Source organism: Citrobacter sp. Ce129, from assembly GCF_030334545.1.
Classification (GTDB): Bacteria; Pseudomonadota; Gammaproteobacteria; order Enterobacterales; family Enterobacteriaceae; genus Citrobacter; species Citrobacter europaeus.
In genome coordinates this window covers 631261-687838 of sequence record NZ_JAOWDS010000073.1, presented here as the reverse complement: position 1 = coordinate 687838, position 56578 = coordinate 631261, and the positions used below count along the sequence as shown (strand labels likewise).

Genomic DNA, 56578 nt, shown 5'->3' with positions numbered 1-56578 from the left:
GCATCAAACAAGTGAAGAAGCCCATCCTGACGGATGGGCTTTTTTGCGTCTGTACGGAGTGAAAACCGCCGGATGCGGCGTCCCGCCTTATCCGTCCTACAAAACTCACACTATTTCTGGCTGATAACTCGGCTCTCTCCCTCGAACATATCTGAATCATTTTCCTGCTAATTAAAACCGTGATCTTTCTCGCACAATGAATTATAACAATTATATAACATTTAGTTCACCAAAATAGACACAACCTTCATTGATAAATTAACGCGATCGTTGGCAGGGGTACAATTCTAATGGCTGATAGCAGTGTAACTGAGAACGGGATGCTGGCAGACGGCGATACCCGTCGTCGTATATGGGCGATTGTCGGAGCATCATCAGGGAATCTGGTCGAATGGTTTGATTTCTATATCTACTCTTTCTGCTCCCTCTATTTCGCTCACATCTTTTTTCCCTCCGGAAACACCACCACACAACTCTTACAAACTGCAGGCGTTTTTGCTGCAGGCTTTCTGATGCGACCGATTGGCGGCTGGTTGTTTGGTCGCATCGCAGATAAGCATGGGCGTAAAAAGTCTATGCTGCTGTCAGTTTGTATGATGTGTATGGGATCGTTGGTGATCGCTTGTCTACCGGGGTATGAGACCATCGGTACCTGGGCTCCTGCGCTATTGCTGCTGGCCAGACTATTTCAGGGGCTGTCTGTTGGTGGCGAATATGGAACCAGCGCTACCTATATGAGTGAAGTAGCCGTTGAAGGTAAGAAAGGTTTTTATGCTTCATTCCAGTATGTGACGTTAATTGGTGGGCAGTTACTGGCATTGCTGGTTGTGGTCATATTACAGCAAACGTTAGAAGACTCAGCGCTAAGATCGTGGGGGTGGCGTATTCCATTTGCGTTGGGTGCCGTACTGGCTATTGTTGCGCTATGGCTACGTCGCCAGTTAGATGAAACCTCGAAACAGGACGTTCGCGCGCTGAAAGAAGCAGGTTCTCTGAAAGGGCTGTGGCGTAATCGTAAAGCCTTTATCATGGTGCTTGGCTTTACCGCTGCAGGCTCGCTGTGTTTTTATACCTTCACAACCTATATGCAGAAGTATCTGGTTAACACCGCCGGTATGCATGCCAACGTAGCCAGCGGGATTATGACAGCGGCACTGTGTGTGTTCATGCTGGTACAGCCGCTGTTTGGTGCCTTGTCAGATAAAATTGGCCGACGTACTTCAATGTTGTGTTTTGGCGCGTTGGCCGCGATTTTCACCGTTCCCATTCTGACAGCATTGCAAAGCGTAACGTCCCCGTATATGGCGTTTGCTCTGGTGATGTGCGCTTTGTTGATCGTGAGTTTCTATACGTCAATCAGCGGTATTCTGAAGGCTGAAATGTTCCCGGCGCAGGTGCGCGCTTTGGGAGTTGGCTTATCTTATGCGGTAGCTAATGCCCTGTTTGGTGGCTCAGCCGAATATGTGGCGTTATCCCTGAAGTCTGTCGGTATGGAAACGACATTCTTCTGGTACGTTACAGCGCTGGCAGTCGTCGCGTTTTTAGTATCGCTGATGCTGCATGGGAAGGGGAAAGGTCTGCGCCTCTAGTAATGTGCCAGTTGCCAGACCGCATAGCCGGTAGACGCGCCTGCAACATCCCAGGCGAAGTCCTTCCAGCTCCAGCCGCTCCCTGCGGGGCGGCTGTCCCACAACTCTTTTGACGCGCCCAGGCTGACTGAGAACATCAGGCCGATAGCCGCACTGCGATCGCGGCTGTTACCCTGATGTTGGGCATATTCATTTCCGGCTGCGGCAAGCATGGCGGAGGCGATGAAGTGTTGAGCTTTGTCTTGTCCGCTCCAGCGGTCATTTGCCATGTGGCTGCAGCCAGAAATGGCCAGGATACTGGTAAGAATAAACAGGCGCACCGTTACCTCCATATGAAAAACCCCGTCACTGGACGGGGTCTTGGTTACAGAATACGGCTAATTAATCTGTCGATACGAATACGGCGTAGTCGACGGATGAGCTTACGCACTTTGACTGGATAGTCAGCAATGCTTTGCAGGTCGCGATAGTGCTTAACCACTGTGGTATGCGTGCGGATAAGCTCCAGCTCTTTATCGCGCTGGGGAGTCAGCTCTTGCTTAGGATCGTGGATAAGGATGGCGTTTTCCAGATCCAGACGCCAGGCGCGAGGGTTAAGGTTGTTGCCGGTGAGCAGCATCCATTTATCATCAACCCACATACCTTTCAGATGATAGGTATTGTCATCATCTTTCCATAAGCGCACGACCAGCTGGTCGGTATTCACGTAATACTGCAATCTGCTCAGGAAACGGCGCAGATTGATTTCATACAGATATGGCAGCGCACCGATGATCTTGAATGGCTCATCTTCCGGAATGAAAAAGTCGTTGGCGGTTTTATCACCGACAATGATTTCGACCTTTTTCCCTTCACGCAGCAGCTGAATGATATTGCGCACCAGTATGGCAGGCAGGTTGAAATAAGGGGTACAGATTGTGAGCTTGTGCTCCGCGCAGGGCATGAGGTGAAAAATGGTCTTATTTAACAGACTGGATTTACCAAGTCCCACCAGAGGCGTAACCGAAAGCTGTTCATTATCCGCATCACCCTGAAAATGGAATGACGCATCGCGCAGTTCCTGACGGTACAGGCGGATGTCATTTTTAATTTCCGGGCTTTTAGGGCGATTGATATCATCAAGGCGATTAACGCCGCGACCGTTCATCAGGTTCTGTGTAACCCAATCGAACATGATATCGGCCATTTGCGCGTTGCGAATCAACTGATAGCGGTCATAGCGATATTTATCATGCTGATGCAGATAAACATCGTTCAGACTGGCCCCGCTGTACAGGACGCTGTCATCGATGATAAAGCCTTTAAAATGCAGGACGCCAAGTGCTTCTCGGGTGTTAATCGGAACGCCGTAGACAGGAATATCGATACCAGGGTTTTCTTGCGCCATTCGGCAATACCAGTCAGCGTTGGTATTCGAAGCCGCAGCACCAATACGTCCGCGCTGGGCTCGGTGCCAGTCCACAAGCACCCGGACATCCAGCTCAGGACGCTGCCGTTTTGCCGCATAGAGCGCGTCGAGTATGCCTTTGCCACCGTCATCCTGTTCCAGGTACAGCGCAATAATGCAGATCCGTCGCGTCGCGCTGGCTATTTTTTCCAGCAGAGTCTCCCTGAAATTAGCGGGAGCATAAAAGAAATCTACATCATCAACTGACTGAGAAATCTTGGGTAGTTGGGCAAGGTGTTGTTGATGTTTATTACGCTTAAATTTTGACAACATCACAGTGCATTTCTTCTCTGTTCATTGAAGGGTCCTCTGTGCTATGCAGACGACATAAGCGGGCAATGATACCACCAGTACCCATTAATGTGGTCAACATTTCCAGTACCTTACTCACGATTCCTCAAATTGGGCCAGATTAAGCGTTAGCCCAACAATTCCCTCTTCGAGCTGGACGTCAACAGCAAACCCGAGTTTTCGGGCCAGGGCGACCATCCCACGATTGTTTGGCATCGTAATACCATTCAAACGCATAAGTCCGTGATCTCGGGTATATGCAATTAACTTTTCCATCAACCGACGGCCCAGTCCGAGCCCTTTCAGATCTGAACGTACCAGCACGGCAAACTCGGCGTCAATGTTATCAGGATCCGAGATTGCCCTCGTTACGCCGAGGATCTCTTGCTGATTATCTTTACACCGTACCGCAACAAAGGCCATTTCCCGATCGTAGTCGATCTGCGTCATATTGGCTAAATCTTCGTGGGTAAATTCGTTGATCTCACTGAAATAGCGATAATAAAGATCTTCTTTGGTTACCTGAGAAATGAACTGCTGCAGATGAGGCTCATCCTCTGGCAAAATGGGGCGGAACAGGCAGCGCTCGCCGTTTTTCAACTCTACCCATTCTTCTAGCTGATGGGGGTAGGGACGTACCGCCAGTCTGCTTTCGTTATCGCCCGTGAATGGGGCAATGTCCAGCGTGACATCCAGTGCGGTAAATTCACCGGCGGAGGCCAGCAGCGGATGAATATCCAGACGCTGAATTTCCGGACAATCGACGATTAGGTTGGAGACCTGCACCAGAAGCTGGCTTAACCCGGCGATATCCAGTGGGCGTAATGCGCTACGAGCGCGGATCTTCTTATTTTTGATCCCCTGGATCACCAGATAACGCGCCAGATTCATATTCAATGGCGGCAATGCCACTACGGCTTGCTCTTCCGGTCGCCACTCAACCCCACCTTCACCCAGCATAATCAATGGGCCAAATACCGGGTCGTGTTCAACAACGACGCGAAGCTCCTGAGCGCCAGCGCGATTCGCCATACTTTGTACTAATAAACCGTGAATGCGTGCCTGCGGCCAGGCCATTTTTACCCGATCAAAAATCGCATTGGCGGCCTGCTGCACTTCTGTTGCCGTACGCAGGTAGAGCATTACCCCCTGAACTTCTGATTTATGCGGGATATCAGGAGAACGCAGCTTTAGCGCCACCGGGTAGCCGATTTGCTCCGCGATGTGTACGGCTTCTGCGCTGTCGCTGGCGATCCACGTTGGCAGAGTGTGTAAGCCATAGGCCTGTAAAATCGGCTGCACTTCATGGGTATCCAGCGACGTTGCTCCTTCAGCAATCGCCTGCTGTAACAGATTATGCGCTTCGGCGGTGTTGGTGGTCAGGTAGTCCGGCAGCGCAGGCGTTTCCCGCAACTGCTTCTGGTTACGCCGATACTCCACCATATGCATAAACGCAGTGATGGTGCCTTCCGGCGTACGGTAGGTAGGTAATCCGGCTTCGCTAAACAGTCTGCGGGCCTCCTGAGAGGAAAACTCTCCGCACCAGTTGGTCAGCAACGAGACGAACTTACCGCGTGGATGTCGCTTTGCCGCTTCGATTAATGCTTGCGCGCTTTCGGTGCCGGGAGCGGCCGCGCTGGGGGAGTGAATTACCATCAGCGCGTCGAAATCCTGGCTGGTGAGCAAAATATCCAGCGTCTTAACGTAGTGTTCGCTGCTGGCATCATCACGCAGATCCAGCGGGTTGGCGATATCAACATGTTCAGGTAAGGCATCGCGTAATTTCTGGCTGGTATCTTCACTCAGCGTCGCCAGCTTGCCATTTTTTGACCACAGTTCATCTAATGCCAGTGCGGCTGGCGCGGCCCCATTGCTGATGATCATCAGCCTGTCGCCACGCAGCGGACGCATGTGGCTCAGGGTTTCGACCGCCGAGAACAGTTCGTGAGTATCTTGCACACGTAATAAACCGGCGCGCTGGATAGCCGCGTCCCAGGCTGGGTCCATCCCTGCGCTGGTATGCAGTAAACGCTGCGCCGCTGGACTGCGACCGCTCTTAATCACCAGAATGGGTTTATTGCGCGAGGCGCTACGGGCGGCGGAAACAAAGCGCCGGGCATCGCTTAAATGTTCGAGATACAGCAATATTGCGCTGGTTTTGCTGTCGCGCGCCAGGTAATCCAGCAGTTCATCAACGTCGATATCCAGGCTGTCACCCAGCGCGATAAAGTAAGAAAAGCCCATTTCTCTCTGCTGTGCCCAGTCGAGTATGGTATTGGATACGGCAGCGGATTGAGAGATAAAAGCCAGCTTGCCGCGCTTAATCGGGACAGGGGAAAAGCTGGCGTTAAGTCCCTGCCAGGGGGCGAGAAGTCCCAGGCTGTTGGGGCCCAGCAAACGTATGTTGTAGCGTGATGCGCAGGCCAGCAGTTCTGCGTGCTGTGCCGCGGGAGCCGAGAGAATAATGCAGGTTTTACAGCCTTTCTCGCCAAGCGCTTCGAGTAACGCCAGGTTACGGCTGGCATTGGTGCACAATACGGCGAGGTCCGGGCTAAAAGGCAGGCTATTGATATTGGGCCAGGCCAGTACGCCCAACACCGCTTTCCATGCGGGCGTCACCGGTAAAACAGGTCCATTGAATCCCCCGGCAAGCAGGTTACGCATCATCAGGTAACCCGCGCGATTAGGTTTCATTGACGCCCCAATCACTGCAATGGATTTCGGTCGCAGTAGTGCTTCCAGACCACGCTGACTCATATCGGCTTCCTTAATGACACCAGTGACCGAATGATTTTAAACGCTTTCTGGCGAGTCTGCTGTGACGCTTCCCTGATGTTGGGTTTTTCCTGCCAGGTAGCGGGTTTTAAAGCGAGTGAAATGATCGCTTAACCCTTCCGCGGCTTGCGTATCACCCGCCAGATCCAATAAGGCGATGGCCACTTCGGCGGTACAGTATTGCCCTTCGGCGTGAACGCCGCGCAGGTGGTAAGCAGAAAGACGCGATAAATCAACGGAGATTACCGGCAGGTTATCAAGGTACGGGCTTTTGCGGAACATTTTACGCGCCTCAGGCCAGGTACCATCAAGCATAATAAACAACGGTGGTTTACCGGCTGGTGGCGTGAAAATCACTTCACGCTCTTCGCCTGCATAAGAGGCCGGGAATACAACCATCGGCTGGTAATCCGGATTTTTCACCAGTTCGAGCAGCGCCTGAGGCGGTTCGGTGCGTGACCACTGAAAAGCCGTGGTATCGGGCAGAATATCGGCAATCAAACGTCCCGTGTTACTGGGCTTCATCGGCTCGGTGTCAAACATAACCAGACAAAAGCGACTTTTTGCCTCAGAGGGCATTAGCGTTGCGCACAAGCAGAGCTTCAGCGGCAGCAGGCAGCGCTGACAGCGGCGAATGCGATTACCTCGGGCAAGGAAAGGGCGCGTGGCGCGCGCAAGGCGCTCAGCGCGTAACAGAAGAACAGCGTTATCGGTCATGGGGAAACACGTTGAAAAACGCTATTGTCGCAGAGGTGAAAACGGGGCACAAGATGCGCCCCGTAGAGATTATAATGATTCGTTAAGCCAGCTATCAAACGGGGCTTTTGGTACAGCGCCGTTAAGCATGTCGACGATTTCACCTTTTCTGAAGATCATGATGGTCGGAATGCTGCGGATACCGAAACGGGCGCTGAGTTCACGCTCGGCTTCCGTATTCACTTTAACAAAACGCACTTTACCGCTACGCTCTTCCGCGACATCTTCAAAAATCGGGGCGAAGTTACGACATGGACCACACCAGGGGGCCCAAAAATCAACCACCACCGGGAGATCGTCTTTTAACAGTTTATCCAGTGTTTCACCGGTCGCATTGATCACCTCCCCATCAAACAGGTCGTGACCACAGCGTCCGCATTTAGCCGCTTCCTGGACACGATCGTCGGGGATACGGTTGATAGCCTGGCAGCTGGTACAAACGGTATTCATAACTAACCTCTGGATGAGTGGAGTGGACTTCACGGCAGTAACGCCAGTATGTTTCTATTATGTTACATATTATCGGGGAGTCTGTTCTAAACAACAATGCGTTTTATTCAATGAGTACAATAGTCCTTAGCTTTTAAATGAAATAATGGCTAACGACGTGCACATCGGGTAATCTGCGCGCTTCGCGCAGAGCAGGTGGAGAAAAACATGAGCGACGAACTGAAGAATAAAAACGGCAAGGTCAAAGTGATGTACGTCCGCAGTGACGATGACTCGGACAAACGCACCCAAAATCCACGTACTGGTAAAGGCGGCGGTCGCCCCGGTACCTCCCGAGCCGAAGGCGGTCGTCGCCCTGCCCGTGATGACAGAAAGGGTCCGAACAGCGAACGTGGCCGTGAACGTGGTCGTGACCGCGATGTAGAACGCGACCGCAGACGTGAAGATTCACCATGGCGTACCGTGTCCCGCGCACCGAGTGATGACGCAGCGGACAAAGCCGATCACGGCGGTATTAGCGGCAAAAGCTTTATCGATCCTGAAGTATTACGCCGTCAGCGCGCGGAAGAAACTCGCGTTTACGGTGAGAATGCCTGTCAGGCTCTGTTCCAGAGTCGTCCGGACGCCATCGTCCGCGCCTGGTTTGTTCAGAGCGTAACCCCGCGCTTTAAAGAAGCATTGCGTTGGATGGCGGCAAACCGTAAAGCCTACCACGTGGTTGACGAAGCCGAGCTGGCGAAAGCCTCCGGTACTGAACACCATGGCGGCGTTTGCTTCCTGATCAAAAAGCGTAACGGCACCACCGTTAAGCAGTGGGTTGGTCAGGCAGGGGCGCAGGATTGCGTGCTGGCCCTGGAAGATATTGCTAACCCGCATAACCTGGGCGGCATGATGCGTAGCTGCGCCCACTTTGGTGTGAAAGGCGTGGTAGTTCAGGATGCGGCGCTGCTGGAATCGGGTGCGGCTATCCGTACAGCTGAAGGCGGAGCTGAGCACGTTCAGCCGATCACCGGTGACAGCATTGTCGATGTGCTGGACGACTTCCGTAATGCGGGTTACACGGTAGTGATGACCTCAAGCGTGAAAGGTAAACCGTTGTTTACTACCACGTTGCCGGAAAAAATGGTGCTGGTATTAGGGCGTGAGCGTGAAGCTCTGCCAGAAGCAGCATGCTCAGCCGACGATCTGTGCGTAGCGATTGACGGTACGGGCAAGGTAGAAACGCTCAACGTTTCTGTCGCGACCGGCGTGCTGCTCGCGGAGTGGTGGCGTCAGAACAAAGCCTGATCATAAAAATGCCAGCGAATCGCTGGCATTTTTTTTACTCGCTTTCCGCAGGTAATACCGGCGTCCAGTCAATTGGCTTTTCACCTCGTTGTTCCAGCCACTCATTCGCCAGTACAAAGTGATTGCAGCCAAAGAAACCGCGATGCGCAGAGAGCGGTGATGGGTGGGGCGCTTTCAACACATGGTGACGCTGCGTATCAATAATCGCGCCTTTCTTCTGTGCGTGAGAACCCCAGAGCAGGAAAACCACGCCTTCCCGATGTTGGTTAATCAGGCTGATAACTTTATCAGTAAATGTTTCCCACCCCAGGCTGGCGTGCGAATGTGCCTGACCGGCGCGGACGGTGAGTACGGTGTTGAGTAACAGCACGCCCTGGCGTGCCCAACTTTCCAGATACCCGTGGGTTGGGCGCGTGAAGCCTGGAATCGTCGCTTCCAGCTCTTTGTACATGTTCAGCAACGAAGGCGGAGTGGCAATGCCGGGGCGGACAGAGAACGCGAGACCGTGTGCCTGGCCTGGACCGTGGTAAGGGTCCTGACCCAGGATGACGACTTTCACGTCGCCAAGCTCGGTAAAGCGAAAAGCATTGAATACATCTTTTTGCGGCGGGTAAATTGTCATACCCGACTGACGCTCGCCCGCCACAGTATGCAGCGTGTTAACAAAATAAGGCTGCTGTTTCTCTTCTGCCAGCACATCGTGCCAGGTTAATTCGGTAGCCATTTCGCTCTCCTGCGAATTTTCAATCCCCCTAGCTTAACTGCTTCTTTCGGCGTCGCAAAATTCTGTACGTTTCTCAAGGGACTACCCCTTAAAGATAGTTGAAAATTTATGTAAAAAGTTTAGCTGCATGTATGGCGTAAGTTGATGTAAAACAATAAAATCCACCTATCACCACTTTTCATGTATGGTTTTTATTGATTTAAATCAAAGATTCAAGGGTGTGTGAGGGGTATATATACACTCAAGCAACAATGGTTTTACCAATTGGCCGGATGACGGCCAACCGAGATCAAATAATTTTGCCGGGGAGGCATCAAATGATTACAGGTATCCAGATTACTAAAGCTGCAAACGACGACCTGCTGAACTCTTTCTGGCTGCTGGACAGCGAAAAAGGCGAAGCACGCTGCATCGTTGCGAAAGCAGGTTTCAATGCTGATGAAGTCGTTGCCGTCAGCAAACTGGGTGAAATCGAATACCGTGAAGTGCCGGTAGACGTACAGCCGGAAGTCCGCGTGGAAGGTGGTCAACACCTGAACGTAAACGTTCTGCGTCGCGAAACGCTGGAAGATGCGGTTAAGCATCCGGAGAAATATCCGCAGCTGACCATCCGTGTTTCTGGTTATGCCGTGCGTTTCAACTCTCTGACCCCAGAACAGCAGCGCGACGTTATTGCTCGTACCTTTACTGAGAGCCTGTAAGGCTACCGGGGAATAACCCCCGTTCAGCAGAGAATCTGAAAGCGGAAGATGCCAGTGCGTCTTCCGCTTTTCTGTGCACAAAAAATGCCGGGCTAGACGGCCCGGCATTCGGTTTACTCTTTGTCGGACTGCTGAGTCGCAGCTCCGCTCGGCTTACGACGTTTGCCGATATTTTTGGCGTCGCGGTGACGTTTTTTCACCCGCGGCTTCTCTTTCTCTTTGGCTTTTTTCTCGGCGCGCTTTGCCAGCACTTTCTTGGATGGCTTACCGTTAGATTTCTCACTTGGCGCGCGCGTGGTTGGACGCAGTTCGTCGATGACGCGTGCTTTCAGTGGCTCGTCAATATAGCGGCTCGCTTTGCCGAGCAGCAGATGGTCGTGCGCTTCAACCAAAGAGATCGCTGTACCTTTACGGCCTGCGCGACCGGTGCGACCAATGCGGTGCAGATAGGCATCGCCACTGCGTGGCATGTCGAAGTTAAACACGTGGCTAACGTCAGGAATATCGATCCCGCGTGCGGCAACGTCGGTTGCTACCAGTACGTTCACGCGACCATCGGTCAGACGTTTGATCGCTTCGTTACGTTTGTTCTGCACCATCTCGCCTTCGAGATAGCAGTTATTAATGCCTGCCTGGCGCAGCCAGCCTGCCAGCTCGTGTACACGCTCGCGTTTGCGTACAAAGACAATTGAGCGGGTCGCTTCCGGCTGTTTTAACAGATGGATCAGCATGGCAGTTTTGTGCTCGATATCATCGGCACGGTAGTAAAATTGATGGATCTTCTTGCGTTCACGGGTGGACGGATCCGCTGAGACTTCGACCGGATCTTCCAGCAGACGCTCGGCAAAATCTTTAATCGCATCGCCTTCCAGCGTGGCGGAGAACAGCATGGTTTGCTTACGCCACCGGGTTTCACCGGCGATATGCTCGATGTCCTGGGCAAAGCCCATGTCCAGCATGCGGTCTGCTTCATCGAGGATCAACGTCTCAACTGCATGACAGTCGAAGTTCTCTTCTTTAATATACTGCAGCAGACGACCGGTAGTGGCGACCACGATGTCCTGGTTTTCGCTAAAGACTTCCATGTGGTTCATGTAAGCCACGCCGCCGGTAATCGTTGCGATATCCAGATGCGTATTCTTCGCCAGCTCACGGGCGTGTTCGGCAACCTGCATCGCCAGTTCGCGCGTCGGTGTCAAAATTAAAATGCGCGGCGGACCAGATTTCTTGCGCGGGAAGTCGAGCAGGTGCTGCAACGCTGGCAGCAAATATGCCGCCGTTTTACCGGTGCCTGTCGGCGCAGAACCGAGTACATCACGGCCATCGAGCGCAGGCGGAATGGCGGCAGCCTGAATGGCGGTCGGGCGAGTGAAACCTTTTTCCTGGAGGGCATCCAGAAGGCTTTCATCGAGTTCAAGTTCGGAAAAAGTCGTTACAGTCATGTTCTACCTCTGAGTGGGGCGCTGATTATAGACGTTACGGCTGCAATCTTCATCTGTTTGTATGGATATACCTTCTCAGGTATTGTTTTTATCCTATGTTATCGTTTTTTTTCCAGGAAGGTTGTTCTTCATGCCCCAGTCTACATCCGTACTTAGACGTAATGGATTTACTTTTAAGCAGTTTTTTGTGGCACACGATCGTTGTGCAATGAAAGTCGGAACAGACGGCATTTTATTGGGGGCCTGGGCCCCTGTTGCGGGCGTAAAACGGATCCTGGATATTGGTACCGGAAGCGGCCTGTTGGCGCTGATGCTGGCCCAACGCACTGATGAAAACGTCATCATTGACGCCGTGGAGCTTGATGTTGACGCCGCGCAGCAGGCGCAGGAGAACATCGAGCAATCTCCGTGGATGCATCGCGTGAGCGTCCATACGGAAGATGCGCAGCAGTGGGTACCGCGCCAGACCGTGCGTTTTGATTTGATTATCAGCAACCCTCCCTATTATGAACAAGGGGTGGAATGCGCCACGCCGCAGCGCGAGCAGGCACGCTACACCACTACGCTCGATCATCAGGCATTACTTACGCTGGCAGCGGACAGCATAACGGAAGAAGGTTTTTTCTGTGTGGTGCTGCCGGAACAGATCGGCAATGCATTTACCCAGCAGGCACTCAGTATGGGCTGGCATCTGCGATTGCGCACGGATGTTGCAGAAACGGAAGCCCGACTACCTCATCGGGTATTGCTGGCATTCTCCCCGCAGGCCGGGGAGTGCTTTAGCGACAGGCTGGTGATCCGTGGGCCAGACCAACGTTACTCTGAAGGTTACACGGCGCTGACCCAGGCGTTTTATCTGTTTATGTGATGACTTAGCGGCGAGAGAATGGATGGGCCCGCCTCTGGAAGCTGTTCCGGGTAATCCAGCGTGTAGTGCAGGCCCCGACTCTCTTTGCGCATCATTGCGCAGCGGACAATCAGTTCAGCAACCTGCACCAGATTGCGCAGTTCCAGTAGGTTGTTCGAAACACGGAAATGGGCGTAATACTCGTTGATTTCCTGTTGTAGCATGGTGATACGGCGCAGGGCGCGCTCCAGACGCTTGGTTGTGCGCACAATGCCGACGTAATCCCACATAAACAGCCGCAGCTCATGCCAGTTATGCTGAATGACAACCAGTTCATCCGGGTTTTCTACCCGGCTTTCATCCCAGTCCGGGAGCGTGTTAACGCCGCGAGCATAAGGCATGCGCCTGTCGATATCTTCAGCCGCGGACCAGCCGTAAACCAGGCATTCCAGCAATGAGTTCGATGCCATCCGGTTGGCGCCATGCAGGCCGGTGTAACTCACTTCGCCGATCGCATACAGCCCGTCGACATCGGTGCGGCCAAAGTCATCAACCATCACGCCGCCACAGGTATAGTGTGCGGCAGGAACGATAGGAACCGGCTCTTTAGTCAGATCGATGCCCAGTCCCAGTAATTTTTCATAAATCATCGGAAAATGCTGACGAACAAATTCTTCTGGTTTATGGCTGATGTCGAGGAACATGCAGTCAGCGCCCAGGCGTTTCATCTCGTGGTCAATGGCGCGGGCGACAATATCGCGGGGAGCCAGTTCGCCACGCTCGTCAAAATCAGGCATAAAGCGCGAGCCGTCCGGGCGCTTCAGGTGCGCGCCTTCGCCACGCAGCGCCTCGGTCAGCAGAAAATTGCGCGCCTGAGGGTGATACAGCGCCGTCGGGTGAAACTGGTTAAACTCCAGGTTGGCGACGCGGCATCCCGCGCGCCAGGCCATCGCAATCCCGTCGCCCGAGGAAATATCCGGATTAGTGGTGTATTGATAGACCTTTGATGCGCCGCCGGTGGCCAACACGACTGATTTCGCATGGCAGGTTTCGACGGCTTCTTTATTACGATTCCAGATCCACGCACCAACAACTCGACGCGTTCCCGGCAGACCGATTTTGTCAGAGACAATCAGATCGACGGCATTACTCCGCTCGAGAACCCGGATGTTGGGGTGATTTTGCGCCTGGCTGACGAGGGTGGTTTCGACTTCTTTGCCGGTAGCATCCGCAGCGTGCAGGATACGTCGATGGCTATGACCGCCTTCACGGGTCAGGTGATAGCTTTCTTCACCGTTGGGCTGAACCTGCGTATCAAACAAGACGCCCTGATCGATTAGCCACTGAACGCAGGTGCGGGCATTGCTGGCGACAAACTCAACCGCATGGCGATCGCACAAACCGGCCCCGGCAATCAGGGTATCTTCAACGTGGGAGTCGATACTGTCGGTTTCATCAAATACCGCAGCAATACCGCCCTGGGCATAAAATGTCGAGCCTTCGCTGACCGGGCCTTTGCTCAGGACAATAACCTGATGTTTTTCAGCCAGGCGCAGCGCCAGTGAAAGTCCGGCAGCCCCGCTGCCAATGATCAGCACGTCACAGGATAATTCAGGAGTCGTATTCATGATTTTTGTTTAATTTACTAAACAGTGTTTGGTCACCATAGCACCACATTGCGCGATACTGCACGTTTTATTTTTAAATGTGTTGCAATGACTAAACAAGAAAGAAAAGCATAACGAGAGTGAAAAGAGCAAAAATATTTTGTGAAGCAGACCGTTAGCATCAGATTATGTGGTGAAATAAAGTAGCCGTTGGGTTACTCTGCAAGCGGTGAAATGGGCATTTCTAAACAGATAGTGCGTTGATCGGGTTATGTAGACTTATAATGAGAGATAAGACCTGTCTACAACATGACAAACAAAAAACAATGCGTAACGGAACTTTACGAAACTTGAGCACTCTAAGCATTTGCTTGCTCATAGTGAAGCTGATGGAGTGGCGTTTCGAAGGCGCGTGGAAATTTGGTTTGGGGAGACTTTACCTCGGATGAGCGAGCAGTTAACGGACCAGGTCCTGGTAGAACGGGTCCAGAAGGGAGATCAGAAAGCCTTTAACCTACTGGTAGTGCGCTATCAGCATAAGGTGGCGAGTCTGGTTTCTCGCTATGTACCGTCGGGCGATGTACCCGATGTAGTACAAGAAGCATTTATCAAGGCCTATCGTGCGCTGGACTCGTTCCGGGGAGATAGTGCTTTTTATACCTGGCTGTATCGTATTGCAGTCAATACAGCGAAGAATTACCTGGTCGCTCAGGGGCGTCGTCCACCTTCCAGTGATATTGATGCGATTGAAGCAGAAAATTACGAAAGTGGCGGTGCGCTGAAAGAAATTTCGAACCCTGAGAACTTAATGTTGTCAGAAGAACTGAGACAGATAGTTTTCCGAACTATTGAGTCCCTCCCGGAAGATTTACGCATGGCAATAACCTTGCGGGAGCTGGATGGCCTGAGCTATGAAGAGATAGCCGCTATCATGGATTGTCCGGTAGGTACGGTGCGTTCACGTATCTTCCGAGCGAGGGAAGCTATTGATAATAAAGTTCAACCGCTTATCAGGCGTTGACGATAGCGGGATACTGGAAAAGGTATTAGGCATGCAGAAAGAAAAACTTTCCGCTTTAATGGATGGCGAAACGCTGGATACTGAGTTACTCAAAGAGCTGGCTCACGACCCGGAAATGCAAAAAACCTGGGAGAGTTATCACCTGATTCGCGATTCCATGCGAGGTGATACCGCCGACGTTCTCCATTTCGATATTTCCGCCCGCGTAATGGCTGCCATCCAGGATGAGCCAGTACGTCAGACGGCGCCATTGATTCCTGAGGCCCAGCCAGCACCGCACCAGTGGCAGAAAATGCCATTCTGGAAGAAAATGCGTCCGTGGGCCGCGCAGCTTACCCAAATGGGTGTCGCCGCGTGTGTATCACTTGCAGTTATTGTTGGCGTCCAGCACTATAATGGGCAATCTGAAACGTCCCAGCAGCCCGAAACGCCGGTATTTAATACATTACCGATGATGGGTAAAGCCAGTCCGGTTAGCCTGGGTGTACCTTCTGACGCGACGGCCAGCGGTGGTCAGCAACAGCAGGTACAGGAGCAGCGTCGTCGTATTAATGCCATGTTGCAGGACTATGAACTGCAACGTCGACTGCACTCTGAACAGCTTCAGTTTGAGCAGGCCCAAACACAGCAAGCCGCTGTGCAGGTGCCAGGAATTCAAACTTTAGGAACGCAATCGCAGTAATGAAGCAACTTTGGTTTGCCATGTCACTTGTGGCTGGTAGCCTGTTCTTCTCTGTAAACGCCTCGGCCAATCCTGCGTCCGGGGCGTTGTTGCAGCAGATGAATCTGGCCAGCCAGTCGCTAACCTATGAGCTGTCATTTGTCAGCATCAATAAGCAGGGTGTTGAATCCCTACGTTATCGCCATGCCCGCCAGGATAACCGTCCGCTAGCGCAACTGTTGCAAATGGATGGACCGCGCCGGGAAGTGGTGCAACGTGGCAACGAAATCAGCTATTTTGAGCCTGGTCTCGAACCGTTCACGCTAAACGGCGACTATATCGTTGACTCTCTGCCATCTCTGATTTATACCGACTTTAAACGCCTTGCTCCCTACTATGATTTTATCTCAGTAGGTCGCACCCGCATTGCCGATCGGCTCTGTGAAGTGATCCGCGTTGTCGCCCGTGACGGGACGCGTTACAGCTATATCGTCTGGATGGACACGGAGACCAAGCTGCCGATGCGTGTCGATCTTCTCGACCGTGATGGCGAAACGCTGGAACAGTTCCGCGTCATCGCCTTTACCGTAAACAACGGCGTCAGCGACAGTATGCAGGCGCTGGCGAAAGCCAATCTGCCGCCGCTGCTGTCGGTTCCTGCAGGTGAGAAAACCAACTTTAACTGGAGTCCGTCGTGGTTGCCGCAAGGCTTCAGCGAAGTCTCCAGCAGTCGACGTCCGCTGCCGACAATGGATAACATGCCGATCGAATCGCGCCTTTATTCTGATGGCCTGTTTAGTTTCTCCGTGAACGTAAACCGTGCGATGCAAAACAGCGCCGATCAACTGTTACGAACCGGGCGTAGAACGGTCAGCACCAGCGTACGTGATAACGCGGAAATTACGATAGTGGGCGAACTCCCACCGCAAACGGCGAAGCGTATCGCGGATAATATTAAGTTCAGGGCTGCGCAATGATTAAAGAGTGGGCGACGGTCGTCTCCTGGCAAAATGGTCTGGCGACGGTCAGCTGCGATGTTAAAGCATCATGTAGCAGCTGTGCTTCCAGGGCCGGATGCGGGAGTCGCGTGCTGAACAAACTTGGGCCGCAGACCACGCACACCATCGTGGTACCCTGCGACGAACCCTTAGCGCCTGGTCAAAAAGTTGAACTGGGCATTGCCGAGGGTAGCCTGTTGGGTTCGGCGATGCTGGTCTATATGTCTCCGTTGGCGGGACTGTTTCTTTTCGCGGCGCTTTTCCAGGTGCTGTTTGGTTCCGATCTTGCGGCATTAAGCGGCGCCGTGCTGGGGGGCGTGGGCGGATTCCTGATTGCTCGTGGATTCTCTCGTAAGCTTGCTGAGCGTGAGGCCTGGCAGCCGGTCATTCTGAACGTTGCTCTCCCACCCGATCTTATTCGCGTCGAAACCCAGCAGTGATATCTTTGCCTGATGGCGCTGCGCTTATCAGGCCTACGGCGTCATCAGATGCAGGCGTAGGCCGGATAAGGCGTTTATGCCGTCACCCTGCAAAAGTTTCACCGGCTTTGCATGGTCGTTTCCAGTTCCCGCTATCCTTGCTCTATGAACATTTCCTCGCCTCAGCGTTGTAGTGTAGAATGCGGCGTTTCACTTAAACAGACGTTAAGCTCAGATCAGCGACTTCTCAGAGCCTGCTCCGGCGGGCGTAAGGCACAATAATTACACTATATGAAGAACATACGTAACTTTTCAATCATAGCTCACATCGACCACGGTAAATCGACGCTGTCTGACCGTATTATCCAGATCTGCGGTGGCCTGTCTGACCGTGAAATGGAAGCGCAGGTTCTCGACTCGATGGATCTGGAGCGTGAGCGCGGTATTACTATCAAAGCGCAGAGCGTGACGCTCGATTTCAAAGCATCTGATGGTGAAACCTATCAGCTTAACTTTATCGACACCCCGGGTCACGTTGACTTCTCGTATGAAGTTTCCCGCTCGCTTGCTGCCTGTGAAGGCGCATTGCTGGTGGTTGATGCCGGACAGGGCGTAGAAGCGCAGACCCTGGCTAACTGCTATACCGCCATGGAAATGGATCTGGAAGTGGTGCCGGTACTGAACAAAATTGACCTGCCAGCCGCCGATCCTGAGCGCGTAGCGGAAGAGATCGAAGATATCGTCGGTATTGATGCAACTGATGCTGTTCGCTGTTCGGCGAAAACCGGTGTTGGCGTCACTGATGTACTTGAACGTCTGGTGCGCGATATCCCGGCGCCGGAAGGCGACCCGGAAGGTCCATTGCAGGCGCTGATCATCGACTCCTGGTTCGATAACTACCTGGGCGTGGTGTCACTGGTGCGTATTAAAAATGGCACCATGCGTAAAGGCGACAAAATTAAAGTGATGAGCACCGGTCAGGTCTATAACGCCGACCGTCTGGGCATCTTCACGCCAAAACAGGTTGACCGTACCGAGCTGAAATGCGGCGAGGTAGGTTGGTTGGTTTGCGCGATTAAAGACATTCTCGGCGCACCGGTTGGCGATACCCTGACGCAGGCGCGTAACCCGGCGGACAAACCGCTGCCAGGCTTTAAAAAAGTGAAGCCGCAGGTTTACGCCGGTCTGTTCCCGGTGAGCTCTGACGACTACGAAAACTTCCGTGACGCGCTTGGTAAGTTGAGCCTCAACGACGCCTCCCTGTTCTACGAGCCGGAAAGCTCAACCGCGCTTGGCTTTGGCTTCCGCTGCGGCTTCCTCGGCCTGCTGCACATGGAGATCATTCAGGAACGTCTGGAACGTGAATACGATCTGGATCTGATCACTACCGCGCCGACCGTAGTCTACGAAGTAGAAACCACGGCGAAGGAGACTATTTACGTCGATAGCCCGTCCAAGCTGCCGCCGTTGAATAACATCTACGAACTGCGTGAGCCGATCGCTGAGTGTCACATGCTGCTGCCGCAGGCTTACCTTGGTAACGTCATCACCCTGTGTATCGAGAAGCGTGGCGTCCAGACCAACATGGTTTACCACGGTAACCAGGTGGCGCTGACCTATGAAATTCCGATGGCGGAAGTGGTACTCGACTTCTTCGACCGTCTGAAGTCAACCTCTCGCGGCTATGCGTCGCTGGACTATAACTTCAAACGCTTCCAGGCGTCTGACATGGTACGCGTTGATGTCCTCATCAACAACGAACGTGTCGATGCGCTGGCGCTGATCACTCACCGCGACAACTCCCAGAGCCGTGGCCGTGAGCTGGTCGAGAAGATGAAAGATCTGATCCCTCGTCAGCAGTTTGATATCGCGATTCAGGCGGCCATCGGCACGCACATCATCGCGCGTTCAACGGTTAAGCAGCTGCGTAAAAACGTTCTGGCGAAATGCTACGGTGGCGATATCAGCCGTAAGAAAAAGCTGCTGCAAAAACAGAAAGAGGGTAAAAAGCGCATGAAGCAGATCGGTAACGTCGAACTGCCGCAGGAAGCGTTCCTCGCCATTCTGCATGTCGGTAAAGACAGCAAATAATCTTAAGGAGTTGGCATGGCGAACATGTTTGCCCTGATTCTGGTGATTGCCACACTGGTGACGGGCATTTTATGGTGCGTAGATAAATTCATCTTCGCACCAAAACGCCGGGAGCGTCAGGCAGCAGCGCAAGCTGCTGCAGGTGATTCACTGGATAAAGCAACGCTGAAAAAAGTGGCCCCTAAGCCGGGTTGGCTGGAAACTGGGGCATCCGTTTTCCCGGTTTTAGCTATTGTACTGGTGGTGCGTTCATTTATTTATGAGCCGTTCCAGATCCCGTCTGGTTCGATGATGCCGACGCTGCTTATCGGTGACTTTATCCTGGTGGAGAAATTCGCCTACGGGATTAAAGATCCGATTTACCAGAAAACGTTGATCGAAACTGGCCATCCGAAACGTGGAGATATCGTGGTGTTTAAATACCCGGAAGATCCCCGTCTGGACTACATCAAACGTGCTGTCGGTTTACCGGGAGACAAAGTGACGTACGATCCGGTGGCGAAAGAGGTCACTATTCAGCCAGGATGCAGTTCAGGTCAGGCGTGTGAAAACGCGCTGCCGGTAACGTACTCTGATGTTCAGCCAAGTGATTTTGTACAGACCTTTGCTCGTCGTAACGGCGGTGAAGCGACCAGCGGCTTCTTTGAAGTTCCGCTGAACGAAACGAAAGAGAACGGTATTCGCCTCTCCGAGCGTAAAGAAACGCTGGGTGAGGTAACGCACCGCATTCTGACTGTGCCAATCGCTCAGGATCAGGTGGGGATGTATTACCGCCAGCCAGGTCAGCAACTGGCAACCTGGATCGTCCCACCGGGACACTACTTCATGATGGGTGATAACCGTGACAATAGCGCGGACAGCCGTTACTGGGGATTTGTGCCGGAAGCGAATCTGGTTGGTAAAGCGACGGCTATCTGGATGAGTTTCGACAAGCAAGAAGGCGAATGGCCGACCGGTGTGCGTTTAAGCCGTATTGGTGGCATTCACTAATTGCCGATAATCGTTCACGCTGTCGTCATTATGGCGACAGCGTGAATTATTTCTCGGATAAATTCCCGCAGACTAACGACATCCCTTGTCGTTGTGTATAGAATATTCCCCCGAAGTTTTAGGTTGGCACCGACAGGTTGCCACGGCACACGAAACAGCGTTGGTTTGTATACAAATGCATTCAAGTGAAGCCAGACGGCTAAGCGAAGTGCGTATATCAGGTCTGTTTCGTGTGCTGAATTGTTGACGCATTCATTTATTGGTATCGCATGAACCCCATCGTAATTAATCGGCTTCAACGGAAGCTGGGCTACACTTTTAATCATCAGGAGCTGTTGCAGCAGGCATTAACTCACCGGAGTGCCAGCAGCAAACATAACGAGCGTTTAGAATTTTTAGGCGACTCTATTTTGAGCTTTGTTATCGCTAATGCGCTGTATCACCGTTTCCCGCGTGTGGATGAAGGTGATATGAGCCGCATGCGCGCAACGCTGGTTCGCGGCAATACGCTGGCTGAATTAGCCCGTGAGTTTGACCTCGGTGAATGTTTACGTTTGGGGCCCGGCGAGCTGAAAAGCGGCGGCTTCCGTCGTGAATCGATCCTGGCGGATACCGTTGAAGCTTTAATTGGCGGCGTCTTCCTCGACAGCGATATTCAAACCGTTGAGCAATTGATCCTGAACTGGTATCAAACTCGTCTGGATGAAATTAGCCCAGGCGACAAACAAAAAGATCCGAAAACGCGCCTGCAGGAATATTTGCAGGGTCGCCACCTGCCTCTACCGTCTTATTTGGTGGTGCAGGTGCGTGGTGAAGCACACGATCAAGAATTTACTATCCACTGCCAGGTCAGCGGCCTGAGTGAACCGGTGGTTGGCACAGGTTCGAGCCGTCGTAAGGCTGAGCAGGCTGCCGCCGAACAGGCGTTGAAAAAACTGGAGCTGGAATGAGTATCGATAAAACTTACTGTGGATTTATTGCCATCGTCGGCCGCCCGAACGTCGGCAAATCCACTCTGTTGAATAATCTGCTTGGGCAGAAGATTTCCATTACCTCACGTAAGGCTCAGACAACACGTCACCGTATTGTTGGCATCCATACCGAAGGCGCGTATCAGGCGATTTATGTTGATACTCCGGGTCTGCATATGGAAGAAAAACGTGCGATCAACCGTCTGATGAACAAAGCGGCGAGCAGCTCTATCGGTGATGTTGAACTGGTTATTTTCGTTGTCGAAGGCACCCGCTGGACGCCGGACGACGAAATGGTGCTCAACAAGCTGCGTGATGGTAAAGCCCCGGTTATTCTGGCTGTGAACAAAGTAGACAACGTTCAGGAAAAAGCCGATCTGCTGCCGCACCTGCAGTTCCTGGCAAGCCAGATGAACTTCCTTGATATCGTACCGATTTCTGCCGAAACCGGCTTGAATGTCGATACCGTTGCGGGCATCGTGCGTAAGCATTTGCCGGAAGCTATTCATCACTTCCCGGAAGATTACATCACCGACCGTTCTCAGCGCTTTATGGCCTCTGAAATCATCCGTGAAAAGCTGATGCGTTTTCTGGGGGCTGAGCTGCCGTACTCCGTTACCGTGGAGATTGAGCGTTTTATCTCCAACGAGCGCGGTGGCTACGACATTAACGGTCTGATCCTCGTTGAACGTGAAGGGCAGAAGAAGATGGTTATTGGCAACAAAGGGGCCAAGATTAAAACCATCGGTATTGAAGCGCGTAAAGACATGCAGGAAATGTTCGAAGCGCCCGTTCACCTCGAACTGTGGGTGAAAGTGAAATCCGGCTGGGCCGATGACGAACGCGCGCTGCGCAGCCTCGGTTACGGCGACGATCTCTGAGAATAACCCCGATGGAGGGCTGGCAACGCGCTTTTGTCCTGCACAGCCGCCCGTGGAGCGAAACCAGTCTCGTGCTGGACGTCTTCACGGAAGAGTCGGGCCGCGTGCGCCTTGTGGCTAAAGGTGCACGTTCCAAACGTTCTAATCTCAAAGGCGCACTCCAGCCTTTTACTCCCTTATTGCTTCGCTTTGGTGGACGTGGTGAGGTCAAAACTTTGCGCAGCGCCGAAGCCGTTTCTCTGGCACTCCCTCTTAGCGGTATCACGCTGTACAGCGGCTTGTATATCAACGAGCTTATTTCTCGCGTTCTTGAGTACGAGACCCGCTTTTCTGAACTCTTTTTCGATTACCTGAACTGTATTCAGGCGCTGGCTGGCGCGACCGGTTCGCCAGAACCTGCGTTACGTCGCTTTGAGCTGGCCTTGCTTGGGCATCTGGGCTACGGCGTTGATTTTACCCACTGTGCGGGTAGCGGCGAGCCGGTAGACGACACCATGACCTATCGCTACCGGGAAGAAAAAGGGTTTATTGCAAGCGTCGTAATTGATAACTCCACCTTTACCGGACGCCATCTGAAAGCACTTGAATCGCGAGAATTTCCGGATGCTGATACGTTGCGCGCCGCGAAACGCTTTACCCGTATGGCGTTAAAGCCGTATCTTGGTGGTAAGCCCCTAAAGAGCCGTGAATTATTCCGGCAGTTTATGCCGAAGCGAAAATAAAATACGAGGATTGTCATGTCCGAATTACTGTTAGGCGTCAACATTGACCACATTGCCACTTTACGTAATGCACGCGGTACCGCATACCCGGATCCGGTTCAGGCAGCGTTTATCGTTGAACAGGCGGGCGCAGACGGTATTACCGTACATCTGCGTGAAGACCGTCGCCATATCACCGACCGTGACGTGCGTATTCTGCGCCAGACGCTGGATACGCGCATGAATCTGGAAATGGCGGTCACCGAAGAGATGCTGGCGATTGCCGTTGAGACTAAGCCGCATTTTTGCTGCCTGGTGCCGGAAAAGCGTCAGGAAGTTACCACTGAAGGTGGTCTGGACGTCGCCGGTCAGCGCGACAAGATGCGCGATGCCTGCCAACGCCTGGCGGACGCAGGTATTCTGGTTTCGCTGTTTATCGACGCCGATGAAGAGCAGATTAAGGCCGCTGCGGAAGTGGGCGCGCCATTTATTGAAATTCACACTGGCTGTTACGCCGATGCGAAAACCGATGCGGAACAGGCCAGTGAACTGGCGCGTATCGCCAAAGCGGCGACTTTTGCGGCCAGCCTTGGCCTGAAGGTGAATGCGGGTCATGGCCTGACGTATCACAACGTTAAAGCCATCGCCCGGATCCCGGAAATGCACGAGCTGAACATTGGCCATGCCATTATCGGGCGCGCAGTGATGAGCGGCCTGAAAGATGCCGTAGTAGAAATGAAACGCCTGATGCTGGAAGCGCGTGGTTAATGGCGATTCTGGGATTAGGTACGGATATCGTGGAGATTGCCCGCATTGAAGCGGTGATCTCCCGTTCCGGCGACCGTCTGGCAAGACGCGTGCTCAGCGACAACGAATGGGCAATCTGGGAGACGCATCAGCAGCCGGTGCGTTTTCTGGCGAAGCGTTTTGCGGTCAAAGAGGCGGCAGCAAAAGCCTTCGGGACGGGTATTCGCAACGGTCTGGCGTTTAATCAGTTTGAGGTCTTTAACGACGAACTCGGTAAGCCGCGTCTGCGGTTATGGGGGGAGGCGTTAAAACTGGCGGAAAAACTCGGCGTCGCACATATGCATGTGACGCTGGCCGATGAGCGTCACTACGCCTGCGCCACGGTGATTATCGAAAGTTAGATACAGGACATTGCCGGATGGCGACGCGGTTATAGTTTATCGGCGTGGTGCATCAGCACAAACTTATCCCACAACTGCTCTTCTGTTTCGACGTGTGCCGGATCTTTCAAAATAGTATTGGGGATCGGGCACACCTTCTGGCAGGTTGGCGTGTCGTAATGGCCTACGCATTCCGTACACTTGTCGCTGTTAATCTCGTAAATGCTGTCACCCATCGAAATCGCCTCATTCGGGCATTCGGGCTCGCACATATCGCAATTGATGCATTTTTTAGTGATTAACAGGGCCATCAGGAAACTCTCAAAACATCACAAATCGGGCGGGCATTATACGCGCATTCTTTGCTCAGACCAGTTTTTTTACCAGTGCTTCGCTGTGGCGAATACGTTCCGGGGCATGTTCCAGATCCTGCTGCACCAGCGCCATAAACAGTAAATCAGTGAGCATCATTTGCGCGTGGGTGGAGGAAATCGCTGCGCTGCGTGTGGCCTGCTCCTCAGCAATCGTATACAGACAATGACTTGCCCGTTGCTGCAGGGCGTTTGGTGTAAATCCGGTGATGGCGAGAATTTTGGCTCCGGTGCGCAATGTTTCGTCCGCAGCCAGGTTGAGCTCGCGCCGCTCTCCGGTATACGAAATGGCCAGCAGTAGATCATTGGGCGAAAGCGCCTGCACCGCTGCCAGCAGGGCGTGCATATCGCGTTCTACCACCGCGTTAAAACCAATCTTCAGCAGCTTCCAGGCAAAATTCTGCGCAACCAGACCCGATGCGCCAATCCCGGTTACGATAATGCGTCGGGCTGAGCGCAGCATCGTGACGCTCTCCATCAGTTTCTCTTCGCTGTTGACGTCCAGCGTCGCATGCATCGCCGCCACATTCTCTTTAATCAGCTTCTCGCCCACCATCCGCATGGGGTCGTCACCGCGAATCTGATTATGCACCGGAATGGAATGGGGATTGGGGTTGCTGGCCAACGCTTCGCTGATCGCCAGTTTCAATGCCGGAAACCCTTTAAAACCCATCTTTTGTGCGAACTTCACCACGCTGGACTGGCTGACGCCCGCTTCAAAAGCCAACTGCTGTGAGCTGAGATGACGCGCAGTATCCGGCTGAGCAAGAAGATAATCCGCAAGTTTTTTATCGCTTTGCGCGAGGTCCGGGTAACGCTGACGAATGCGAATTAAACAGTTCATGCTGTCTCCTGGCGAAAACGTGATGGCGATTACAAAACAAAATTTCACTCGCCTGGATGAATATAATATTCCATTATGACAGATTATTATGAATTAAAAATTCCTAAGGACCAAAAATGAATCTCGGTGCATTAGTTTCAGAAACCCGCAATCCACAGACCATGGATCTGGATGCGCTCTCCACGCTGGAGTTGGTTCATCGTTTTAATCAACAGGATACGCTGGTAGCACAAGCAGTAAAAGCAACTCTGCCTCAAGTTGCGCGCGCGGTCGACGCGGCAGCTGACGCGCTCAAAGCCGGAGGACGCATTATTTACATGGGCGCAGGTACCAGCGGGCGTCTTGGGGTGCTGGACGCGTCTGAATGCCCGCCGACCTTTGGCGTCCCGCATGGTCTGGTGGTCGGGCTGATTGCTGGCGGACCGGGCGCGCTGCTGAAGGCGGTAGAAGGCGCAGAAGATAACCCGCAGTTAGGTGAAGACGATCTGCGTGCGCTCAATCTTACCGCACAGGATCTGGTGGTGGGGCTGGCAGCTTCTGGTCGCACACCGTATGTGATTGGCGGGCTGAAATATGCGCGTTCGGTGGGTTGTACGACGGCGGCGATTTCCTGCAATCCAGATTCCCCTATCGCGCATGAAGCGGATATTGCCATTTCTCCGGTAGTGGGGCCTGAGGCGTTGACTGGATCAACGCGACTGAAATCTGGTACCGCGCAAAAGCTGGTGCTCAATATGATCTCCACCGGTGCGATGGTGAAATTTGGCAAGGTATACCAGAACCTGATGGTGGATATGCAGGCTACCAACGTCAAGCTGGTCGATCGGGCATGTCGCATGGTGGTTGAAGCCACCGGCATCGCGCGTGAACAGGCGCAGGCGCTGCTAAAGCAGACCGATTTTGATGTTAAGCCGGCTATTTTAATGGCGCTCACCGGCCTTGATGCCGCCGCCGCCCGCGAAAAACTTGCCGCTCACCAGGGTTTTTTACGCGCGGCGTTAGAACACTAAGAGGTGTATATGGATAAGACGGCGGTGCTGGCCAGCGACATTCTGCTGGGCGTTGGCGGAGAAAAGAATATTCTGCGCCTGGAAAACTGTATGACCCGCGTCAGAGTGGAAGTTCAGGATGACGGACAGATTGATATCTCTCGCCTCAGGCAACTGCCCGGTGTTAGCGGTTACGTGAAGCAGGGCGCACAGCACCAGATTATCGTCGGTCCCGGTAAAGCCGCCAAAGTGGTGGATGCTATGCGTTCCCTGATTGCCGATGGCGGCGAGCGAGCAGACGCCAATGATATCGAGCGCACGAAGTCAGAGGCCAAAGCGAAGTACAAAGCACCCATGAGCGATGCGCTGCGCAAGCTGGCGAACGTCTTTATCCCTCTTATTCCGGCGTTTATCGCCTCCGGTTTGATTACCGGCATTATTAACATCCTTAAGCGACCGGACATCGTCGGGGATTTTGCTACCCACTATCCGAATATGCTGGGTCTGATGGGCATATTCGGCAGCGCCGTGTTTGCCATCATGAATATTCTGGTTGGGGTGAATACCGCCAAAGTCTTCGGCGGCTCTCTGGCGATGGGGGGGGTGATGGCGGGGATCCTCTCCAGTCCGCAGCTGGCGCAAATTACCCTGTTTGGCGAAGCGCTGCAGCCGGGGCGCGGCGGAGTGATCGCGGTACTACTGGTGGTGGCGCTGATGTGCTGGATCGAACGCAAATTCCGCGTGCTGTTGCCGGAATCGCTGGAGCTGATCCTTAACCCGCTGCTGACTACTATCATTACCGGAATCATCGCGATTGTAGCGCTGCAACCGCTTGGCGGCTGGATTTCTGAATCTATCGCTCACGGTGCATCCTGGGCTATCGATCGCGGCGGCTTCCTGGTCGGTGCCGTGCTGGCGGGAACCTTTCTGCCGTTGGTGCTTACCGGGCTTCATCAGGGGTTGGTACCTATTCACGTTGAGCTGGTTCAGGCGCACGGTTATAACGCGCTCTTTCCTATCCTGGCGATGGCGGGGGTAGGGCAAATAGGTGCTGCGATTGCGGTTTTGATGAAAACCCGCAATGCGCGGCTAAAGAAAGTGATCAAAGGGGCGCTGCCGGTCGGACTGCTGGGGATTGGCGAGCCGCTGATTTTTGGTGTCACGCTGCCGTTGGGTAAGCCGTTTATCGGCGCTTGCCTTGGCGGAGCGGTAGGCGGGGCGCTGATTAGCTACTGGAAGGTAGCGACGGTCATCACCTTTGGCATCTCCGGATTACCGCTGGCACTGACGATTGTTGCCGGAAAAGTGATGTTCTATCTGTTAGGCTATCTGGTAGCAGTTATCGCCGGGTTCCTGTTTACCTGGCTATTGGGGTTCAACGATCCAGAGGAATAAGGTTTGACCAATCACCAGCGCCGCGTTGTCTTTTTTGATTTAGATGGCACGTTACACCAGCAGGATATGTTCGGTAGTTTCATTCGTTATCTGCTGCGACGCCAGCCGCTGAATGCGCTGCTTGTGCTGCCTTTGTTACCGGTGATTGCGCTGGCGTTGTTGATAAAAGGACGCGCCGCGCGCTGGCCAATGAGCCTGCTGCTGTGGGGATGCACATTTGGTCGTAGCGAGGCGCGTCTGAAAGCGCATCAGGCCGAATTTGTGCGCTGGTTTCGTGGTAACGTGACGGCGTTTCCGCTCGTGCAACAGCGGCTGACAACTTACCTGTTAAGCTCTGACGCTGATATCTGGCTTATCACCGGCTCCCCGCAGTCACTGGTCGAGCAGGTTTACTTCGACACGCCGTGGTTACCCCGTGTCAATCTGATCGCCAGCAAAATGGCGCGGGGATACGGCGGATGGGTGTTGCCTCTGCGCTGCCTGGGCCATGAGAAAGTGACGCAGCTTGAACGCCACATTGGCGCGCCGTTACAGCTATACAGTGGCTACAGCGACAGTAATCAGGACAATCCGCTGCTCTCTTTTTGCCAGCACCGCTGGCGCGTCACGCCGCGCGGAGAACTGCAACAACTCGAATGAAGCCAACGCACATGCAATTTAAAGCATGACGGGTATAATGCGTCCGCTTTTATTAGTGGAGTAACCTCTTTGTCTGAAGTTGAATTTAGTCACGAATACTGGATGCGTCATGCTTTAACGCTGGCTAAGCGCGCCTGGGATGAGCGTGAAGTCCCGGTGGGCGCGGTATTGGTACATAACAACCGTGTGATTGGCGAAGGCTGGAACCGTCCGATTGGTCACCATGATCCGACTGCCCACGCTGAAATTATGGCGCTGCGTCAGGGTGGCCTGGTGCTGCAAAATTACCGACTGTTGGAAGCCACGCTGTACGTCACTCTGGAACCGTGCGTGATGTGTGCAGGTGCGATGGTGCACAGTCGTATTGGTCGGGTCGTTTTTGGCGCGCGCGATGCGAAAACCGGAGCTGCCGGGTCATTAATGGATGTGCTGCATCACCCTGGAATGAATCATCGGGTTGAAGTGACAGAGGGGGTACTGCGGGATGAATGCGCCACGCTGCTCAGCGATTTCTTCCGCATGCGTCGTCAGGAAATTAAAGCCCTGAAAAAATCCGCCAGTTTGTAAATGTCGCTCTGATTGCCTGATGACGCTGCGCTTATCAGCGCCACCAGGACTACTTATCCTCTTTTTTCTGCGGTGAAAACAGCAGGGAAGGCGAGTGCGACAGGTAGTTTGACGACGTCTGAGACAGAAACGCCGAAAGCGGGAATTCATCTTTACCTAATAGCTCTGCTGGTGTTACAGCCGGGTAATCTTGCGCCAGTTGCTGCGTTTCCAGCGCCTGTTTCTCCTTCTCCTGCAGATACCCCACCAGGCTAATCTGGTATTTACGGATGTTTTCTACATAGGCGTAGGCTTCGTGGCCGCGCGCATAACCATAGGTCAGCTTGTTGTAATACGGCTTTTGGCTGAGCAGCGGCAGTCGTTGTTTTACGTCGGACCAGCTATTCGGATTGCCTTTGGTTTTCACCGTCAGCGCCCGTGCATCCAGCATGTGCGCATAACCCATGTTATAGGCTGCGAGCGCAAACCAGATGCGTTCCCCTTCGGGGACGGTATCCGGCACTTTACTCATCATGTCCTGCAAATATCGCGCGCCGCCGCTAATGCTTTGTTCAGCATCTGTACGGTCGGTCAGCCCGAGACTTTGAGCAGTATTTTTGGTCAGCATCATCAGTCCGCGTACGCCGGTTGGGGATGTGGCCTGCGCGTCCCAGTGTGATTCCTGATACGAGATAGCGGCGAGCAGTCGCCAGTCTATCTCTTGCGCATATTTCTCAAACAGCGGCTTAAGGTCTGGCAACACGCTGTCTACGGCGCGCAAAAAGGTGCGGGTATCAACATAGTCAAAATCATCGCCATGCCCGAGATATTTCTCTTCCAGCCGTGCCAGAGAACCGTCTTCATTCATGGTGTTGAAGAAATCCAGCAGGGCGGCAGAAAGCGTATTGTCATCGTCCAGACGACTAAACCAGGTCACCGGCTGTTCGTCAGAGACGTCCAACGCCACGGCCAGCTCAGGGTGTACGCGTTGGTATAAGCTGATGGCGACGGAATCGGCAATGGTGTAATCCAGCTTTCCGGCGATAACATCATCAAGCAGTTCAGTCGTGCCCTTTTTGTCGTCAACCTTCCAGCTCAGCTCGGGGAATTTTTTCTCTTTAAGCAACTGGAGATCGTTAACCACCACGTGCCCCGGGGCGATGGTCAGTTGATTTTCGTTCACGGTGGCAAGCGTGCGTGGGCGGTATTGCCCAACCCGATACACCAACTGTTGTGAAACCGAATAATAGGTCGGGCCGGGCTGATAATTTTTCACCCGTTCGCTGTTATAGACCAGGCCTGCGGCTAACAGATCGGCATTACCGTTATCGAGGTCGTCAAAAAGCTGGCTGATATTCTGGCGCACGGTGACTTTTAACTTCACGCCTAAGTAGTTGGCGAACTCCTGGGCCAGTTCATAATCCAGACCGAATTTTTTGCCGTTGAGGGTCGCGTAAGTTAACGGTGAGTCGATGGTACTGACGCGCAGCTCTCCCCGCGACTGAATGGCGGCGATACGATTTTCGGCTTTACCGAACCAGGGAATTGATGGCCAGAGGGCCGCTGCCAACAACAGCGTTAATATGCCGATGAACAGATAATTAATCTTTAATTTTTTCAATTAGTTAATTCTCTGAACCGTACGTTGTCTCTGCCTGCTGTGGTGTTGATTAAGAAGTGAAGTCGTCATTAATGAGCGGCATTTTGCTTAAACTTGCGTCAGTTGGCAACTTATTCAGAAACCAGACCGCATTTGATGATAAGAGAAGGTCGTGATTTTATTTCGACGCAAACGGTTTCGTCGGCGCGGTAGATTCTTTATAATGACGCCCGTTTCCCCACTTGGGCACACCGAAAGCTTAGAAGACGAGAGACTTATGATGGAAATTCTGCGTGGTTCACCTGCACTGTCTGCATTCCGTATTAACAAACTGCTGGCACGTTTTCAGGCTGCCAACCTCCAGGTCCACAATATTTACGCCGAGTACGTCCATTTTGCCGATCTGAATGCACCGTTGAATGAGGATGAGCACGCTCAGCTTGCACGCCTGCTGAAATATGGTCCTGCTCTGCACAGCCACGCCCCTGAAGGCAAACTGCTGCTGGTTACCCCTCGCCCCGGCACCATCTCCCCGTGGTCTTCTAAAGCGACTGATATTGCCCATAACTGCGGCCTGCAACAGATTAGCCGTCTGGAACGTGGTATTGCCTGGTATGTCGAAGCCTCGACGCTGACCGCTGAGCAATGGCAGATGGTTGCCGATGAACTGCACGACCGCATGATGGAAACGGTTTTTTCTGCATTGAACGATGCCGAAAAACTGTTTGTTCATCATCAGCCTGCGCCGGTTTCCAGCGTTGATCTGCTGGGTGAGGGACGCCAGGCGCTGATCGACGCTAACCTGCGTCTGGGTCTGGCGCTGGCGGAAGACGAAATCGACTATCTGCAGGATGCGTTCACCAAACTGGGGCGCAACCCGAACGACATTGAACTGTACATGTTTGCGCAGGCCAACTCCGAGCACTGTCGCCACAAGATTTTCAACGCCGACTGGATCATCGACGGTAAACAGCAGCCGAAGTCGCTGTTCAAGATGATCAAAAATACATTCGAAACCACGCCGGACCACGTTCTGTCTGCCTATAAAGACAACGCCGCGGTAATGGAAGGTTCCGAAGTGGGCCGCTATTTTGCCGACCACAAAACGGGTCGCTACGATTTCCATCAGGAGCCAGCCCACATCCTGATGAAGGTTGAAACTCACAACCACCCGACGGCTATCTCTCCGTGGCCGGGCGCGGCAACCGGATCCGGCGGTGAAATCCGCGACGAGGGCGCAACGGGTCGCGGTGCAAAACCGAAAGCCGGGCTGGTGGGCTTCTCCGTTTCCAACCTGCGTATTCCTGGCTTTGAACAGCCGTGGGAAGAAGACTTTGGTAAGCCGGACCGTATTGTTACCGCGCTGGATATCATGACCGAAGGGCCACTGGGCGGCGCGGCGTTTAACAACGAGTTTGGTCGCCCGGCGCTGACCGGCTACTTCCGTACCTATGAAGAGAAAGTGAACAGCCACAACGGCGAAGAGCTGCGTGGCTACCATAAACCGATCATGCTGGCGGGCGGGATCGGTAACATCCGCGCCGATCACGTGCAGAAAGGTGAGATCGTCGTTGGCGCTAAGCTTATCGTCCTTGGCGGTCCGGCGATGAACATCGGTCTTGGTGGCGGGGCTGCTTCCTCTATGGCTTCCGGCCAGTCTGATGCCGATCTGGATTTCGCTTCCGTGCAGCGTGACAACCCTGAGATGGAACGTCGTTGCCAGGAAGTTATCGACCGCTGCTGGCAGATGGGCGATGCGAACCCGATCCTGTTTATCCACGACGTGGGCGCGGGCGGCCTGTCTAACGCTATGCCGGAGCTGGTCAGTGATGGCGGTCGCGGCGGTAAGTTCCAACTGCGCGATATTCTTAGCGACGAGCCGGGCATGAGCCCGCTGGAAATCTGGTGCAACGAATCCCAGGAGCGCTACGTGCTGGCGGTTGCCGCCGACCAGTTGCCGCTGTTTGATGAACTGTGTAAGCGTGAGCGCGCGCCGTATGCGGTGATCGGTGAAGCCACCGAAGAACAGCATCTCACGCTCAGCGACAGCCACTTCAACAACCAGCCGATCGACATGCCGCTCGATGTGCTGCTTGGTAAAACGCCGAAGATGACCCGCGATGTGCAGACGCTGAAAGCCAAAGGCGATGCCCTGAATCGTGGCGAAATCTCGATTGCAGATGCGGTTAACCGCGTGCTGCATCTGCCGACTGTTGCAGAGAAAACGTTCCTCGTGACTATCGGCGACCGTACCGTTACCGGCATGGTGGCGCGTGACCAGATGGTTGGTCCGTGGCAGATTCCGGTCGCCAACTGCGCGGTCACTACCGCAAGCCTGGATAGTTATTACGGTGAAGCGATGTCTCTCGGCGAGCGTGCGCCGGTTGCATTACTGGATTTCTCGGCCTCTGCGTGTCTGGCGGTAGGTGAAGCGCTGACCAACATTGCGGCAACGCAGATTGGCGATATCAAACGCATTAAACTTTCGGCTAACTGGATGGCGGCTGCGGGTCATCCTGGTGAAGATGCCGGCCTGTACGAAGCGGTAAAAGCCGTTGGGGAAGAATTATGTCCGGCGCTTGGCCTGACCATTCCGGTGGGCAAAGACTCTATGTCGATGAAAACCCGCTGGCAGCAAGGTAATGAACAGCGTGAAATGACCTCACCACTGTCGCTGGTGATCACCGCCTTTGCCCGCGTGGAAGACGTGCGCCACACTATTACCCCGCAACTCTCTACCGAAGACAATGCCCTGCTGCTGATTGACCTCGGTCTCGGTAATAATGCGCTGGGGGCTACGGCACTGGCGCAGGTTTACCGTCAACTGGGCGATAAGCCTGCCGATGTGCGTAACGTTGAGCAACTGAAAGGCTTCTACGACGCGATTCAGGCGCTGGTTGCTGCGCGTAAGCTGCTGGCCTACCATGACCGTTCCGACGGTGGGCTGCTGGTGACGCTGGCTGAAATGGCCTTCGCCGGGCACTGCGGTATTGAGGTTGATATCAGCACTCTGGGCGACGATCGTCTGGCGGCGCTGTTTAACGAAGAGCTGGGCGCGGTTATCCAGGTTCGCGCTGCTGAGCGTGAAGCGGTAGAAGCGACTCTGGCTGCTCACGGGCTGGCGGATTGCGTGCACTATCTTGGTCAGGCGGTAACGGGTGATCGTTTCACTCTGAGCGCCAATGGTCAGAATGTGTTCAGCGAAAGCCGCACACAGCTTCGTATGTGGTGGGCGGAAACCACCTGGCAGATGCAGCGTCTGCGCGATAACCCTGAGTGTGCCGATCAGGAACATGACGCTAAAACTAACGATGCCGATCCAGGCCTCAACGTTAAACTGTCGTTTGATATCAACGAAGATGTTGCCGCGCCGTACATCGCCACCGGTGCGCGTCCAAAAGTGGCCGTACTGCGTGAGCAGGGCGTGAACTCCCACGTTGAAATGGCGGCAGCCTTCCACCGTGCGGGCTTTGACGCCATCGATGTGCATATGAGTGACCTGTTGGGCGGACGCATCGGTCTGGGTAACTTCCAGGCGCTGGTAGCCTGCGGCGGTTTCTCTTACGGCGATGTACTCGGCGCAGGGGAAGGTTGGGCGAAATCGATTCTGTTCAATAACCGCGTCCGTGATGAGTTCGAAACCTTCTTCCATCGTCCGCAAACGCTGGCGCTCGGGGTATGTAACGGTTGTCAGATGATGTCTAACCTGCGTGAACTGATCCCGGGAAGCGACCTGTGGCCGCGTTTTGTGCGTAACCATTCCGACCGCTTTGAAGCGCGCTTCAGCCTGGTCGAAGTGACGCAAAGCCCGTCTTTACTGCTTGCCGATATGGTGGGTTCGATGATGCCGATTGCCGTTTCTCACGGTGAAGGTCGTGTGGAAGTGCGTGACGGCGCGCATCTGGCTCAGCTTGAGAGCAAAGGTCTGGTGGCGCTGCGCTACGTTGATAACTTCGGTAAGGTGACCGAGACCTATCCGGCTAACCCGAACGGTTCGCCAAACGGTATTACAGCCGTTACCACAGAAAATGGTCGCGTCACTATTATGATGCCGCACCCGGAACGCGTGTTCCGTACCGTGAGCAACTCCTGGCATCCGGAAAACTGGGGCGAGGACAGCCCGTGGATGCGTATCTTCCGCAACGCGCGTAAACAGCTCGGCTAATTAGTTCAATCGTCATCAAGCCCCTCTCCGTGAGGGGCTTTTTTGTGTTGTAGGCTGGATAAGGCGCTTTTGTTGCCATCCGGCAATAAACTCAGCGCTTACGCCTAAAAGCAAAGTGTCGGGAAATCCCGACATGGGTGGGGGTGAGTTGTCGCCAAAAAGAGACATTTAATTATTTGATTTAAAATGAGTTTGTTTTTAATCGCTACAGGTGTTGCTGATTGGCGACATAAAGAGTAAAAAACAGCCAAAATCATTTTTCATATGAATAATCACATTTTCCATATTTATCATTGTGTTAATAAAGTGTTTTGAATATTGGCACAGATGCTGCATAATATCGCTCAGTGGCTCATTCACCTTCTTATGTCAGCCCCTTCGGGACGTGCTACATAAACTTCGAATGACGCACAACAAGGTGCCTGCCGTCCAACATCTGATATTAGCGTTGCTCATATCAACCTTCGGGCGAAACGTCGAGTTAGGCACCGCCTTATTTCACAACAAAGCCGGGTTGATCCCGGCTTTGTTGTATCTGGCGTTCCCCTCAGTTAGCATCAACCTATTCCTGTCCATTGAGAGTAACGCCTTGAAGCGCTGGTCAGTTTTCCCCCGATCTTTACGTCAATTGGTGACGTTGGCATTTTTGCTTATCCTGCTGCCGTTGTTAGTTTTGGCCTGGCAGGCGTGGCAAAGTCTGAATGCCCTGAGCGCGCAGGCGGCGCTGACGAACCGCACCACGCTGATTGACGCCAGACGCAGCGAAGCGATGACCAATGCCGCGCTGGAGATGGAGCGTAGCTACCGGCAATATTGTGTGCTGGATGACCCCACGCTGGCGAAGGTTTATCAGAGTCAGCGTAAACGCTACAGCGACATGCTGGATGCGCATGCGGGCGTGTTGCCAGACACCAAGCTTTATCAGGCGCTGCGTCAGGACATTAACGATCTCGCGCAGTTGCAGTGCAATAACAGCGGTCCTGACAGTGTGGCGGCCGCGCGGCTGGAAGCGTTCGCCAGTGCCAACACCGACATGGTACAAGCGACGCGCACCGTCGTCTTTTCTCGTGGGCAGCAGCTCCAGCAGGAAATAGCCGAACGTGGGCAGTTCTTTGGCTGGCAGGCACTGGTGCTGTTTCTGGTCAGCCTGGCGATGGTGTTGCTGTTTACCCGCATGATAATCGGTCCGGTGAAGGGCATAGAAAAAATGATTAATCGTCTGGGAGAAGGGCGCTCGCTGGGCGATAGCGTATTATTTACCGGCCCCCGGGAGCTGCGTTCCGTGGGGCAGCGCATTATCTGGCTGAGCGAACGTCTTTCCTGGCTTGAGTCGCAACGGCATCAGTTTTTACGCCATCTTTCCCATGAATTGAAAACGCCGTTGGCGAGCATGCGTGAAGGGACCGAACTGTTAGCCGATCAGGTGGTTGGACCGTTAACGCCGGAGCAAAAAGAGGTGGTCGGTATTCTCGATGACAGTAGCCGCAACCTGCAAAAGCTGATTGAACAGCTTCTTGATTACAACCGCAAGCTGGCGGATGACGAGGTTGAGCTTGAAAGTGTGGAAATCGCGCCGCTGGTGGAAAGCGTTGTTTCTGCGCACAGCCTGCCCGCTCGCGCCAAAATGATACATACTGATGTTGCGCTTGCGGTGAACGCCTGTCTGGCAGAACCGATGCTATTAATGAGCGTACTGGACAATCTTTATTCCAATGCGGTGCACTACGGCGCTGAATCCGGTAACATTTGGATCCGCAGCAGTTTGCATGGCTCAATGGTATACATTGATGTAATGAATACCGGCACTCCGATTCCAGAAGCAGAACAGGCCATGATCTTCGAGCCTTTTTTCCAGGGTAGCCATCAGCGAAAAGGGGCGGTAAAAGGAAGCGGGTTGGGGCTGAGCATTGCCAGAGATTGTATCCGCCGTATGCGGGGCAAACTGTATCTGGTTGATGACCATGCGCAAAATGTTTGTTTTCGCATAGAATTGCCGCTATCTGCTGCGAAAAATCACTAAAATAAACCTAAGTCTGGTGAGTATGCCATACGTTGTTGTCCGAATGCTTAAACGACATTTTTTCCGCCGCGTCATCCTCGCAAGCCTGCCGTGCCTGGCGCTGGTAGGTTGCGTTCCGAACGCGGTGAATCATATTATCGGCGACCCCTCGCAGGAGAAAATTCCGCCTCATCAACTGGCGGACTACCTGGCAACCGACTGTAGCGATATCTGGTCGCTGTCTGGTCAGCCCACAGACACCAATCCGCTGTACTGGCTGCGGGCGATGGATTGCGCCAATCGCCTGATGCCGGTACAGGCGCGCAGTGAAGCCAGTATGATGGTGCCAGATACCTGGCAGGGGGCTTTCAGGCGCGGGATCCTGCTCGATAACGCCAATATTACGCCACCTGAAAGACGGGAGGCTGTTACGCGCCTCGACGCATTAAGCCCGCAAATTCCGCCACAGGTTCGCCCGCTGTATCAGGTCTGGCGCAGCAGCCAGACGTTGCAGCTGCAGCTTGCCGAAGAGCGTATGCGCTACAGCAAGCTGCAGCAAGCGTCAGACAGCGATCTTGATACGCTGCGTGAACAGCAACAGCATTTGCAGTCCCAGCTCGATCTCACGACCCGCAAGCTGGAGAATCTGACCGATATTGAACGCCAGCTTTCCACGCGCAAACCTGCTGGTAGCTATAACCCCGATGCGTCGCACGGGAACGATAAACTCACCCTGCCTGATAACGAGGAAAGCGCAGCGCCGTCTGCTAATGAGGTCACGCCATGATAAGCCGTAAGCCCGCGCATCTGCTGCTGGTGGATGACGATCCAGGCCTGTTGAAATTACTTGGAATGCGACTGACCAGCGAAGGTTATAGCGTCGTGACCGCGGAAAGTGGGCAGGAAGGGTTACGGGTGCTGAACCGTGAAAAAGTGGATCTGGTTATTAGCGATCTGCGTATGGATGAAATGGATGGCATGCAGCTGTTTACTGAAATCCAGAAAGTTCAGCCAGGAATGCCGGTTATTATCCTCACCGCGCACGGCTCCATCCCTGACGCCGTGGCGGCGACGCAGCAAGGAGTGTTCAGCTTTCTCACCAAGCCGGTCGATAAAGACGCGTTGTACCACGCGATCGACGGGGCGCTGGAACAGTCTGCGCCTGCCACTGATGACAGCTGGCGTGAGTCCATCGTCACCCGCAGTCCGCTGATGCTGCGCCTACTGGAACAGGCGCGTATGGTAGCGCAATCGGACGTAAGCGTACTGATCAACGGCCAAAGCGGCACCGGGAAAGAAGTGTTTGCCCAGGCCATTCACAACGCCAGCCCGCGTAGCCACAAGCCTTTTATTGCCATTAACTGCGGTGCGTTGCCGGAACAACTGCTCGAGTCCGAACTGTTTGGTCATGCGCGCGGCGCTTTTACCGGTGCGGTGAGCAATCGTGAAGGGCTGTTTCAGGCCGCGGAGGGTGGGACGCTGTTTCTGGATGAGATTGGCGATATGCCCGCGCCGTTGCAGGTTAAATTGCTGCGCGTATTGCAAGAGCGAAAAGTCCGACCGCTGGGCAGTAACCGCGATATCGACATTGATGTGCGGATCGTGTCCGCCACTCACCGTGATTTACCCAAAGCGATGGCGCGAGGTGAGTTTCGCGAGGACTTGTACTATCGCCTCAACGTGGTGAGCCTGAAGATCCCGGCGCTGGCCGAGCGTACGGAAGATATTCCGCTGCTGGCAAACCATCTACTGCGTCAGTCTGCTGAACGACACAAACCGTTCGTTCGCGCCTTTTCGACCGATGCTATGAAACGGTTAATGACCGCAAGCTGGCCGGGCAACGTGCGTCAGTTGGTTAACGTGATTGAGCAGTGCGTGGCGTTGACCTCTTCGCCGGTAATCAGCGACGCGCTGGTGGAGCAGGCGCTGGAAGGCGAGAACACCGCGCTGCCGACTTTTGTTGAGGCGCGTAACCAGTTTGAGCTCAATTACCTGCGTAAGCTGCTGCAAATCACCAAGGGCAATGTGACCCACGCAGCGCGAATGGCGGGGCGCAACCGCACCGAATTCTATAAATTGCTTTCTCGACATGAGCTGGATGCAAACGACTTTAAAGAGTAGCACCGTAAATACGACTGATTTATGATACGGTGAGCAACCGGTTACGCGATAAAAACGACAGGAAAACCATGAAAAAGATTGATGCGATTATTAAACCCTTCAAGCTGGACGACGTCCGCGAAGCGCTGGCAGAAGTCGGCATTACCGGTATGACTGTAACAGAAGTCAAAGGGTTTGGCCGTCAGAAAGGCCATACCGAGTTGTACCGTGGTGCGGAATATATGGTGGATTTTCTGCCGAAGGTAAAAATTGAAATTGTGGTCACCGACGACATCGTCGATACCTGCGTTGACACTATTATTCGTACTGCCCAGACCGGTAAGATCGGTGACGGTAAGATTTTTGTCTTCGATGTGGCGCGTGTTATTCGTATCCGTACCGGCGAAGAAGACGACGCGGCAATCTAAGCCGCGCCGTTAATTTGTAGGCCTGATAAGCGTAGCGCATCAGGCAGAGTGGTTGCCGGATGGCGGCGTAAACGCCTTATCCGGCCTGCTCGCGTAAAACATTACAACACTTTATGCGGGCCGAAACATTCGTAATGAATGTTCTCGTTTTTCACGCCCAGACCGACCAACTGCTTCGCGGCGAACTGCATAAAGCCAACCGGACCGCACAGATAAAACTGCATCGCCGGATCGCTGATTGCGCCTTCCAGTTTGTTCAAATCCATCAGACCAACGCTATCAAACGCACCTTTCGCGCGATCGGCTTCGGTTGGCTCACGATACCAGGTGTGTGCGCTAAAGCGTGGCAGCGTTTTGCCCAGTTCATTCACTTCATCGGCGAAGGCGTGTACATCGCCATTTTCTGCCGCGTGGAACCAGTTAACCTGCGCCGTATGATGCGCTTTTGCCAGCGTATCCAGCATCGCCAGCATCGGGGTCTGACCCACGCCTGCGGAAATCAAAGACACAGGAGTATCGGTCGCGACATCCATAAAGAAATCGCCCGCAGGTGCAGCTAAGTGAACAACGTCGCCAACATTTGCATGGTTGTGCAGCCAGGTGGAAACCTGACCACCGTCTTCACGCTTCACGGCAATTCGATAGCCTTTGCCATCGGGTTTACGGGTCAGTGAGTACTGACGAATTTCCTGATGCGGGAAACCCTCTGGCTTCAGCCAGACGCCCAGGTATTGCCCCGGATGATATTCAGCCACTGCGCCACCGTCGACAGGTTCAAACTCAAAGCTGGTGATGAGTGCACTACGCGGGGTTTTTGCCACGATGCGGAAAGGACGGGTACCTTCCCAGCCGCCATTTTTATTGGCATTTTCGCTGTAGATTTGCGCTTCACGGTTGATGAAAACGTTCGCCAGCACGCCGTATGCTTTGCCCCACGCATCCAGAACTTCCTGACCTGGGCTGAACATTTCGTCCAGCGTTGCCAGCAAATGGCCACCCACGATGTTGTACTGCTCCGGTTTAATCTGGAAGCTGGTATGTTTTTGCGCGATTTTCTCAACGGCTGGCAACAACGCCGCCAGGTTTTCGATATTGCTGGCATACGCGGCAATGGCATTAAACAACGCTTCACGCTGATCGCCATTACGCTGGTTACTCATGTTGAAGATTTCTTTCAGCTCTGGGTTATGCGTAAACATGCGATCGTAGAAATGAGCGGTCAGCTTCGGGCCTGTTTCAACCAGCAGGGGAATGGTGGCTTTCACTGTAGCGATGGTTTGTGCGTCAAGCATACGGTCTTCCTTTATCTGAGACTTTAATGATGTATGTCAAATACATCTTATAAAAAATACCCCTGCATTGTAAATGGTTCTTTGTAACTTTGCGTTGTAAAGGTTACATCGTGAAAAATCTGCATCACAAACCTGAAAAGAAATCCGTTGAAATTCAGCAGACCTTTGTTCTCCAAAGCCTTGTGTGCCGTGAAGGTAATCGTTTGCGTAAAATCCTTTGTCAAGACCTGTTATCGAAGAATGATTCGGTTATACTGTTGGCCGAAGTCCTGGAAGACTGCCTTTTCAGGCCAAAATTTACTTGTTAGCTGAGTCAGGAGATGCGGATGTTAAAGCGTGAAATGAACATTGCCGATTATGATGCCGAACTGTGGCAGGCTATGGAGCAGGAAAAAGTACGTCAGGAAGAGCACATCGAACTGATCGCCTCCGAAAACTACACCAGCCCGCGTGTTATGCAGGCGCAGGGTTCTCAGCTGACCAACAAATACGCTGAAGGTTATCCGGGCAAGCGCTACTACGGCGGTTGCGAGTACGTTGATATCGTTGAGCAACTGGCTATCGATCGTGCAAAAGAGCTGTTTGGCGCTGACTACGCTAACGTACAACCGCACTCCGGCTCTCAGGCTAACTTTGCCGTGTACACTGCTCTGCTGCAACCGGGCGATACCGTTCTGGGTATGAACCTGGCGCAAGGCGGCCACCTGACTCACGGCTCCCCGGTTAACTTCTCCGGCAAACTGTACAACATCATCCCTTACGGTATTGATGAGTCCGGTAAAATTGACTACGAAGACATGGCTAAGCAGGCCAAAGAGCACAAACCGAAAATGATCATCGGTGGCTTCTCTGCATACTCCGGTGTTGTTGACTGGGCAAAAATGCGTGAAATCGCTGACAGCATCGGCGCATATCTGTTTGTTGACATGGCGCACGTTGCCGGCCTGATTGCCGCAGACGTTTACCCGAACCCGGTTCCACACGCACACGTTGTGACCACCACCACCCACAAAACCCTGGCGGGTCCGCGCGGCGGCCTGATCCTGGCGAAAGGCGGTGACGAAGAGCTGTACAAAAAACTGAACTCTGCCGTGTTCCCAAGCGCGCAGGGCGGCCCACTGATGCACGTGATCGCGGCGAAAGCCGTGGCGCTGAAAGAAGCGATGGAGCCTGAGTTCAAGGTTTACCAGCAGCAGGTTGCCAAAAACGCCAAAGCGATGGTGGAAGTGTTCCTGAACCGTGGCTACAAAGTGGTTTCTGGCGGTACTGAAAACCACCTGTTCCTGCTGGATCTGGTTGATAAAAACCTGACCGGCAAAGAAGCTGACGCCGCACTGGGTCGCGCTAACATCACCGTTAACAAAAACAGCGTGCCGAACGATCCGAAGAGCCCGTTTGTGACCTCCGGTATCCGTATCGGTTCCCCGGCTGTGACTCGCCGTGGCTTCAAAGAAGCGGAAGTGAAAGAGCTGGCTGGCTGGATGTGTGACGTTCTGGACAACATCAATGACGAAGCCGTTATCGAGCGCGTCAAAGGTAAAGTGCTGGATATCTGCGCACGCTTCCCGGTCTACGCGTAAGTAATACGGATTGCCGGATGGCGGGGTAAACACCTTATCCGGCAGCTATATTCACTTAAGTAAGATTGTTTCATCGCTAAAGCCGCCGCTGGCGGCTTTTTCTTTGCCTGAATCCATTTTCTCAATAAACGTATTTCTCGCCCCTGATTCAACGTTACTGCCCCGATAATCACGCCATCCTGTGAGTTAAACCAGATTGCTTTCTGCGCATCGGTCTGGGTTGGAGGGGACTTTGATACCCGGTTATATGAATGATTTTAATACCGGACAGGTGGTTTTTCGCCCTGGTGTGGGCGATGTCCCGACCATTGCCCTGCTGATGGCGTGGAAAAAAGGGCCAATCAAACCGGCATTGACCGATTTGATCGCCACGGTACATGAACGTTTAGCGGTGAGCCTGACGGAGTAATGGCTATAGCTCGCTAAGCTGCGACTCGACATACAGATAGCCAATCCCCATTAGTTGCTGGGCGCGGTTAAGCTGACCGAAGCTTATCTGAGTCGCTCTGGCACGCGGGTTATCGCCGTGATCGAACGGGTTAAACCCGGTTTGTTGTACCAGCGTATTAAGCCAGCTATTGCCAAACGCGCAGCTACGGCCATACAACCATATTTGATTAATGTTCAGTATATTCAAAAAGTTATATAAACTCAGCCCGATGGCGCTAGCGGCATGTTCGGCCCAGGCCTGAATGCGGACATCACCGTTCTGCCAGGCAGCAATAAGCTGGTCGGTGGTGAGCGTTTCCGGGTCGTAAAGGGATGACGGCTGCGATTTCATCCACACGCGGGCCTGTTTTTTCAATGCGCTCAAGGACGCCACCGTTTCCAGACAGCCATAACGGCCACAGTCACAGGCGACCCCATCGGGATGAATGATGGTATGCCCAATCTGACCGCTGCCGTACAGACTGCCGCGCCAGATGTTATCGTTAATCACAAACGATGAACCAATACCGTAATCAACGTTAATCACGCAAAAATCACCATTAGCCGCCGGGTTTTGCCATTTTTCCGCCAGTGCCAGCATCACGCAGTCATTGTCCAGCCGGACCTGTACGCCGAGCATCTCCTCCAGCAGATACTTTATCTCCACCGGTGTTTTCCACGGGGCCTGAGGCATGGTTTTTGATGCGCCGGTTATCGGATCAACCTGACCGTGAACGCCAAGCGCCAGATTAATCGTGACATCAGGAAATTGTCGACGGTATTCCCGCCAGTGCGCCGCCAGTGCTGTCAGCAGCGCTTTTGGCGACTCGGGGTTGATGACTTCATGCTGCCAGTCACCGACGGCAACCAGCCGCGCGTCCGCCAGTTGACTGGTGATGCTGGTGGGGGTGACGTTGATACACAGCGTCCAGGCGCCTTTTTCTGGCAAATGATAACTGCCGCTGCTCAAACCACGCTGGCTTAAGGTTTCTCGCGAATGGCTGATTCTCCCTTCATCCATCAGCTCTTCGAGGATATTGCTAACCGCCGGGATCGACAGGCCGGTGAGCTGCGCCAGCTGTGACTTGCTGAGCTGCTTTTCCCGCCACAGATGTGACAGAAAAATCTGTTTATTCGCCTGACGTACCCTGGCGTTGTTGAACCCCGAACGCTGCATTTACTTAACTCCCTTAACTATATTGCGTGAGCATTGCGCATTTTAACGCCACTTAACTGCCGCAGAATAGCGTCAAGTTGAATTTTTACTTTTGTTTATTGAGTGGAGAGCGGCATGTACGGTTCAGTTAAAGTCTGGCAGGAAACGATCACCCTCCCAACGTGGACGGCGGGTGAAGAAGATGCCAACCCAATGTTTCTGGAAAAACGGGTTTATCAGGGATCTTCTGGGGCGGTTTATCCCTACGGCGTGATTGATACGCTGACCGGCAAACGTGAAATGCGCGACTATCAGGCGGTGTGGATGGAGAATGACTTTATTCGCATCATGCTGTTGCCGGAATTAGGCGGACGCATTCATCGCGCGTATGACAAAGTGCAGCAGCGCGACTTCGTCTACTACAACGAAGTGGTGAAACCCGCGCTGGTCGGTCTGCTTGGGCCGTGGATCTCCGGCGGCATTGAGTTTAACTGGCCGCAACATCATCGCCCAACCACCTTTATGCCGGTGGATTTTACGCAGCAGCAGGGTGAGCAGGGCGAATACACCGTGTGGATGGGCGAGGTAGAGCCTATGCGCGGTTTACAGGTCATGACCGGATTCACGCTGTATCCGGATCGCGCGTTGATCGAGATAACCGGGAAGGTATTTAACGGTAACGCTACCCCGCGCCACTTCTTATGGTGGGCGAACCCGGCGGTGAAGGGCGGCGACGATCACCAGAGCGTGTTCCCACCGGATGTGACGGCGGTATTCGACCACGGTAAGCGCGATGTCTCTGCATTTCCCATCGCCACCGGCACCTACTACAAAGTGGACTACTCGGCTGGCGTGGATATCTCGCGCTACAAAAACGTACCCGTGCCGACCTCCTATATGGCTGAAAAATCAGATTATGATTTTGTTGGCGCCTGGCATCACGGCGAGCGCGGTGGGTTGCTGCATGTGGCCGATCACCATGTTTCTCCGGGGAAAAAACAGTGGACCTGGGGGCATGGCGACTTTGGCGTCGCCTGGGATCGTAATCTCACCGATGACAACGGTCCGTATATCGAACTGATGACCGGGGTCTTTACCGATAACCAACCGGACTTCACCTGGCTTGCGCCTTACGAAGAGAAAGTCTTCGTGCAAAACTTCCTGCCTTACAGCGAGCTGGGAATGGTGCAAAACGCCAGCACGCAGTTGGCGCTTCGTCTGGTGCGTGAGCCTGGCCAGCTTTCAGTGGGCGTTTATGCGATTGCGCCGTTACGCGATGTTCAGGTTACGCTTGCCGCACACGGGCAGCCGTTCTATGAAAATACCTTCACCCTTGAGCCGGGGCAGAGCTGGTTGGCTGAGGTGTCAGACAATGGCGATGCCCGGGTGACGATGACCGTCACTGGCGCTGATGGCGCTACGCTTTTGCAGTATGAAGAGCACATTGCGCAAGAGTTACCGCTGCCTTCGGCGGCCGTCGCGCCAGCGCTGCCAGAAGCGCTTTCCAATACCGATGAGCTCTATTTTATTGGTCAGCATCTTGAGCAATATAACCACGCCAGCCGCTATGCTGAAGATTATTATCGTCGCGCGCTGGACGTTGATCCGCTGGATTACCGCAATAATGTGGCCCTGGGGACGCTGGCGCTAAACCGCGCTGACTGGGCGTTGGCGGCGCATTGTGCGGGCAAGGCGCTGGAACGGGCGCATAAGCTCAATAAAAACCCGCGTGATGGCGAGGCGAGCATGCTACTGGCCGCCGCACAGGAACGTCAGGGCGACGATGACAGCGCCTGGGATAATTATTATAAGGCCAGTTGGAGCGGCAACTGTCGGGATGCGGCTTTCTGGTCGTTAGCGCGTCTGGCGATGAAGCGCCAGGACTACGCTGGCGCGTTGGAAAAAGTCGAGCAGAGCCTGCGATTTAACGGCAGTAACAACCTGGCAATGGGGCTGAAAGCGCTGGCGCTGGCGAAGCTTGATCGCAATGCGCAAGCTCTGGACTACATTCGCCAGCAGCTGGTTGATTATCCGCTGAGCTATACCCTGCACTATGCGCGCTGGGCCATTTGCCAGGATGAGGCAACAGCGCTTGCGTTGATCTCGATTACCGGGCGGCGCGGTACCAATGCGTGTGAACTGGCAGGCTGGCTGACCTCTTTGGGGCAAAAAGATGCTGCCCGAGGCGTGCTGGAACTGCTCGACAGCCAGGAAACGCTGCCGATGCTGTGGCGTGCCTCGCTGAGCGACAATCCACAACCGTTCATCGAACGTGCCCGTGAATGCCTGCAAAACCGCGTACGTTTCCCCAACACGCTGGATGAAGTGCAGATGCTGCAAAACCTCGAAAAGAGCGCTTTTGCCCGCTATTTACTCGGCTGTTTCTGGTACAGCAAACGGCGCTATGCCGAAGCGGTTTCCTGCTGGCAGTTTACGCTTGCGCAGGAAGCGGATTTCGCGCCGGTGCACCGTTTACTGGGGATCTATGCCTGGAACAAGCTGCACGATGCGCAGCAGGCGATGCAGTATCTGTCGCAGGCCGTGGCGCTGGAGCCTCACAATGCCCGTTTCTTGTTTGAACTCGACTATCTCAAAAAGCTGATGGCGCAACCCGCTGAGCAGCGTCTGCAGCGGCTGGAAGCCAGCAAAGAGATTGTCTTCCATCGTGACGACCTGACGGTAGAACTGCTCAGTCTGTGGAATGGATTGGGGCGCTACGACGATGCTGCGGCAGTTTTACGTGAGCGCGAGTTCCATCCGTGGGAAGGCGGTGAAGGTAAAGCCACCGGGCAATATTTGCTGAATCAGATGCATCGCGCACTGGCTGCCGTTCAGTCTGGTGACCTGCAAACCGCCATCGCGCAGTTGCAACAAGCGTTGCATTACCCGCAAAACCTTGGAGAGGGGCGTTTACCCGGACAAACGGATAATGACATCTGGTATTTGCTGGGGCATTGCGCGCAACTGCAGGGGCATTTCGAGGAATCCCAGCGCTACTTCTCCCGCGCGACGCGCGGGGGTAGCTCACTGGATGCCGGACGTTACTACAACGACCAGCCTGTGGACTATCTCTTCTGGCAGGGGATGGCGCAGAGAAAACTTGGCGATAACGCAGAGGCGGACGCGCTGTTCAATAGCTTCCTGCAATGGGTAGAGTCGCATCGCGACAACGTCCCGGATGTCGATTTCTTTGCCGTCTCGCTACCCGATCTGGTGGTGCTGGATACCTCAGCACAAGCAAAACACCAGCAACACTGCCTGTTTATCAATGCGCTCGGGCATCTGGGGTTGGGAAATAGTGCCGCTTGTCAGCGCGAACTTGACGCACTCCTGCAACGCAATCCGGCGCATGACAAGGCATTGCTGCTGCGTCACGCCATTAACGTAAGGCTTTTCCAGTAACACCCGAAACGGGTGGGGCCAACCTCACCCGAAACCTACTGTCCCCTGCGTTTCCCTGAAAGAGGAATCATAATGAATAACGCGCAGACACATTTAAAGATTGGTTACGTCTGGACTATCTGCCTGGTTGCGGCCTGCGGTGGTTTACTGTTTGGCTATGACTGGGTGGTGATCGGCGGGGCAAAACCCTTCTATGAAGCTTATTTCTCGATTACCGATCCGGCGCAATCGGGCTGGGCGATGAGTTCGGCTTTGGTCGGTTGTATCTTTGGCGCGTTGATTTCAGGTTGGTGCGCCGATAAGTTTGGCCGAAAGATGCCGCTAATTCTCTCGGCGATCCTCTTTAGCGCCTCCGCCTGGGGAACCGCCGTCGCCAGTAATTTCGACATGTTTATTGTTTACCGCATCGTTGGCGGCGTGGGGATCGGTCTGGCGTCCGCACTAAGCCCGCTGTATATCGCCGAGGTTAGCCCGGCTGAAAAACGTGGTCGCTTCGTTGCCGTTAACCAGCTCACCATCGTCATTGGCGTACTGGCGGCGCAGCTTATCAACCTGATGATTGCCGAACCTGTTGCTACAGGCGCTACGCAGCAAGCAATTGTTGAAAGTTGGAACGGTCAGACGGGCTGGCGCTGGATGTTTGGCGCAGAATTAGTGCCCGCGGTAATTTTCCTGGTGCTGATGTTCTTTGTTCCTGAATCGCCGCGCTGGCTGGTGAAAGCGGGCAAAGTCGATCGTGCGCGTGCCATGCTCCAGCGCATTGGTTCGGCGCAATATGCCGGGCAAACGCTGAAAGAGATTGAACATACGCTGCAAAAAGATAATCACAAGGTCGCGTGGTCAACGCTGTTACATCCGCAGATCAAACCGATCGTGATTATTGGCATGGTGCTGGCAGTGTTCCAGCAGTGGTGTGGGATCAACGTTATTTTCAACTATGCGCAGGAGATCTTCGCCTCTGCCGGATTTGATATTAACGGTACGTTAAAATCGATCGTGGCGACAGGGATCATCAACCTGGTCTTTACCCTGGCCGCTCTGCCGTTAGTGGACAAAATTGGTCGTCGTAAACTGATGTTGTTCGGTGCGTCAGGATTAACGGTTATCTATATACTGATTGCCGGGGCGTACGGGTTGGGCATTATGGGCTGGCCGGTTCTGGTTTTGGTGCTGGCGGCGATCGCTATTTATGCCCTGACGCTGGCCCCGGTGACCTGGGTGCTGCTGTCTGAAATTTTCCCTAACCGCGTCCGTGGGCTGGCAATGTCGTTGGGTACGCTGGCGCTGTGGATTGCCTGCTTCCTGCTGACCTATACCTTCCCGCTGCTCAATGCGAGTCTGGGCGCGTCGGGAAGCTTCCTGCTGTACGGTGTGATTTGTGCGATGGGCTTTATCTATGTTCTGCGTAATGTACCGGAAACCAAAGGCGTGACGCTGGAAGCGCTGGAAGAACAGCTGGCGGCGCGGCATACGAAGGTTGGCGCATCAACCCAACAACGAAGCGCCCGCTAATGGAGAGGCTTCTGACGCTACAAAACGCACATCTGCAGATGTGCGTAGACTCGCAGGGTGGTTCGCTATTAAGTCTGGTTTCGTTACAACATCAACAGGCAATTTTACGCGAAGGTCATGGTCAGCAGCCCGGTGACTGTGGCCTGTTCCCGATGCTGCCGGTCGCGAATCGGGTGGCGGGAAATCGTTTTATGCTGCGCGGTGAAGAGATCGTATTACCTCAACATGGCGCAGACGACACCTTTTTCCTGCACGGTGACGGCTGGCTGCAACGCTGGCAGGTTATCACCGTCACCCAAAGCGGTTGTCTGCTGCAGTTGCGCAGTTGGCATCCCTGCGGTTATGACTATACGGCGCAGCTTTGCTATCAACTGGAAACCTCGAGCCTGCACGCCTCGTTGACGCTCACCCACTGCGGTGAGCGGCCAATGATTTATGGCTGTGGGTTCCATCCGTTTTTCGCCTTTGATAAGCACAGCACGGCGCAGTTTTCCAGCAGCGGCTACTGGCCGGAGGGGGAACAGCATCTGCCGCTGGAATGGCAACGAGATATCCCGTCAGCGGCGGATTTCATGCATGCGCAATACGGTGAGGATAGCTGGCTAAACGTCGGCTATTCAGGCTGGAGTGGGCGGGCCGTTATTCAGCGAGATGTGATGAGAGTCACGATTTTAGCGCAAACTCCGTGGTTGATGCTGTTCAGAATGTCGGGTGAGGAGTTCCTGTGCCTGGAGCCGCAAACGCATCCGGTGAATGCCCACAACATGCAGGGGCAGCCGGGATTGCAGGTTTTAGCGCAGGGAGAACGCTGCCATTTTGCGATGCAAATTTGCGTTGAATAGGGCAAAAATCATGTTATCTGCCTGTTAATGCTCTCTTGCGCCAGCCTGCGTTTGTCGCCAGACTATCGCCTCCAAACGGGAGGGATTCATGGCTTTGCATTCCACGCGCTGGCTGGCGCTCGGTTATTTCACCTACTTCTTTAGCTACGGTATCTTTCTGCCTTTCTGGAGCGTCTGGCTCGAAGGGTTGGGGCTGACGCCGGAAACCATCGGTTTACTGCTCGGAGCGGGGCTGATTGCCCGTTTTCTCGGTAGTTTGCTGATTGCGCCGCGCGTGAGCGATCCCTCCCGGCTGATCTCAGCTTTACGTATTCTGGCTCTGTTGACGCTGGTGTTTGCGCTGGCCTTCTGGGCGGGAACCAACGTGGCATGGCTGATGGTGGTGATGGTCGGCTTCAACCTGTTTTTCTCACCGCTGGTACCGCTGACTGACGCGCTGGCCAACACCTGGCAAAAACAGATAACCATGGACTACGGTCGGGTGCGACTGTGGGGATCCGTGGCCTTTGTGATCGGCTCCGCGCTGACCGGCAAACTGGTGAGCCTGTTCGACTATCGGGTGATCCTGGTCCTGCTATCGCTTGGCGCCGCCTCGATGCTGCTGGGCATGATGATTCGCCCGAGCGTGCAGCCAGCGGGTGAAAACCGTCAGCAGGAGAGCGCTGGATGGCCTGCCTGGCGCGCGCTGATAACTCAAAGCTGGCGTTTTCTTGCCTGCGTGAGTTTGTTGCAAGGCGCGCATGCCGCTTATTACGGTTTTAGCGCCATCTACTGGCAGTCTGCCGGATACTCCGCTTCGGCGGTGGGCTATTTATGGTCATTAGGCGTGGTGGCGGAAGTGATTATTTTCGCGCTCAGCCACAAGCTGTTCCGCCGCTTCAGCGCCCGCGATCTGCTGCTGCTTTCCGCCGTTTGCGGCGTGGCGCGTTGGGGATTGATGGGCTGGAGCACCGATCTGCCGTGGCTTATCGTGGTGCAAATCCTCCATTGTGGAACCTTTACTGTCTGCCACCTGGCGGCAATGCGCTATATCGCGGCACGCCAGGGGAGCGAAGTGATTCGTTTGCAGGCGGTCTATTCCGCGGTGGCGATGGGCGGCAGTATCGCCATCATGACCGTATTCGCGGGTTATTTGTACCAGAATCTGGGCAGCGGCGTGTTCTGGGTGATGGCGCTGGTGGCGCTCCCGGCAATCGTTCTGCGCCCGAAAGTAGTGGCGCAGCCTGCGACGTTATGATTCGAGGATTTTGCGGATCTGCTGCTGCTGATGCGGCGTAAGCGCCAGATCCGCATGAATCAATGGGGGTGAAAACAGCGGCAGCGGCGTAGTGTACGGCGTAATAATCAGCGTTACACCGCGCGGCGAACCCTCTTTTTGAAAGTCCTGCATCGGCATATGTTTTACGTTGAGCGGCAGCAGCGTCAGTTCGCGCAGCTGTTGCTCTATATGCGCTTCAAGTTGTTCGTTACTACCGGTCAGCAGGATAATCTGCTTTTCGTGCAAATCCTTCTCCTGCATCAGCCAGGCGCCGAAAATAACGGCGACCAGGCCGATCTCTTCTTCTGAAAACTGGACATCGTATTCCGCTTCGAAGCCGTGTATCGCCTCGCGGGTAGTTCGAACTAACCGGGGATAAAGTCGGCTGAACTCCTCCGGCAACGTGTTATCAATGCCGATAGCAAACATGCTGCGGTTAAGTGCCTGAGCAAGATGAATATACAGCTGATCGTTCAGCCCTTGCTCATCGCTGAAGCGCACATTGCCGTATTCGCGAAAACGCAGCACCAGCCGTGCAATAGCAAGGCGCAGGCGGCGATCCTGCTGGTGATTATCGCGAATCGGGTCGGGGATGCGGATCATTGAGAACAACAACGCCATAAACAGCGATTCGCCCAGCGGCGCACTCTGCATGACGTGACGTTGCCAGTGACGGGCAATCTCCTCAGCCAGAGCGTACTCCGCGCAGGATTGCGCCCAGCGCTGCTGGAGCGGATTAAACTCCGGCGTGTTCCCCGCATTATGCTGCAGCAGGCAATATTGTAAATACAGGCGCAGGAACTGGATGTCACGGCACTCAAACGGCTTCTGCAAGCGGCGGGAACACAGATTAATGAGCGCATGCAGATTGGTGTCGTCATACAGCGTACGTGCGATACCTTGTTGTTTTAGCGCCATTTTTAAAGTGGGGGTGAAATGCTGAGCGATAAAAGTTGGGCAGATCCGCAGACCGCGGCGCAGCCACTGCAACAGACACAGACGCTGATTTAGCGGGGTCCCTTCGATCGCATAGCCGCCATTGAGCGCGGTGGTAATGGCGAGTCGATGATAGCGCTGGATTTCAAGCCCTGCGCCAATAATATCTTCCTGAACAGTGGCATCATCCACGCCGTTGAGGCTGCTGAAGGTTTGCGCAGTCGCGATTTGTCCCGGCAGGAAAAGGGTCAGCAGCACCTGGCAACGGCGCTGGGGAACGGAAAGTACAGATGGTGGAGCAAGCGTTGACATCATCTGTAGGGCCTCCCGTGAGTATGTTTGATAAGAATAGCTAAAGTTTGCTCATAGATTTTGAGAATGGAATGCTTTCCACCAGGAATGCTGGGGAGCGTCACAGAATTTTTAACGTGCGGAACAGATAGCGGTAGTGGAACGCAGCGCGTTAATCCGCTTTTTCACTGTTTTATCTTTTGTTTAGATATAAAAAAACCGGCATTTTGCGCAATGGCGTTATGTTAACGCTTGAGGATCAACATAGGTTGGCGGAGCATAATGAATATGCTTTTTTAGAGAAAGGTTCCGTTCACCTCATGTTCATCGCTTTTCTGTACACTGAACGCCAGTGAACGTGTTAAGGGTGCTATCGCGCACCCTTAACAATCCCGGCTCCCGGCGGGAAAATTGCCGCTCCGCGGTGCCCTCCGCTTATTCCTCCAGGCTACCGGGCCGGGCGCGATGTAACGTCCCTGTAAAGCGCGCCCTGAGCCAGCATCCATGCTGGCTCTCCCGGCCTTACGGAAACACGTCGGCAATTTTCAGCCGGACCAGCCACGCCTGACCATCTGTATTTTTATTTGAACATGTTTGAACAGCAAAAAGGATATAGCTGAAAGTCAGAGCGCTGAGGTGAACGGAACCCTGAGCCGGAATTACATGTTCTCCATCACGCTTGCCCACGGCTCAACGTTAATCCCACATCGCCGCCGGGATGCACAGCCAGTAATGTCTCCTTTGAGTAACCGCTTTCGCTCATCAGGCAGGCGCAGGCGGCGTCAAAGATAGCCAGCACCAGTAAAATTGAGGTGGTGGCTAACATGTTCAGCGGGTCGGCCTCACGCTGGACGCCGGTGGAAATCACCAGCCTCGACGCGTTGGCAATGGCTGAATCGGCGTTTTCAGTCACGCTCAGGATTGGCACATTTCTCGCTGCCAGCCCGGGCAGCAGCCGGGTGAGTTCGTCTGAATTACCCCCGCGCGACAGCATAATGACCAGGTCGTCGGCGCGTAAAAAACCGAGATCGCCATGCGCCGCGTCCGTCGCGTTGAGGTAAATCGCGGGACGTTCCACGCACGCAAGCATATGCGCGACTTTACGTGCCGCAATGCCGGAGGTACCGACGCCAGTGACGACGATTTTGCCCCGGCAACCGCGCAACTCCGCCATCAGCGACTGCCAGACTGGTTCAGTCAGATGCTGCCCCAGACCCGCCAGGGCATCGCTATAGAGCTGAAATACGCCGGTGGCCTGGGACCAGGAGTTACTCATGCGTCCTCCTGCATCAACTGGCGGTATTTCATATGATCCTGATACATCTCGTGGAATACCCGATATTTGCGATCGTAGTACTGCTTAATGCGATTAGTCTGCGGGGTAACCGTTTTACCAATCCGGCTCATCGCTGACATCGCTTCCGGGAAGGTATCGAATACGCCCGCGGCGATAGTTCCCATCATGGCTCCACCCAGCAGCATGGCTTCGCTCTCTTCAGGCAGCAGCATCGCGCAGCCGGTGGCGTTGGCATGTTCCTGAACGAAGATCGGGTTTTTCGTCCCGCCGCCGCTGGCCATAATCGTATCGATGGTGTAGCCGCTTTGATTCATCGTTTCAATGATATGACGGGTTCCGAGCGCAATAGCCTGGATGGTCGCAAGATACTGTAGGGCCATATCCTCCGGCGTACGCGACAGCTTCAGTCCGGTGATTGCTCCCGTGAGCGTTGGGTTGGCGCGCGGTGAACGGTTGCCGTGGAAATAGGGCAGGATGTGCATGTCGCGGGTTAGAAATGCGATATCTTCCGGCTCACCGGCCATTTTACGCAGCAGTACATTCAGCACTTCATAAATGGTCTGCCCCTGAGACTTAGCTTGCGCCAGCAAAGTTTCGTAGCAAGGATGCGACTGTATAACGTGGTCGATTAACGCCCCGGTAGCCGACTGCCCGCCTTCGTTGAGCCAGTATTCCGGCAGCACCGCTGAGTAGTAAGGACCCCAGACGCCGCCGATAAAACGCGGCTCTTTGGAAATCGCCATGTGTCCGGTGGAAGTGCCGCCAATCAGCGCGACACGACGGTCAAAATCCGCCACCTCGCCGGAAACGCCGCTTGCCCCGAGCGTGCCGAGCGTACCGGCGTGGGCATCGATGATCGAAACGCTGACTGCGGTCCCCGGAATCAGCCCCATTTCGCTGGCGGCGCGTGCTGACAGCCCGTGACCGAGCGGTTCGCCCATGGTTTTCACGTAGCGACCAATTTTGGCCGCATCGTGCTCCAGCAGATCTTCCAGACCAATCTGGCGGAAATAGCTGGCATCCCATTTGTCTTCATGGCCCATATAGGTCCATTTACACACCGTCGAGCACAGTGAACGCGTGTCATCACCCGTTGCGCGCCAGGTCAGGAAATCGGGCAGGTCAAAATAGTAGCCCGCATTAGCCCAGGTATTGGGCATATGCTGCTTCAGCCACAGCAGCTTGGGCGTTTGCATTTCTGGGGAGATAATACCGCCAACGTAGTCCAGCACCCGATGATGCATGGCGTTGATGCGTTCGGCCTGGGTAATGGCGCGGTGATCCATCCACACTATGATGTTCTGTTCGCTGCGCCCGGACGGACTGATGGTCAGCGGCTTGCCTTCTTTATCCAGCACCACCAGTGAACAGGTCGCGTCAAAGCCCAGACCTTTCACCTGGATTGGATTGATATCCGACTGGTTAATCGCATCGCGAACCGCGTTACACACCGCCTGCCAGATGTTATCGGAAGACTGCTCAACAAAATCGGCCTGCGGACGGTAAATCTCGATGGCCCGACTGGCCTGACCGACCATTCTGCCGTTGAGATCAAACACGCCAGCACGGGCGCTTCCGGTTCCGACATCCACACCAATAAAGTAACTTGCCATAATTTTTTCTCCTGAAATCAGGCTTTACGATTCTGTAATGCGATAAAGAGGATCAGCACCGCGCCCCACAGCGCCATCGTCAGATAGCTGCTGACCCCCAGCAAGTTAAGGCCGCTTTCCAGCATTTGCAGCACAATCAGCGCCAGCACCAGGCCGACAATGCGCCCGAAGCCGCCATCCGGATTGATTCCGCCGAGCACGGAAGCGAGGATGGTGACCAGCAGGTAGGATTCCCCGTATCCGGCTTTTGCCGAGTTGAATTTTGCCATCATCAGAATGGCGGCGACCCAGCCGAGCAGGGCGGAAATCACGTACACGGAAATTTGTACCCGTACGGTATTTACGCCGCTGTAGCGGGTTGCCTGTTCATTGGAACCGACGAGATACAGGCTGCGTCCAAGCGTGGTGTGCTCCAGCAGTACCCACAGCAGGATTGCCACCAGGAAAAAGAGCAGTAGCGCCACCGGAATACCGGCAATCGTGGCGTTACCAAGATATTGAATGGCGGTCGGGAAGCCGGAAATCACCGTCCCGTTGGAAAGCAGAATATTCAGCCCGGAGATAAGCGTCATCGTGCCGAGCGTGGCGAGAATAGGCGAGACCCCGACCCAGGCAATCAGCGCGCCGTTGAGCGTGCCGATAGCCACCGCCACGGCTGCGCCTGCCAAAAGCGCCAGCACCAGAAACAGCGGGTTATCTGGATGGGTGACGATTATCGCCGCCATCACCAGCGAGCAGGCATTTGCCCCGGCAATAATCGACAGGTTAATGCCGCCGGTCAGCATAGTCATGCCCATCCCGAGGGCCAGCATGCCGAGGATTGGCAGTTGCGAGCCAATCGACTGGAAGTTAGCGACGCTGAAAAAACGGCTGCCGAGCAGGGCCGAGAAGACTAAAGCGACGACCACTATAATGACGCATTGCAGACGAATGATGGCATCACCGGGTAAAAATCTGGCGATTGTTTTCATCTCAAAGCTCCCTTGCCAGTTTGCGTTTTTCGTTCCAGGCCGTGGCGCTAATGCTGACCAGGATAATGGCGCCGCTAAACACGGTGTGCCAGTAAGAAGAGACGCTGAGCAGCGTCAGCCCATTTTGTAAGAAGGCCAGCAGAACCACGCCGAGCAGGGTTCCGGTCAACGTACCGCGTCCGCCACTCATGCTGGTTCCACCGAGCACTACCGCCGCCAGCACCGTCAGCTCAAAGCCGAGCAGCGAATTGGGTGCAACTGACTGGGTAATTTGCGCCTGAACCACGGCGGCAACGCCTGCCAGAATGCCCATGTAGCCATAGACGTAGAAATGCAACTTCAGCAGATTCAGCCCCAGGCGCGAGGCCGCGTCGCGGTTGCCGCCCATGGCGTAAACCTGACGGCCAAGTCGGGTATAGTTCATTAGCACGGCAGTAAAGATGATCACCGCAGCCAGGCACAGCAGGGGCAGGGTCAGACCGTAGTCGTAGCCATCCGCCGCGGTGAACGAGAACCAGTTAATGCCGTTCATAAACCAGTCAGGGAAGCCGTACAGCCAGGTACCTTTAGTGGCGTATACCAGCAGACCGTAGTAGACGTTCAGCGTGGCGATGGTAATGATGATTGCCGGAACGCGCAGCCAGTAGACCAGGAAGCCGTTAATCAGTCCAAGCAGCAGACCTACCGCAATGGCGATGATTAACGCCAGCGCGAAGTTGCCGCCGTGGCCGATAACCCAACTGGCCATTGCATATTGGGCTATCGCGGTCATCGCCGGAAATGAGATGTCGATCCCGCCGGAAATCAACACCACAAACAGCCCACAGGCAAGGATGCCGAGAATCGCGTAGCTGGTGGCCACATCCGTCAGATTCCCCAAGGACAAGAACTCATCGGTGCTGATACTCAGCCCAACGGCCAGGGCTACGACCAGCAGGCCCAGCCAGAATTCGTGTTGCCCGATTAATCGGGAGAGATGCATCTTATTCATTGATTACCTCGACCACTTCAGCAATCTCCTCTTCACGGCATTGATGAGGATTAAATTCCGCCACCAGCCTGCCGCGACGCATCACCAGCACGCGGTGGCTGTTGTAATACGCTTCCGGGATTTCATCGCAAATCATCAGCACAGCCATACCTTGTT

Annotated in this window: 49 protein-coding genes and 2 pseudogenes (1 of these 51 cut by a window edge); 31 read left to right on the top strand and 20 right to left on the bottom strand. The window is 54.1% G+C overall.

Annotated features, from left to right (window positions below):
* Positions 1 to 290 precede the first annotated feature (290 nt).
* Entirely contained in the window at positions 291 to 1589 is a 1299-nt protein-coding gene (locus tag OGV77_RS22775; protein ID WP_043017230.1) for an MFS transporter, read from the top strand.
* Here OGV77_RS22775 and OGV77_RS22770 read toward each other — a convergent pair.
* From OGV77_RS22770 to trxC, 5 genes are all read right to left on the bottom strand, one after another.
* The gene (locus tag OGV77_RS22770; protein ID WP_226791943.1) at positions 1586 to 1921 is read right to left on the bottom strand and encodes a YfiM family lipoprotein; all 336 of its coding nucleotides are present in this window, start codon (positions 1919 to 1921) and stop codon (positions 1586 to 1588) included. The genes OGV77_RS22775 and OGV77_RS22770 overlap by 4 nt on opposite strands.
* A gap of 32 nt (positions 1922 to 1953) precedes the next feature.
* On the bottom strand, positions 1954 to 3309 hold the full coding sequence (gene pssA / locus OGV77_RS22765) for a CDP-diacylglycerol--serine O-phosphatidyltransferase (protein WP_003835350.1): 1356 nt from the start codon (positions 3307 to 3309) through the stop codon (positions 1954 to 1956).
* Positions 3310 to 3423: 114 nt separating this feature from the next.
* A complete protein-coding gene (locus OGV77_RS22755; protein ID WP_087050932.1) occupies positions 3424 to 6084 on the bottom strand; it encodes a bifunctional acetate--CoA ligase family protein/GNAT family N-acetyltransferase in 2661 nt (886 codons plus the stop codon).
* Between the two features lie 36 nt (positions 6085 to 6120).
* Positions 6121 to 6819, bottom strand: a complete 699-nt coding sequence (tapT, locus tag OGV77_RS22750; protein ID WP_043017228.1) for a tRNA-uridine aminocarboxypropyltransferase — start codon at positions 6817 to 6819, stop codon at positions 6121 to 6123.
* 69 nt (positions 6820 to 6888) lie between these two features.
* A complete protein-coding gene (trxC, locus tag OGV77_RS22745) occupies positions 6889 to 7308 on the bottom strand; it encodes a thioredoxin TrxC (protein WP_003037559.1) in 420 nt (139 codons plus the stop codon).
* 207 nt (positions 7309 to 7515) lie between these two features.
* Between trxC and OGV77_RS22740 the strand changes: the two genes are divergently transcribed.
* The gene (locus tag OGV77_RS22740; RefSeq protein ID WP_043017227.1) at positions 7516 to 8595 is read left to right on the top strand and encodes a tRNA/rRNA methyltransferase; all 1080 of its coding nucleotides are present in this window, start codon (positions 7516 to 7518) and stop codon (positions 8593 to 8595) included.
* A 34-nt stretch (positions 8596 to 8629) separates the two neighbouring features.
* Here the strand turns inward: OGV77_RS22740 and ung are convergent, their stop codons facing one another.
* Positions 8630 to 9319: a uracil-DNA glycosylase gene (gene ung, locus OGV77_RS22735; protein WP_080626221.1), complete on the bottom strand. Its 690-nt coding sequence runs from the start codon at positions 9317 to 9319 to the stop codon at positions 8630 to 8632.
* Positions 9320 to 9636: 317 nt separating this feature from the next.
* Between ung and grcA the strand changes: the two genes are divergently transcribed.
* On the top strand, positions 9637 to 10020 hold the full coding sequence (gene grcA / locus OGV77_RS22730; protein ID WP_003037563.1) for an autonomous glycyl radical cofactor GrcA: 384 nt from the start codon (positions 9637 to 9639) through the stop codon (positions 10018 to 10020).
* A 113-nt stretch (positions 10021 to 10133) separates the two neighbouring features.
* On the opposite strand, the gene srmB is transcribed toward grcA, so the two are convergent.
* On the bottom strand, positions 10134 to 11462 hold the full coding sequence (srmB, locus tag OGV77_RS22725; protein WP_003835340.1) for an ATP-dependent RNA helicase SrmB: 1329 nt from the start codon (positions 11460 to 11462) through the stop codon (positions 10134 to 10136).
* A 130-nt stretch (positions 11463 to 11592) separates the two neighbouring features.
* Here srmB and trmN point away from each other — a divergent pair, with 130 nt between their 5' ends.
* Positions 11593 to 12330, top strand: a complete 738-nt coding sequence (gene trmN, locus OGV77_RS22720) for a tRNA(1)(Val) (adenine(37)-N(6))-methyltransferase TrmN (RefSeq protein WP_087050931.1) — start codon at positions 11593 to 11595, stop codon at positions 12328 to 12330.
* On the opposite strand, the gene nadB is transcribed toward trmN, so the two are convergent.
* Complete coding sequence (nadB, locus tag OGV77_RS22715; protein ID WP_221922809.1) at positions 12315 to 13937, bottom strand: L-aspartate oxidase; 1623 nt, start codon at positions 13935 to 13937, stop codon at positions 12315 to 12317. The genes trmN and nadB overlap by 16 nt on opposite strands.
* A gap of 263 nt (positions 13938 to 14200) precedes the next feature.
* Here nadB and rseD point away from each other — a divergent pair, with 263 nt between their 5' ends.
* From rseD to acpS, 12 genes are all read left to right on the top strand, one after another.
* The gene (gene rseD, locus OGV77_RS22710; protein ID WP_049259737.1) at positions 14201 to 14365 is read left to right on the top strand and encodes a rpoE leader peptide RseD; all 165 of its coding nucleotides are present in this window, start codon (positions 14201 to 14203) and stop codon (positions 14363 to 14365) included.
* Positions 14362 to 14937 carry an RNA polymerase sigma factor RpoE gene (gene rpoE, locus OGV77_RS22705; protein ID WP_003037573.1) on the top strand — a complete coding sequence of 192 codons (576 nt, stop codon included), beginning with the start codon at positions 14362 to 14364 and terminating at the stop codon, positions 14935 to 14937. Before rseD ends, rpoE begins: the two co-directional genes overlap by 4 nt.
* A gap of 31 nt (positions 14938 to 14968) precedes the next feature.
* Positions 14969 to 15619 (top strand): anti-sigma-E factor RseA, encoded by a 651-nt coding sequence (rseA, locus tag OGV77_RS22700; RefSeq protein WP_003037574.1) that lies wholly within the window; start codon positions 14969 to 14971, stop codon positions 15617 to 15619.
* Positions 15619 to 16575 (top strand): sigma-E factor regulatory protein RseB, encoded by a 957-nt coding sequence (gene rseB, locus OGV77_RS22695; RefSeq protein ID WP_043017223.1) that lies wholly within the window; start codon positions 15619 to 15621, stop codon positions 16573 to 16575. Before rseA ends, rseB begins: the two co-directional genes overlap by 1 nt.
* Positions 16572 to 17036: a SoxR-reducing system protein RseC gene (gene rseC, locus OGV77_RS22690; RefSeq protein WP_043017222.1), complete on the top strand. Its 465-nt coding sequence runs from the start codon at positions 16572 to 16574 to the stop codon at positions 17034 to 17036. The genes rseB and rseC overlap by 4 nt, the downstream gene beginning before the upstream one ends.
* A 270-nt stretch (positions 17037 to 17306) precedes the next feature.
* Entirely contained in the window at positions 17307 to 19106 is a 1800-nt protein-coding gene (lepA, locus tag OGV77_RS22685) for a translation elongation factor 4 (protein ID WP_043017221.1), read from the top strand.
* 15 nt (positions 19107 to 19121) lie between these two features.
* Positions 19122 to 20096 (top strand): signal peptidase I, encoded by a 975-nt coding sequence (gene lepB, locus OGV77_RS22680; RefSeq protein WP_042306654.1) that lies wholly within the window; start codon positions 19122 to 19124, stop codon positions 20094 to 20096.
* Positions 20097 to 20365: 269 nt separating this feature from the next.
* Positions 20366 to 21046, top strand: a complete 681-nt coding sequence (rnc, locus tag OGV77_RS22675) for a ribonuclease III (RefSeq protein ID WP_003037579.1) — start codon at positions 20366 to 20368, stop codon at positions 21044 to 21046.
* Positions 21043 to 21948, top strand: coding sequence for a GTPase Era (era, locus tag OGV77_RS22670; protein ID WP_080626223.1), 906 nt, complete (start codon positions 21043 to 21045; stop codon positions 21946 to 21948). Before rnc ends, era begins: the two co-directional genes overlap by 4 nt.
* Before the next feature lie 11 nt (positions 21949 to 21959).
* Positions 21960 to 22670, top strand: coding sequence for a DNA repair protein RecO (gene recO, locus OGV77_RS22665; RefSeq protein WP_043017220.1), 711 nt, complete (start codon positions 21960 to 21962; stop codon positions 22668 to 22670).
* A 15-nt stretch (positions 22671 to 22685) separates the two neighbouring features.
* Positions 22686 to 23417, top strand: coding sequence for a pyridoxine 5'-phosphate synthase (gene pdxJ, locus OGV77_RS22660; protein ID WP_043017219.1), 732 nt, complete (start codon positions 22686 to 22688; stop codon positions 23415 to 23417).
* On the top strand, positions 23417 to 23797 hold the full coding sequence (acpS, locus tag OGV77_RS22655) for a holo-ACP synthase (RefSeq protein ID WP_003037588.1): 381 nt from the start codon (positions 23417 to 23419) through the stop codon (positions 23795 to 23797). Before pdxJ ends, acpS begins: the two co-directional genes overlap by 1 nt.
* A 29-nt stretch (positions 23798 to 23826) precedes the next feature.
* Here acpS and OGV77_RS22650 read toward each other — a convergent pair whose 3' ends face one another.
* A complete protein-coding gene (locus OGV77_RS22650; protein ID WP_003037590.1) occupies positions 23827 to 24087 on the bottom strand; it encodes a YfhL family 4Fe-4S dicluster ferredoxin in 261 nt (86 codons plus the stop codon).
* A 55-nt stretch (positions 24088 to 24142) separates the two neighbouring features.
* Entirely contained in the window at positions 24143 to 24991 is an 849-nt protein-coding gene (locus OGV77_RS22645) for a MurR/RpiR family transcriptional regulator (RefSeq protein ID WP_043017218.1), read from the bottom strand.
* A gap of 116 nt (positions 24992 to 25107) precedes the next feature.
* On the opposite strand from OGV77_RS22645, the gene murQ reads away from it, so the two are divergent.
* From murQ to tadA, 4 genes are read left to right on the top strand one after another with little or no spacing between them, the layout of a single operon-like run.
* Positions 25108 to 26001, top strand: a complete 894-nt coding sequence (gene murQ / locus OGV77_RS22640; RefSeq protein WP_087050929.1) for an N-acetylmuramic acid 6-phosphate etherase — start codon at positions 25108 to 25110, stop codon at positions 25999 to 26001.
* A 9-nt stretch (positions 26002 to 26010) separates the two neighbouring features.
* Entirely contained in the window at positions 26011 to 27375 is a 1365-nt protein-coding gene (locus OGV77_RS22635) for a PTS transporter subunit EIIC (protein WP_047409465.1), read from the top strand.
* 3 nt (positions 27376 to 27378) lie between these two features.
* Positions 27379 to 28014 (top strand): phosphatidylglycerophosphatase C, encoded by a 636-nt coding sequence (yfhb, locus tag OGV77_RS22630; RefSeq protein ID WP_080626226.1) that lies wholly within the window; start codon positions 27379 to 27381, stop codon positions 28012 to 28014.
* 51 nt (positions 28015 to 28065) lie between these two features.
* Positions 28066 to 28581 carry a tRNA adenosine(34) deaminase TadA gene (gene tadA / locus OGV77_RS22625; protein WP_087050928.1) on the top strand — a complete coding sequence of 172 codons (516 nt, stop codon included), beginning with the start codon at positions 28066 to 28068 and terminating at the stop codon, positions 28579 to 28581.
* Between the two features lie 49 nt (positions 28582 to 28630).
* On the opposite strand, the gene mltF is transcribed toward tadA, so the two are convergent.
* The gene (mltF, locus tag OGV77_RS22620) at positions 28631 to 30181 is read right to left on the bottom strand and encodes a membrane-bound lytic murein transglycosylase MltF (RefSeq protein WP_043017214.1); all 1551 of its coding nucleotides are present in this window, start codon (positions 30179 to 30181) and stop codon (positions 28631 to 28633) included.
* Positions 30182 to 30437: 256 nt separating this feature from the next.
* On the opposite strand from mltF, the gene purL reads away from it, so the two are divergent.
* The 5 genes from purL to glnB all read left to right on the top strand — a co-directional run bounded on the left by purL (position 30438) and on the right by glnB (position 38852).
* Complete coding sequence (gene purL / locus OGV77_RS22615) at positions 30438 to 34325, top strand: phosphoribosylformylglycinamidine synthase (protein WP_286502979.1); 3888 nt, start codon at positions 30438 to 30440, stop codon at positions 34323 to 34325.
* Positions 34326 to 34914: 589 nt separating this feature from the next.
* Positions 34915 to 36345, top strand: coding sequence for a two component system sensor histidine kinase QseE/GlrK (gene qseE / locus OGV77_RS22610; RefSeq protein WP_105179687.1), 1431 nt, complete (start codon positions 34915 to 34917; stop codon positions 36343 to 36345).
* 22 nt (positions 36346 to 36367) lie between these two features.
* Positions 36368 to 37111 (top strand): two-component system QseEF-associated lipoprotein QseG, encoded by a 744-nt coding sequence (qseG, locus tag OGV77_RS22605; RefSeq protein ID WP_087050927.1) that lies wholly within the window; start codon positions 36368 to 36370, stop codon positions 37109 to 37111.
* Positions 37111 to 38445 carry a two-component system response regulator GlrR gene (gene glrR / locus OGV77_RS22600; RefSeq protein WP_304502307.1) on the top strand — a complete coding sequence of 445 codons (1335 nt, stop codon included), beginning with the start codon at positions 37111 to 37113 and terminating at the stop codon, positions 38443 to 38445. Before qseG ends, glrR begins: the two co-directional genes overlap by 1 nt.
* Before the next feature lie 68 nt (positions 38446 to 38513).
* Positions 38514 to 38852: a nitrogen regulatory protein P-II gene (gene glnB / locus OGV77_RS22595; RefSeq protein WP_002914032.1), complete on the top strand. Its 339-nt coding sequence runs from the start codon at positions 38514 to 38516 to the stop codon at positions 38850 to 38852.
* A gap of 101 nt (positions 38853 to 38953) precedes the next feature.
* On the opposite strand, the gene hmpA is transcribed toward glnB, so the two are convergent.
* Positions 38954 to 40144, bottom strand: coding sequence for an NO-inducible flavohemoprotein (hmpA, locus tag OGV77_RS22590; RefSeq protein WP_075145818.1), 1191 nt, complete (start codon positions 40142 to 40144; stop codon positions 38954 to 38956).
* Positions 40145 to 40470: 326 nt separating this feature from the next.
* On the opposite strand from hmpA, the gene glyA reads away from it, so the two are divergent.
* Positions 40471 to 41724: a serine hydroxymethyltransferase gene (gene glyA / locus OGV77_RS22585; RefSeq protein ID WP_043017209.1), complete on the top strand. Its 1254-nt coding sequence runs from the start codon at positions 40471 to 40473 to the stop codon at positions 41722 to 41724.
* Here the strand turns inward: glyA and OGV77_RS22580 are convergent.
* A pseudogene (locus OGV77_RS22580) lies at positions 41715 to 41936 on the bottom strand (oxidoreductase C-terminal domain-containing protein); the annotation flags it as partial. The gene glyA and the pseudogene OGV77_RS22580 sit on opposite strands and share 10 nt — an antisense overlap.
* Positions 41937 to 41941: 5 nt before the next feature.
* Here OGV77_RS22580 and OGV77_RS22575 point away from each other — a divergent pair.
* Positions 41942 to 42133, top strand: a pseudogene (locus OGV77_RS22575) (transcriptional regulator); the annotation flags it as partial.
* Positions 42134 to 42136: 3 nt separating this feature from the next.
* On the opposite strand, the gene OGV77_RS22570 reads toward OGV77_RS22575, so the two are convergent.
* A complete protein-coding gene (locus OGV77_RS22570; RefSeq protein ID WP_043017207.1) occupies positions 42137 to 43330 on the bottom strand; it encodes an ROK family transcriptional regulator in 1194 nt (397 codons plus the stop codon).
* A 114-nt stretch (positions 43331 to 43444) separates the two neighbouring features.
* On the opposite strand from OGV77_RS22570, the gene OGV77_RS22565 reads away from it, so the two are divergent.
* The 4 genes from OGV77_RS22565 to OGV77_RS22550 all read left to right on the top strand — a co-directional run bounded on the left by OGV77_RS22565 (position 43445) and on the right by OGV77_RS22550 (position 50302).
* The gene (locus OGV77_RS22565; protein ID WP_087050925.1) at positions 43445 to 46711 is read left to right on the top strand and encodes a DUF5107 domain-containing protein; all 3267 of its coding nucleotides are present in this window, start codon (positions 43445 to 43447) and stop codon (positions 46709 to 46711) included.
* 72 nt (positions 46712 to 46783) lie between these two features.
* The gene (locus tag OGV77_RS22560) at positions 46784 to 48223 is read left to right on the top strand and encodes a sugar porter family MFS transporter (protein ID WP_075145820.1); all 1440 of its coding nucleotides are present in this window, start codon (positions 46784 to 46786) and stop codon (positions 48221 to 48223) included.
* Entirely contained in the window at positions 48223 to 49065 is an 843-nt protein-coding gene (locus OGV77_RS22555) for an aldose 1-epimerase (RefSeq protein WP_087050924.1), read from the top strand. Before OGV77_RS22560 ends, OGV77_RS22555 begins: the two co-directional genes overlap by 1 nt.
* 88 nt (positions 49066 to 49153) lie before the next feature.
* Positions 49154 to 50302: a 3-phenylpropionate MFS transporter gene (locus tag OGV77_RS22550; protein ID WP_043017203.1), complete on the top strand. Its 1149-nt coding sequence runs from the start codon at positions 49154 to 49156 to the stop codon at positions 50300 to 50302.
* Here OGV77_RS22550 and csiE read toward each other — a convergent pair.
* The 6 genes from csiE to OGV77_RS22520 all read right to left on the bottom strand — a co-directional run.
* Positions 50297 to 51574 carry a stationary phase inducible protein CsiE gene (csiE, locus tag OGV77_RS22545; RefSeq protein ID WP_047409489.1) on the bottom strand — a complete coding sequence of 426 codons (1278 nt, stop codon included), beginning with the start codon at positions 51572 to 51574 and terminating at the stop codon, positions 50297 to 50299. The two genes, OGV77_RS22550 and csiE, sit on opposite strands and share 6 nt — an antisense overlap.
* 649 nt (positions 51575 to 52223) lie before the next feature.
* Positions 52224 to 52826 (bottom strand): KpsF/GutQ family sugar-phosphate isomerase, encoded by a 603-nt coding sequence (locus tag OGV77_RS22540; protein ID WP_043017201.1) that lies wholly within the window; start codon positions 52824 to 52826, stop codon positions 52224 to 52226.
* Positions 52823 to 54460, bottom strand: a complete 1638-nt coding sequence (locus OGV77_RS22535) for an FGGY-family carbohydrate kinase (RefSeq protein ID WP_043017200.1) — start codon at positions 54458 to 54460, stop codon at positions 52823 to 52825. Before OGV77_RS22535 ends, OGV77_RS22540 begins: the two co-directional genes overlap by 4 nt.
* 17 nt (positions 54461 to 54477) lie before the next feature.
* Positions 54478 to 55431 carry an ABC transporter permease gene (locus OGV77_RS22530; protein ID WP_047409495.1) on the bottom strand — a complete coding sequence of 318 codons (954 nt, stop codon included), beginning with the start codon at positions 55429 to 55431 and terminating at the stop codon, positions 54478 to 54480.
* Position 55432: 1 nt separating this feature from the next.
* Positions 55433 to 56422 (bottom strand): ABC transporter permease, encoded by a 990-nt coding sequence (locus OGV77_RS22525; RefSeq protein WP_008785467.1) that lies wholly within the window; start codon positions 56420 to 56422, stop codon positions 55433 to 55435.
* Positions 56415 to 56578, bottom strand: the end of a protein-coding gene (locus tag OGV77_RS22520) for a sugar ABC transporter ATP-binding protein (RefSeq protein WP_080626236.1). 1345 nt of this gene lie beyond the right edge of the window; the window shows 164 of its 1509 coding nt (coding positions 1346–1509); the start codon falls outside the window, past its right edge; its stop codon occupies positions 56415 to 56417. The genes OGV77_RS22525 and OGV77_RS22520 overlap by 8 nt, the downstream gene beginning before the upstream one ends.

Coding starts and splice junctions, on each gene's coding strand:
- murQ (WP_087050929.1), top strand. CDS start 25,108: ATGAATCTCGGTGCATTAGTTTCAGAAACCCGCAATCCACAGACCATG.
- qseG (WP_087050927.1), top strand. CDS start 36,368: ATGCCATACGTTGTTGTCCGAATGCTTAAACGACATTTTTTCCGCCGC.
- OGV77_RS22535 (WP_043017200.1), bottom strand. CDS start 54,460: ATGGCAAGTTACTTTATTGGTGTGGATGTCGGAACCGGAAGCGCCCGT.
- lepA (WP_043017221.1), top strand. CDS start 17,307: ATGAAGAACATACGTAACTTTTCAATCATAGCTCACATCGACCACGGT.
- OGV77_RS22525 (WP_008785467.1), bottom strand. CDS start 56,422: ATGAATAAGATGCATCTCTCCCGATTAATCGGGCAACACGAATTCTGG.
- csiE (WP_047409489.1), bottom strand. CDS start 51,574: ATGATGTCAACGCTTGCTCCACCATCTGTACTTTCCGTTCCCCAGCGC.
- purL (WP_286502979.1), top strand. CDS start 30,438: ATGATGGAAATTCTGCGTGGTTCACCTGCACTGTCTGCATTCCGTATT.
- OGV77_RS22775 (WP_043017230.1), top strand. CDS start 291: ATGGCTGATAGCAGTGTAACTGAGAACGGGATGCTGGCAGACGGCGAT.
- hmpA (WP_075145818.1), bottom strand. CDS start 40,144: ATGCTTGACGCACAAACCATCGCTACAGTGAAAGCCACCATTCCCCTG.
- tapT (WP_043017228.1), bottom strand. CDS start 6,819: ATGACCGATAACGCTGTTCTTCTGTTACGCGCTGAGCGCCTTGCGCGC.
- OGV77_RS22565 (WP_087050925.1), top strand. CDS start 43,445: ATGTACGGTTCAGTTAAAGTCTGGCAGGAAACGATCACCCTCCCAACG.
- pdxJ (WP_043017219.1), top strand. CDS start 22,686: ATGTCCGAATTACTGTTAGGCGTCAACATTGACCACATTGCCACTTTA.
- pssA (WP_003835350.1), bottom strand. CDS start 3,309: ATGTTGTCAAAATTTAAGCGTAATAAACATCAACAACACCTTGCCCAA.
- OGV77_RS22555 (WP_087050924.1), top strand. CDS start 48,223: ATGGAGAGGCTTCTGACGCTACAAAACGCACATCTGCAGATGTGCGTA.
- rnc (WP_003037579.1), top strand. CDS start 20,366: ATGAACCCCATCGTAATTAATCGGCTTCAACGGAAGCTGGGCTACACT.
- recO (WP_043017220.1), top strand. CDS start 21,960: ATGGAGGGCTGGCAACGCGCTTTTGTCCTGCACAGCCGCCCGTGGAGC.
- OGV77_RS22645 (WP_043017218.1), bottom strand. CDS start 24,991: ATGAACTGTTTAATTCGCATTCGTCAGCGTTACCCGGACCTCGCGCAA.
- OGV77_RS22550 (WP_043017203.1), top strand. CDS start 49,154: ATGGCTTTGCATTCCACGCGCTGGCTGGCGCTCGGTTATTTCACCTAC.
- era (WP_080626223.1), top strand. CDS start 21,043: ATGAGTATCGATAAAACTTACTGTGGATTTATTGCCATCGTCGGCCGC.
- acpS (WP_003037588.1), top strand. CDS start 23,417: ATGGCGATTCTGGGATTAGGTACGGATATCGTGGAGATTGCCCGCATT.
- srmB (WP_003835340.1), bottom strand. CDS start 11,462: ATGACTGTAACGACTTTTTCCGAACTTGAACTCGATGAAAGCCTTCTG.
- OGV77_RS22770 (WP_226791943.1), bottom strand. CDS start 1,921: ATGGAGGTAACGGTGCGCCTGTTTATTCTTACCAGTATCCTGGCCATT.
- trxC (WP_003037559.1), bottom strand. CDS start 7,308: ATGAATACCGTTTGTACCAGCTGCCAGGCTATCAACCGTATCCCCGAC.
- OGV77_RS22650 (WP_003037590.1), bottom strand. CDS start 24,087: ATGGCCCTGTTAATCACTAAAAAATGCATCAATTGCGATATGTGCGAG.
- rpoE (WP_003037573.1), top strand. CDS start 14,362: ATGAGCGAGCAGTTAACGGACCAGGTCCTGGTAGAACGGGTCCAGAAG.
- OGV77_RS22740 (WP_043017227.1), top strand. CDS start 7,516: ATGAGCGACGAACTGAAGAATAAAAACGGCAAGGTCAAAGTGATGTAC.
- lepB (WP_042306654.1), top strand. CDS start 19,122: ATGGCGAACATGTTTGCCCTGATTCTGGTGATTGCCACACTGGTGACG.
- OGV77_RS22570 (WP_043017207.1), bottom strand. CDS start 43,330: ATGCAGCGTTCGGGGTTCAACAACGCCAGGGTACGTCAGGCGAATAAA.
- OGV77_RS22560 (WP_075145820.1), top strand. CDS start 46,784: ATGAATAACGCGCAGACACATTTAAAGATTGGTTACGTCTGGACTATC.
- OGV77_RS22755 (WP_087050932.1), bottom strand. CDS start 6,084: ATGAGTCAGCGTGGTCTGGAAGCACTACTGCGACCGAAATCCATTGCA.
- OGV77_RS22540 (WP_043017201.1), bottom strand. CDS start 52,826: ATGAGTAACTCCTGGTCCCAGGCCACCGGCGTATTTCAGCTCTATAGC.
- glyA (WP_043017209.1), top strand. CDS start 40,471: ATGTTAAAGCGTGAAATGAACATTGCCGATTATGATGCCGAACTGTGG.
- rseA (WP_003037574.1), top strand. CDS start 14,969: ATGCAGAAAGAAAAACTTTCCGCTTTAATGGATGGCGAAACGCTGGAT.
- rseD (WP_049259737.1), top strand. CDS start 14,201: ATGAGAGATAAGACCTGTCTACAACATGACAAACAAAAAACAATGCGT.
- trmN (WP_087050931.1), top strand. CDS start 11,593: ATGCCCCAGTCTACATCCGTACTTAGACGTAATGGATTTACTTTTAAG.
- OGV77_RS22635 (WP_047409465.1), top strand. CDS start 26,011: ATGGATAAGACGGCGGTGCTGGCCAGCGACATTCTGCTGGGCGTTGGC.
- grcA (WP_003037563.1), top strand. CDS start 9,637: ATGATTACAGGTATCCAGATTACTAAAGCTGCAAACGACGACCTGCTG.
- glnB (WP_002914032.1), top strand. CDS start 38,514: ATGAAAAAGATTGATGCGATTATTAAACCCTTCAAGCTGGACGACGTC.
- OGV77_RS22530 (WP_047409495.1), bottom strand. CDS start 55,431: ATGAAAACAATCGCCAGATTTTTACCCGGTGATGCCATCATTCGTCTG.
- rseC (WP_043017222.1), top strand. CDS start 16,572: ATGATTAAAGAGTGGGCGACGGTCGTCTCCTGGCAAAATGGTCTGGCG.
- rseB (WP_043017223.1), top strand. CDS start 15,619: ATGAAGCAACTTTGGTTTGCCATGTCACTTGTGGCTGGTAGCCTGTTC.
- ung (WP_080626221.1), bottom strand. CDS start 9,319: ATGGCTACCGAATTAACCTGGCACGATGTGCTGGCAGAAGAGAAACAG.
- nadB (WP_221922809.1), bottom strand. CDS start 13,937: ATGAATACGACTCCTGAATTATCCTGTGACGTGCTGATCATTGGCAGC.